Below are 54,599 nucleotides of genomic sequence, written 5' to 3'. Positions count from 1 at the left end.
ACTCAGCAGGGTTTCCGGGGTCCACCACCACAACAGCCGGATGACCGGCCAGCTCCGCACGAGCAGCCACACGAGGCCGCCGGTCGGAACACCGATCAGGGCACCGACGAACAGGGCCACGATCGGGTGCCAGTACGCGGCGGCCACCACGGCCGACAGGACACCGACGATGACGGCGGTGAGGATGAACGCCATGCGGGCGTTACGCGCGGAGGAACGGTGAACCTTGGCCTCGATGACCGTCACCGTTCCGGTTGACTTGCCGCCGAAGCGGCGGGGGCTAGACTTGGACACGACGAGTCCTCCCAATGCCAGTTGGGTCGGATGAGTGGCGGCACCGGGGTCGGCAGACGTAGGAGTCAGTACCGACCCCGGGCCATTTCTTGAGGGTTGTCACCACTGCCAGGTGGCGACCGGACCGGGAATGTAGGAGTCAGGAACACTCCCGGAACCGTCTTCGAGATGAGTTCAGCGGACCATCAGGCCGCTTGCGCGGTGGCCACGGACACCAGTGGCACACACAGCACGACGTGCGAAGTGACCTACTTGGCCGCAGAACCGTTCTTCGGCTTCAGGGACACCGCCCGGAACGCGACGCCGTTACGCCCGTTGGTCGCCCACGGAATGGCCTCCAACTGCTCGACCGCGAGGAAGTCGCCCACCTTCACGTTCGGCTTCTCACCCGCCGTCGTGATGGTGATGACCTCCCCGCCCGTCTCGTCGAGCACGAAGACCTGGGTGGACCACATGAGCCGGCCCGTGTTCTTCTCGGACTTCTGGTTGCCGTTCTGGTCGTTCTTCGGCTCCGGGTCCTTCGACGCCGTCACCTGCTTGCTCGTGGTGTCCACGTACAGCTTCACAACAGACCTCCTGTGTCTGAGCGCGTCCCCTGTGGACGACTGCTCTTGCGCGGCTTTGCTCGCACCTCAAGGAGACATCGAAGGAGGTGACGCCGGAACGGCTTTACGGGGACGCTTGGGACGTTTATAGTGATAGAAACGTCCCGCTGTGAGGAGCGACGATGGCAAACGAGCGATTGCGAGATGCTCTTGAGCGCTCCCGGATATCTCTCGCCGAGCTGGCACTGTTCACAGAGTGCGACGTCAAAACCGTCAGCCGCTGGCTCGGCGGCAGAGTCCCGCACCCTCGTACTCGCTTCAAAATCGCGAAGCGGCTAAAGGAAGACGAAGAGTACCTGTGGCCAGGAGCCCGAAGAGCCGCTAACGACACCTCGAACTCGGCGGGGATGGTCCAGTTCTACCCGACTCGCGGAGCGGTCCCCCACAACCTCTGGGACAGACTCTTGGATGAGGCAACGGAGGACGTCGACATTCTTGTTTATGTCGGGATGTTCCTCACGGAGAAGCCCGATCTGCTGGACCGCCTTCGTGGGAAGGCAAACGCCGGCGCAAGGATCCGGATCCTGCTAGGTGACCGAGATAGCAGCGCCGTGAAACAGCGGAGCATCGAGGAGGGAATCGGACGCGAGACGATCTCGGCGAAGATCGACCACGCCAACGCGTTCTTCCGGCCGCTGCGCGGCGTGGCAGGGGTCGAGGTGAGAAGCCATTCAACTGTTCTCTACAACTCGATCTACCGCTTCGACAGGGAAATGATCGTCAACCCGCATGTCTACGGCAAGACAGCGCCCATGGCGCCGGCGATGCATCTACGGAAGACTGCAACCTACGGTCTCTTCGATACCTACGCCGCTAGCTTCGAGGCGGTCTGGGAGTCGTCGAGGCCATCAGAAGGTGGGCTCTAGCAGATGCCAAAGACCGACTACCTCAACGATCCGCGAGCGCCGCGAGCCAACTCACTAGTGGTAGCTGTGACTGTCTTCGTCCAAGATGACGTCGGCCGCGTCCTCCTCATCCGGCGCTCTGACAACCGCCTCTGGGCTCTGCCAGGAGGAGCACAGGATCTGGGAGAGTCGACGGCACAGGCAGCCAGACGAGAAGTCGAGGAAGAAACAGGGCTGCGCGTCGAGCTAACCGGCGTGTCCGGCATCTACTCCGACCCAGGGCATGTCATCGCATACGACAACGGCGAGGTGCGGCAGGAGTTTGCGATCTGCCTCCGTGCCCGGCCGATCGGCGGCGCGCTACGAACCAGCGACGAATCGCCAGAGGTGAAGTGGATCGAGCCGGAGGCCATCGAGAGCCTTCCTATCCATCCGTCCATGCTCCTGCGAATCCGGCACGGCTTGAAGGACGACGCGCCCTACCTTGGTTAGCCGGCCACGGCTTGGAGCCGGCTGCTTGTTCTTGATATCGCGTCGGCTAGGTCCTGCTGGGCACTGTCGATGAAGGCCGTGACCAAGTCGCCGGGACCGTACCGCTCCTTGATCTCGGCAACCCTGCTCGCGAAGTCCGTAGGCTTTCCGTCGGGCGTCGTGGTGAGGTCGCACATCCAAAGCGCGTCTCTGACGGGCCCTTCTTCGTCGTGAAAGGCAGCTAGCTGTCCGTCGAGCCCACGTAGACGAGCCTCCCTAACAGCACAGGAGTGATGCGCTACCAGGTGGACCAGGCGATCGGGTGCGTCCAAGTCTCGAAGATAGATCGCACCATCCAGCGGATGAAAGCCTGTTGTGGCTAGGTGAGGCGCGTAGCCGACATCGTGAAGAATTGCGGCTGCCTCCAACAAGGGAGCGTCATCACCGACAGCCGCGGCAAGAGTGCGGGCCTTAAGGGCGACACCCTGAACGTGAGCCCATCGGCGAGGCAGCGTGCCCGAAAGGTTCTGGCGAGAGACCTCGTAGGCCCACGAGACGAGCGACATGCACAGACGATAGCGCCAGCCACAGCTCACCAATACCGCCTATCCGGCCAGCTGCCGGCGATGTGGTGCAAAGTTTCTGTACGTCTTCAAGGCGGCCCGCAACGGGCCGCACGCGCCGCCGCCTGGGCGCGCGCCGGCCGCTGCCGCTGTCGCTCTGCGGCCGGCACGCCTGATGCCCGGCGGCTGGCGCGAACAGCGGGAAGCCCGGAGGGCCGCCGCAGAACGACAGACCGTTGACCGGGTGGGGGTGGGCCGGCAGCCGGCCGGGCCGCGCGGCCACGAGCCCGCGCGGCGTAGGGAAGCGGACGCCGGCCGCGTCGGCGAGCTGGCGGCGGTCGCGGGGTTGCGGTTAGGGCGCCTCCGGCGGGGGCGCTCCGGCTCCAGGATGGCCGGGGCTCCGTCGGCGGGTCGCGGTCCGTGGGTGGTTGCGGTGGGCCATCCCGCCTGCCATCGACCCGGGCAAGCCGAGCAGACCACCGCCCAACCCGCCAGCGTTCGTACGGGCGTCAAGGCCGTCTTGACTTGGCGGGCCGGGCGGCGGCCCGCTCCCCAGGAGGGCGGGTCGACGGCACACGGGATGACACCGCATCAGAATGGTGGATCTTCGTCAAAGACGCTCTTTTGCTGTTGCGGCACGGTGAAAATCAGAGTCTTGAGCCAAGCATGGAAAGCCTTACTCGTGCCGGTGGACATAAGGTCGAATTCATCGGTTGGCAGAAGTCTGCCCTGCTTTCCGAGCCCCTCGATGAAATGCCGCATTACTTGAAGGTCCTGGTAGTGAGTCTGCGGGGAGCGGCTGCCTCTAAACTCCTTGGTCAGCATCGACTCAAGGCGGCCGACCGTTTCGACAACCTGAGCGATTCCTTGCTCTTCGGGGTCGGTAGATCCACGTAGATCTTGAAGGCCAACAGCGAAAGACATCGGCGTTTCAACCGGAGAGCCGGCTTCTAGGGCAGTGATCGAGTTGGAGATCCGCTCGCGCGCTTCCGCCACACTGTCCAAGTCATGGTGGTCAAAGAGGATTGTGCGCTGATTTTGCAGGTCAAAGGGAAGGACGGTGCCAACCTCGGCGATCTGCACAAACGGCTTCTTGAGAGCATGCCGAAGGGCTAGCTCGTAGAACACGTTGGGATTTAGATCGGTCAAGTCAGCGATAACCAGATCGTCATCCGCGATCCTGTTAATCACCTGACTGGTAATCTGGCCGGAATGATCAATATCGTCTGCCCGGTCGACAGCGTAGCCGAACCCCTCAACGACAGGCCGAACGATGTGCTTGAGGACCTGGTCGCTCCGCTTGCGCGTGTCGCTTGTCGGTTGACCAATTGGAGCAATCATGAAGCATCGCTTAGGAATGCTGCTAGGTGGTTCAGTCACAACTCAACCTTGTCCGATTCTCGCAGCCACGGTTAATTCTCGATTGTTTGAATACCTCGTCGGGCGAGCCAAAGCGTGTGTTCGCGGGAGATCGCGTGTTCGGCATCTTCCACGAATCGTCGCCACACCTCCTCTGTCGCCCCTTGCAGCATCGAGTCAGCTTTGGTTAGTACCAACGACAAATCCCGGGACGTGACGGCGTAGGATTCGGCGAGGTTCTGGTGGTCCTTCGTTTGTAGCCAAGCACTCGCGCTTGCCGCAGCAGTAGCAACTATGCCGAGTAGATCAACGTCCACGACGTCGAAGGTTTTAAGGGCGGCAAACACTAGGCCGATTGCTTGCAAGATGATGGCAATGCCGAACCAGAGACGCGCGCGCCGACGGTTGTCGGCGGCCTTCTGCGCATACCACTTATTCTGCTGCTCAAGTCTATCAATTCGGTAGCGCACCATACGGTCGGCGAGAGGTGCGGCTCGCAAGGACCGCATTCCATTGGTTATTTGGCTGCCTACACCAGTTAGCGTAAGTTGGGCGGCCGCAGCGGTCTGGCCGGTCTCCTTAAGGCGATCGAGAAACAGCTTATCTGCAGGCACCAGAGTGTCGTATCCAAATGCGCCGCCAGCGACGCAATACTGCCAGGACATGGTCTTTATGGACTCCGCCGCGGCCCTACCCTCGTACCATGCACGCTCGGGCTTAGTGCTGAGAAGGTAATAGGCAATGAAAATACCCGCAATAAATGCCAGGCCGGCGAGCGCGCCTCCTAAATCGACAGCCTTTTCACCCAACCTGCGGTCGATGTTGATCGCACCCCCGATTGATGCGAGGAGCGCTACGAGGAGACCCGCATAGGTGAGGCGCATATAAGACTGTTGACCCTTAATCGACATGCGTTCTGCCTGATCGAGGAGGTTTGGAAAGGATTTTTCAACAGTCATCGCGGTCCACCCGGAACAAGCACAATAAGTTGAACGTGGACCGCCATGCCAACCATCCTTCTTCCGTTCGGCGTGTTAATCGCAAGCGAGCCCTAGCCCATGTTCTCGCATGCAATAGCTCATCCGTTCGTCCCGCCCCTCGATCTAAGAGCAAGCCGAGTTGGCTTTGCGCCGAGGCCCCCCTAAGACGATAAGGCCATCCCGCGTTTTTCGAGCCTGGAAGGCATCCTCGATCCAGGCTTGAAGGCTCGCCTCAGAGGACGGATACACGTTGTACCTGGCATACCCGACGTCGGCGCCGTTGGCATCTCGCCGCACATTCTTGTTGACGCGATCAGGAAGCTTAGCCGTAGGCTGATCGACCGCACTCGGCAGCTGAATCGCGAGCAGTCCATTGAGATGATTGTTCTTGTCCCGGCGCAAGCTCGAATAGACTTCCCAGTCGACGAATTTCCGAGACCAAGTGCACTTGCCGATAAATACAAGCGTCACCGTACTGTCGGCCAAGTAGTCGTCCCGGATGACGTCCATTACGTAATCGTCATCGTCGCTATTGACCCAGGGGTAATCGTCAGAGATGCCAACCGTTTTAGGGATAAACACGGTAGAAAACTTCTCCACGAACGCCAATACTTCTTCAGCGTCCTCACTGTAGTAACTGAGGAAGCACTTGTGTCGGACGGAGCCGTCGCTCTTGCGATACTCGCGGATTCCGTCGTTCTCGCGGCTTAGGGCCAGCAGACGCCTATTAGCCGAGACGTTGCGATTCCAGTTAGACACTTATACCCTCACCCCTCGCCAACTGACGCTAAGTAGTCGGCCGATGACCTTTGGTGCGACTTCTCGATCCGCGTGTTCCCGTGAAGGGAGGCTACTCATGCACTACTCGTGATGCCTGGTTGACACTCCGGGCAGCGTAAGGGCGGAAGCTGGAAGGAGCAACGCGGGTGGACATCAGAGTAAGGTCTCCGACAGCAGTGGCGCAGAAACGATGCTGACGAACGGCAAACGGGCTGCCATGTCCCTAGCTGAGCCGCACCACTGACCGAGGCAGCGCGCTTGGGCTGAACGGCTCGGGCCGCGCCTGGGCCGTGTGGCCGTCGAACCCCGACTAGAGGCGACCGACGACCACCAGCATCGCCCGGAAGAGACACCGGGTCAGCCACCCTACGTAGGTAGCTGACCCGGTGGGCGACGGACGAGTCGACCGGTACGCCGGATTCTGATTCTGCCAAGAACGCGAAATTCAGTCGGAGGGAGGCTCGTCGGGGGTGTCGCCCGGCTTTGGCAGTTCAGGCCGGTCAGCCGGCGGCACCCCATGCGCAGTTAAGTAGACACCAAGTGGCCGCTTCAGGATCTCAGTTAGGCGTCGCGCGGTCAGAGGCTCCCCGCCTCCCACGAGCAATTCAGACTCTTCGTCGAGAAGCCACCGTCGCGGCGTCTCTGACTGGCGCTCGATACGACGTACACGCTCGACCAGTTCCTCAAGCATGTCTTGGGCGCTGCGGCGAGGCTGGTGCTCATCTGGTGCCGCACGCTTGGCCTCGTCTATCTGACGCTCAAACTCGGGCCACATTGCCGTGAAGAGCTGGTCCAAGCGGTCAGGGGTAAGTGGCCGATCACCCTTGGAGGCGAGTTCTTGCACAAGCTTTCGTATCCCGTCCTTGTCGAGCACTCGAGACTGGAAGGCGGAGAGCGGCCCAGTCACCTCGGCTGGACTCATGTCGACACACAGAGGAACAACGCGTGCGACGTTCAAACGCTTGGCAAGGGCGCCGGCCTCGAACATCAGCCAGGGTCGGTGCTGGTTCGCCGCCGTGACGCAAACGATTCCGAAGTCAGCTTGGTCAAGGGAGGCAGCGATCTCATCATTCCAACGGCCGCCGCTCTCAATCTCCTCATCCGACATCCACGGATCGACGTGCTGGACGACTGTTGGCAACCAGTTGTACAGGACGCGTGCGATTGACCGCGCGGGCTCGCTGCTCCACGAGACGAAGACCTTCAAGTTGGCTCCCTCACGATGTTGTAGGCGAGCGTACCGGCCGGCGCTGGGGCGTTTCGCGTTGGCGAGCCCACCTTTGACCGCGTACCAAACTACCGGCAGGCCGCGCGGGTCAAGCCAGTGCAGCAGTACAGCACGTGCAGCCCGAGCCTCGCGACCTACGTACCGGGCCGTCAGCAACCGCCTCGCTGGCAATCCAAAGATGCAAGGCTGGTGAACAAGATCCGGAACATGCGCGGAATGACCAGGCATATCGCAAAAGATCGGCCGGACGTATGTCCTGATAGGGCGAGGGGTGGCTCCAGCAGGCGCTATACCCTTCCTAAACCGTGTGTCGCAGGTTCGAATCCTGCCGGGGGCACCAGATTCCGCCTACGGGCTGACCGTCCCCGACATGTTGCTGACGCGGCCCATCGCGTCGAAGTCGACGCGCAAGACGGAGCCGCCCCGATCCTGCGCGGTCACCGACATCGGTGCCCGATCCAACCGCCACACCTGCTGGTGCAGGAACGACTCGACGGCGACGCGGTGCTCCACCATGAAGGACTGAAGAACCTGGGTCAGTACGGTCAGCACCCGCTCCGGCCGGACCGGCGCGGTGACCTGTGGCGGGGCGTCGTCGAGGTGGAAGAAGACCGCGCCGCCGTCGTACGGCCCACGGTAGTAGCAGCGGCCGGTCAGACCGGACGCCAGTAGGGCGAGGCGGTGACCGTCGGCGCGCTGGAGCGGGAACGTGGGCTCGGTGAGTTCGGCGACCCCCTGGCGGTGTCCGTACTCGCGCAGCCAGCCGGCCAGGTGCAGCACCGCCGGTGGGAGGTTGCTGGCCTCGTTGGCCCATGCCCACAGCCAGGTGCCGTCGTCGTGGCTCTCGGTGCCGAGGAGCTGGACGCGGTACCGCAGGTCGGTCCCGAACGTCACTGTGCCGTCGGTCAGGTCGAGCTGCCAGTCACGCTCGCCGATCAAGTCGGCCAGCGCCATCTGGCGGGCCAGGCCGGTGCCGACATGTTCGGCGAAGAGTCGATCGAACGTCGGCATCGCCGCAGTGTGCCAGACCTTCGGGAACGGGACGGCCCCGCGTCCGGCCGGAGCCGGAGCGCGGGGCCGGCGGGTCAGCGGACCAGCGCTGCCACCAGCGTCCCGATGCAGGCGACGACGGCGGCGATGATCGGACTGAGCGTCTTGATGTACGCCAGGATGAGCCGGTGCCGGTCGGTCGGCTCGGCAACGGTTTCGTCCTCGTCCTCTGGTGTCTCGAAGTCTGACCCGTGAGGGATTACAGTCAACGTGACTCCTTCCGTTGCAGCGGTGGAGTCGAATGCGGCGTCCGGTGGCAGCCGGGCGCCGCCCTCTGTGTGAGGCGGCGCAGTACCGTTCGACGGTTCGAGCATGCTCCCGGCGGACAGCTAGCACAAGAGTGGGCAATTCACTGTCGGGTACCTGACAAGCAGATGCATCGCATCGAGAAAATTTCGGTGCCATCTCTTGCCAAATGCAATTTTCCATGAAGCAGTTCAACCGAGCGTGACCATATCAGAGCGCATGGTGAGCAGGCGTGTGATCAGGCCCGGCGACCTACGAGACGAGGACGGGCGAGGAGTCGTCAGCCCGCGAGGTGGGCTTGTACGTCACGGTGCAGGCTCGGGTTCGCGACGGCGAGGATCTGGTGTCGTCTCACCTCGCCCCGGCCGAGACCCCGGACGATCTCACCGAAGTCGATCGGCCGGCCGGCGGGGTCCGTGACCGTGCCGCCGGCCCGCGCCACCAACTCGTACGCCAAGGTCTCGTAGGACGGCTGACCGAACTCGTGGTCGACGAATCCGTCGACCTCGCCCACCGCGATCCGGGCGGCGACGATGGCGCCGTCCACCGTCCCGAGCAGTTTGGGACCGCCGAGCAGCTTCAGCGGTGGATCCTGCCGGCGGTTGCGCTTCAGCAGCGACACGACCAGGAACGCGTCCTCGACGCGTTCGGTGGCCGAGCAGGTCGCGGGCGAGGTGCTGCCGTGCATCGACGAGACGTGCGCGCCGGTGTCCGAGGTGGCCCAGACGACACGCGGGATCTGGATGTCCGCGATGGCACCGCTGAGGAACTCTCCCTCGACGGTGTACTCGTACACGGCCACCGCCGACTCCCGTACGCCGTGGAAGGTCAGCGTGGTGTTGCAGTAGGGGTCGCACACGATCATTCGCGGCTCGTCGCCGAGGCGCACGAGGCCGGCTTCCTCGGAGAACACCTGTCCTTGGAATCCGCGCCGCCGCAGCGCGTCGAACAGCACCCGTTCGGCGACGTCGTCCACCTTGTGGGCGGTGTGGCCGCCACCCTTGTCCTCGGTGATCTCGCCGAGTGTGGTCGTCGCTGCCGCGTCCGACAGGGCGGGTCGAACCGTTTCGGCGATCTCGGCGGCCAGGTCGAATGTCAGCGGTTCGTGCGCCACGTCCTCAGCCTCTCGCCTGCCCCTGGGCTTCGATGTCCGCGAAGCATGTCTCGCACACCGTACGCCTGCTTGCTCGATGCAGCCTGCTTCGGCGACGCCAGATGAGCCGTGCCGTGCAGACGTCGCAGTAGTGCGGCGGCAGGATCTGCTCCCTCACGGCGAGGAGGATCGCCGCTCCCAGCAGGCCGAGCAGCACACCGAACGCGTAGCAGAGGACCTGGCTCACCCGGCGGAGTTCGGTGAGATCGGTGATGGTGACGATCGCGAACAGGGCGGCGGGCGCGTACAGGATGATGGAGATGGCGAAGATCCAGGCTCCAGGGCTGCGGCTGTGGATGTCAGCCGATCGGTAGAAGCCGGTCGACGGCCGTACCGCCTGGAGCACGGGCGGCGCGAGAGCGAGCGCGAGCGTCACCGCGGCCATGTCCGTGTAGCCGCCGTACACGAGTGCGATGGTGAGGGCGGCGGCTAACAGGCCGACGCATCCGGCGAAGGGCAGCATCGCCAGATTGCGGAAGCGTGATTCGCTGTGCAGGCCGAAGAGGTAGGAGAGTTCGCCCCGGCCGTGCGGGTAGAAGCCGATCTTGCGAACCGTGCCCGGGCCGACTCCTTGCGCCAGTGAGTGGTACTCGGACGTGTCCACCCGGCAGCGCAACGAAAGTTCTGGCGAGTGTTCGAGGTTGATGATCGTGCGAGAGGCGGACGGTGCCTCGACGGAGAAGCCGAGTCGCCAGGTCTGGAGCACGCCGTCGCCGCCCATCAGGAAGAACAGGCTGGCGCTCGTGAAGCTGACGCGCAGGCTGCCGGACAGTCCGCGTAGCTCCCGGGTGGGTGCCTCGACGATCAGGCAGGAGTCGGTGGTGACCTGACGCGTGCCGATGGTGCGGCTGCCGCCGGAGGTGGTCAGAGCGGCGACCCGGGGTGGTGCTGTGCCGGTGGCCCGCAGGGAGTCCAGCGGGAGCGGCACCGCGAACTTGACCAGCGGTGTCCAGGCGCTGCGGCCCCGCGCCGGAACCGGTACGTCGATGTCGACATGGACCGTGCCGACGTAGGTCGCCGGTGCGTCCACCACACGAAGGTGAACCACGGCGGCACGCCGTTCGGTGTATTCGTGCAGAAGATCGTGTACCCGAATTCCATCGAATCGCTGCAGATTGGCGGTCACGTCGGATGAGGCAGGAGATGACATCGTCGGCTTCCCTCTGGCGCGGATTTCGCCCGGGCGGGTATCGACGACGGTAGCGGGGGACGCAATATCTCCATCTCGTCGAACTATTCCAAAGCGGTAGGAGAGGAAGACGATGCCGGTCCGGTCCGTCGTATTCGCCTCGGCTGCGGATCTCGCGACGCAGGTGGCGCTGGAAATTGCCCGTGGGTTGCGGAGCGCCGCGTCCGCGGACCGCCTCTATCTCCTGGGCTGTCCCTCGGGCCGGAGTGCGACCCAGGCGTTCCGGGCTCTCGCCGGGATCGCGGCGGAACAGCGCGTTCCGGTTGCCGGGCTCGTCGTGGTCTCGCTGGACGCGTATGTCGATTCCGGGGCCGGCGGGTTCACGCGGGTGCCGGCGGATCGCCACCACAGTTGTGAGCGGTACGTCGCAGCGGAGATCGTCGGCCCGCTCAACCGAGGGCTGCCGCCGGGGGACCGGATTCCCGCCGCTCAGGTGTGGGTGCCCGGACCGGAGCAGCCCGGTGACTTCGACGTGCGCATCCGAGCGCACGGGGGCATCGACCTGTTGCTGTTGGCGTCCGGTTCGGGCGACGGGCACGTGGGCTTCAACGGCCCGGGGGCGCCACGGGAAAGCGTCACGCGGGTGGTGCCGTTGGCGGAGTCGACCAGGCGGGACAACCTTCGTACGTATCCCGATTTCCGCTCGGTCGACCAGGTGCCGGCGCACGGCGTCACCATGGGGATCGCCACGATGGCCGATCTGGCTCACCGTGCGTTGCTGCTCCTGCCCGGGAAGGAGAAGGCGACCGCCTTCCGGCGGGTGAGCCGGTGCCGGGACTACGACCCCGAGTGGCCCGCGTCGGTGGTGGCCGCCTGCGGCGACGGGGTGGTGTACGCCGACCTTTCCGCAGCTCGTGGCCACGAGTGAGCGTCGGACGAGATAGCCTGCGGCCGGAAGGTTGCGTGGAGTGACGATCGGGGCGCGCGGACGCCGGAGGGTCACCGTCGGTACCCTGCTAGGTCTGGCCTGTCCGCGACGACATGAGGTATTCGTGAACGATCTTCGAGTGGTGGCGTTCGATCTCGACGACACCCTGGCGATTTCCAAGTCCCAGATCGATCGTCGGATGGCGGAGTTGCTCGGCCACCTGCTCACCGAGGTGGACGTACTGGTCATCTCCGGTGGCCGGTTCGAGCAGTTCCAGTCGCAGGTGCTCGCCCACCTCGACCTCACCGAGGAGCAGCGCGACCGGCTGCACCTGATGCCGACCTGCGGCACCCGCTACTACCGCTGGTCCGACGGGGACTGGCGGCAGGTGTACGCGGAGGATCTGACCGAGGCCGACAAGGCCCGTGTCGTCGCCGCGCTGACCGAGTCGGCGCAGGCGCTGGGTCTGTGGGAGGCGAAGACCTGGGGCGACATCATCGAGGACCGGGGCAGCCAGATCACCTTTTCCGCGCTGGGGCAGTCCGCCCCGCCGGCCGAGAAGTACGGCTGGGATCCGGACGGCGACAAGAAGCGGCGGCTGCGGGACGCGGTCGCGGCGAAGCTGCCCGACCTGGAGGTGCGTGGCGGCGGCTCGACCTCGATCGACGTCACCCGCAAGGGCGTGGACAAGGCGTACGGCATGCGGAAGCTGCTGGAACACCTGGATCTGAAGATCGACAACGTGCTCTTCGTGGGTGACCGCCTGGACGTGGGCGGCAACGACTACCCGGTCAAGGCGATGGGCATCCGCTGTGTCGCGGTCACCCGCTGGGAGGAGACCGCCGACTACGTCGAGAAGCTCGTCGACGACCTGGTGAAGCAGCGCGCCGAACGCGCCTGAGCGCAGCCCGCAGCAGAGCCCGCCGGTTCCGGAACCGGCGGGCTCTGGCGGTATCGACGGTGATGAGGTAGGAACAGCCGGGAGAGCGCTCTCCCGTCCCATCACCGAACAGGCAGGCAGATGCGATCACCCGACCCCTCACGCCGCCGTTTCCTCACGCTCACCGCCTCGGCGGCCTCGCTCACCGCCCTCGGCCTCCCGGCCGGCGCCGCGGCCGCGTCCCCGTCCGCGCGCCCAGGCCGCGAGCCCGACTTCGGCCCCAACGTCTTCGTGTACGACCCCAGCACGCCGGTCGAGGAGATCCAGTCCACGCTGGACCGGCTGTTCACCGCCCAGGAACGCAACGAGATGGGCTTCGACAGGTACGCCGTGCTGTTCAAGCCCGGCCGCTACGAGGTGGACGCCCGGCTCGGCTACTACACGACAGTCGCCGGTCTCGGCGCCCACCCGGACGACGTGGAGATCCACGGCGCGGTCCGGGTGGTCGGGCAGCCGGACCCGAACTCGCCCGCCGGCATCTCCGCGCTCACCAACTTCTGGCGCTCGGCGGAGAACCTGGCGGTCACCCCGACGGACTGGTCGAACCAATGGGCCGTCTCGCAGGCGTCACCGATGCGCCGGGTGCACGTCAAGGGCGTGCTGTGGCTGGAACCCGGCAACGGCGGCTACTCCAGCGGCGGCTACATCGCCGACTCCAAGGTGGACGGCATCACCATCAACGGTTCCCAGCAGCAGTGGCTCACCCGGGACAGCGAACTCGGCGGCGAGTGGACCAACGGCGTATGGAACCAGGTCTTCTCCGGCGTGCTCGGTGCGCCCGCGCAGGGCTTCCCCGACCCGCCGTACACCACGCTGCCGACCAGCCCGGTCACCCGGGAGAAGCCGTACCTGTTCGTCGACGCCCGGGGCGCCTGGCGGGTCGCCGTACCGCGCCTGCGCCGCGACACCGCCGGCACCACCTGGGCCACCGGGGGTGCGCCGGTGCCGTCGCTGCCGCTGTCCGCGTTCTTCCTGGCCCGGCCCACCGACTCGGCGAAGCGGATCAACGCCGAACTCGCCCGGGGCCGGCACCTGCTGCTCACCCCCGGCGTGTACCACCTGGACCGGGCCCTGCGGGTACGCCGCCCGGACACCGTCGTGCTCGGCCTCGGCATGCCGAGCCTGGTGCCGGACCGCGGGGACGCGGCGCTGCGGATCGAGGACGTGGACGGGGTACGCGTCGCCGGGGTGCTCGTGGACGCCGGGCCGGTCGAGTCGCCGGTGCTGGTCGAGGTCGGTACGCGGCACTGCCACCGGTCGCACGCCACGAACCCGATCTCGCTCCAGGACGTCTTCTTCCGCATCGGCGGCCCGTACGCCGGGCGGGCGGCGACCAGCCTGGTGGTCAACAGCCGGCACACGCTCATCGACAACATCTGGGCCTGGCGCGGCGACCACGGCCGGGCCGGCACGATCGGCTGGACCGTGAACACCGCTGCCACCGGCGTGATCGTCAACGGCGACGACGTGACCGCGTACGGGCTGTTCGTCGAGCACTACCAGCGCTGGCAGACGATCTGGAACGGCGAGCGCGGCCGGACCGTGTTCTACCAGAGCGAGCTGCCCTACGACCCGCCGAGCCAGGCGGCCTGGCGCAGCCCGACCGGCAACGGCTGGGCCTCGTACAAGGTCGCCGACCACGTCCGCACGCACGAGGCGTGGGGGCTCGGCGTGTACTCGTACTTCAACCAGGGCGTGGACATCCGCTGCGACCGGGGGATCGAGGCGCCGCGCCGGGCCGGGGTGCGGTTCCACGACGCGATCACCGTGTTCCTGGACGGCAGCGGCGGCATCGAGCGCACGATCAACGAGGTCGGCACGCCCGTCGTCGGCTCGTACGGCACCAGCACGGTGGTCACCTACCCCTGACCGCGAGGGCGGCCCGGCCGGTGCGGGACCGGCCGGGCCGCGCCCGATCACGCCGCGAGCTGGTCGACGCGGGTGAGCACCTGATCGACGAGGCCGTACTCGCGGGCCTGCTCGGCGGTGAACCAGCGGTCGCGGTCCCAGTCGCGCTGGATCTCCTCCAGCGTGCGCCCGCTGTGCCGGGCGATCAGCTCCTGCATGGTGCGCTTCACGTGCAGCATGTTCTCGGCCTGGATGGTGATGTCCGCGGCGGTTCCGCCCATCCCGCCGGACGGCTGGTGCATCATGATCCGAGAGTGCGGCAGCGCGAACCGCTTGCCCGCCGTCCCGGCGCAGAGCAGGAACTGCGCCATCGACCCGGCCATGCCGAGCGCCAGCGTCGCCACGTCGTTCTTGACGTACCGCATGGTGTCGTAGACGGCCATGCCGGCACTCACCGAGCCGCCCGGCGAGTTGATGTAGAGGAAGATGTCGCGCTCCGCGTCCTCGGCCGCGAGGAGCAGGATCTGCGCGCAGATCTGGTTGGCCGACGCGTCGGTGACCTCGGTGCCGAGGAAGATGATCCGCTCCTTCAGCAGCCGCTCGAAGACCCGGTCGCCGAACGCCGGCTGCCCCTCGTCGAGCATCCAGATGCCACCCATCGCCGCCCACCTCCGTGCCGCCGGTGGGCGGGGGACCGCCCGGGAACCCGGCGGTCTCCAGCGTCCGCCGGGCGCACCCACACGGCCCAGGCTTTCTGCGCGGGGCAGATTCGCCCTGGGCAGAAGCTACGCGGCGACCGGCCGCCGGCGGCCGGCGCGGGCCCGCCGCCGGGCGACAGTGACTGAGGTACGCGGACGGGGGCGGACGGCCGGGGCGGAGGGAGCCGGCCAGATCCGGATGCCGCCGGCGAACCCGATCGGCGTGGCGGCGTCGAGCGCCGGACCGAGCGGCGCCGGCCCGAGCCCCACGGGCCGCAGCGCGCCACCCAGCAGCGGCGTGGCGGTGACCGGCCGGCGGGCGACGTGCGGCCGGAGCGAGACGGCGGGCCGGCGGGACACGGAGGGCCGGGGCGACACGGCCGGGCGGCGCGTGACGGACAGCCGCGGCGGGCCGACCCGCAGCTGCGGCCCGGTGCGGGCGGCGGGCACCCGGTCGAACCGGGCCGCCGAGACCCCGGGGCCGACCGGGGCCGGGCGCTCCCGGCGCAGCTCGTCGCGGGCCTCCTCGAGCAGGTCGGCGAGGTGGATCCCGAGCGCGCGGCAGATCGCGGCCAGCACCTCGGAGGAGGCCTCCTTGCGTCCGCGTTCGACCTCGGAGAGATAGGGCAGGGAGACGCCGGCGGCCTGGGCCACCTCGCGCAGCGTGCGGCCCTGGCGCAGACGGATGCGCCGGAGCACCCCGCCGATGACGCGTCGCAGCAACGACATGCCGGCCTCCTCGCGGTCGCCGTCCGGGACGTTCCCATCATGCCCCGTCCACGTCGCCGGCAGCGGCCCCGGCGGGTTCCTATCGGCACCCGGCGGGCCGGATCCCGGTGTACCCGTTATCTTGTGGGCGTGCAGGTGGCGGAGCAGGACCGACGGTGATCCATTTTCCCGCGCAACGGCGGGGGCCGCTGAGCGCGCTGAGCCTGCGCCTGCTCGCCGCCCTCGGCCTGGTCTTCGCCACCGTGGCGGTGGTCTGGCTGGACCGCGACGGCTACCGCGACGTGGACGAGAGCGGCCTGAGCCTGCTCGACTGCTTCTACTACGTGGTGGTCTCGCTCTCCACCACCGGGTACGGCGACATCACCCCGGTCAGTTCGTCGGCGCGGCTGGCTAACGTCCTGTTCATCACCCCCGCCCGGGTGCTGTTCCTGATCATCCTGGTCGGCACCACCCTGGAAGTCCTGACCGAGCAGTACCGCACCGGCCGTCGCCTGTCGCGGTGGAGGAGAACCGTGAAGGACCACGTCATCATCTGCGGCTACGGCACCAAGGGCCGCAGCGCGGTCTCCGCCCTGCTGGAGAACGGTACGGACAAGTCCAGGATCGTGGTGGTCGAGCGGAGCGGGCCGGCGCTGCGGCAGGCCACCTCCAACGGGCTGGTGACGGTCGAGGGCTCGGCGACCCGCTCGTCGGTGCTGGAGCAGGCGCACGTGCGGAGCGCCAAGGCGGTCATCATCGCGACCGACAGCGACGACGCCTCGGTGCTGGTGGCGCTCACGGTCCGGCAGCTCACCGCCGGTCAGGTACGCATCATCGCGGCGGTCCGGGAGGCGGAGAACGCGCCGCTGCTCAAGCAGAGCGGCGCGCACCACGTGATCGTCTCGTCGGCCACGGCCGGTCGGCTGCTCGGCCTGTCGACCTCGGCCCCGCCCCTGATCGACGTGGTGGAGGACCTGCTCACCCCGGGGCAGGGCATGGCGCTGGCCATGCGGTCGGCCGAGCGCAGCGAGGTGGGCCGCTCACCGCGCGAGCTGGAGTCGCTGGTCATCGCGCTGGTCCGCCGGGGCAAGGTGGTCACGCTCAACGACCGTGCCGCCTCGGTGATCGAGACCGGCGACATGCTCGTCCACGTCCGGGACGACCGGCCGCAGGCCACGTCCGCGCTCTGACCCCGCGCCGCTGAGCGCCTGCGGTCAGCAGGCGCCCGCGCCGCCTTCCGCGATCACTTCACCGCAGGTCGACGACCGGCCCTGGGTGGCCCGTCGCAGCAGGTCGTAGAGCAGATCCCGCTCGCCGGGAGCCAGCGCGCCCAGGACCTCCTCCTCCGCGCCGGCGAGCGCGCACTCGGCCTCGCGCAGTCGCTTCGTGCCCGCGTCGGTGAGGCGTACCTCGTGCCGGCGGCGGTCCTCTGGGGAGCGGCGGCGCTCGGCCAGGCCGTCCGCCTCCAGGTCGTTGAGCAGCCCGACCACGTTCGTGCTGTCGATCTGGAGCGTGCCGGCCAGCGCCTGCTGGCTGATGCCGCCGGAGTCGCGCAGCACGGTGAGCGCCACCAGGTGGCGGGGGCGCAGGCCGAGCGGTGCCAGCACCGACTCCGAGCGCAGCCGCATCCGCCGGGCCAGGTGGTCGAGCAGGGGCCCGGAGCGGCGCTCGGACTCCTCGACCGGTGCGGCGGACATGTGACCCAGTTTACGCGCTCCGAGGAACATCGGCCTGCTATAAATAGTTGGTCCTGCACGAACGATCCTCGGAGGAGGAACAACCAATGGCACACCTACTGCACATCGACTCCAGCATCACCGGGGAGCGGTCGATCAGCCGGCGGCTCACCGCCCGCGCCGCCGCCGCCTGGCGTGCCGCCCACCCGGACGGCACCGTCACCTACCGCGACCTGGGTCAGAACCCGCTGCCGCACCTGAACACCGCCAGCGGCCTCGCGCGCATGGTGCCGCCGGATCAGCACACCCCGGAGCAGCAGGCGTCCTGGCAGATGACCCAGGAGGTGGTGGCCGAGGTGAAGCAGGCCGACACCGTCCTGCTCGGGCTCCCGCTCTACAACTACGGCCCGCCCAGCAGCGTGAAGTCCTGGGTCGACCACCTGATCGCCCCCGGCATCGCGTACGACCCGGCGACGAACGCCGGGCTGCTCGGCGACCGCCAGTTCGTCGTCCTGGTCAGCCGCGGCGGCGGATACGGCCCGGGCACCCCGCGTGAGGGCTGGGACCACGCCGAGCCGTGGCTGCCGCACGGCCTCTCCCTGACCGGGCTGGAGCCGCGTTTCATCTGCGCCGAGCTGACCCTGGCCCCGGTCAACCCGGCGATGGCCGAGCTGATCCCGCTGTTCGAGCAGAGCCTCGCCGCGGCCGAACGGGCCGTCGACGAGCTGTGGGTGCCCGCCTCGGCGGCCGCCTGACCGGGCCGCGTGACACGCGAAGGGCGGGCCGTTCCGCGGGGGAACGGCCCGCCCTTCGGCCATGACGGGTCAGCGGTGGATCAGAGGATCGTCCAGGTGTCGCCGCTGCCGAGCAGCGCCGCGAGCTGCTGCTCCGGGGTCTGGTCGACGGTGGCCCTGGCCGCCGCGACCTGCTCCTGCACCACGCTGTCGTAGGAGGGGCGGTCCACCGACCGGAACACCCCGATCGGGGTGTTGCTCAGGTCCAGGCCGGGCAGCCGGGACAGCGCGAACGCGTACGCCGGGTCGGCCACGCCCGCGTCGTGCACGACGATCTCCTCGGCCGGCGTGTTCGCGGTCTCCCGGACCTCCAGCCCGAAGCCACCAGGCGGGTGGACGACGCAGAACTGCCCGTCCTTGCCGAACGTGATCGGCTGCCCGTGCTCCAGCCGGATCAGGAAGTCGTCCCGGGTGGCCGGCTCCTTCAGCGGGTCGAACGCGCCGTCGTTGAAGATGTTGCAGTTCTGGTAGATCTCCACGAACGCCGAGCCCTCGTGCTGGGCGGCGGCCCGCAGCACCGACTGGAGGTGCTTGCGGTCCGAGTCGATCGTCCGGGCCACGAACGTGGCCTCGGCGCCGAGCGCCAGCGACAGCGGGTTGAACGGGGCGTCCGCCGAGCCGGCCGGCGTCGACTTGGTGATCTTGCCGACCTCGGAGGTCGGCGAGTACTGGCCCTTGGTCAGCCCGTAGATCCGGTTGTTGAACAGCAGGATCTTCAGGTTCACGTTGCGGCGCAGCGCGTGGATCAGGTGGTTGCCGCCGATGGAGAGCGCGTCGCCGTCACCGGTGACCACCCAGACCGACAGGTCCGGCCGGGACACCGACAGGCCGGTGGCGATCGCCGGGGCACGGCCGTGGATCGAGTGCATGCCGTACGTGTTCATGTAGTACGGGAAGCGCGACGAGCAGCCGATGCCCGAGACGAAGACGATGTTCTCCCGGGGGATGTTCAGCTCCGGCATGAAGCCCTGCACGGCCGCCAGGATGGCGTAGTCGCCGCAACCGGGGCACCAGCGCACCTCCTGGTCGGACTTGAAGTCCTTGGCGGTGAGCTTGAGGGCGACGGGCTCAGACATTCTTCAGGACCTCTTCCAGCATCGTCTCCAGCTCGGCGGCGGTGAACGGCAGGCCGCGGACCTGGTTGTAGCCGATCGCGTCGACCAGGTACTTCGCCCGGATCACGTGGGCGAGCTGGCCGAGGTTCATCTCCGGCACGACCACCTTGTCGTAGCGGCTCAGCACCTCGCCGAGGTTCGCCGGCATCGGGGCCAGGTGCCGCAGGTGGGCCTGGGCCACCGAGAGCCCGCGCTGGCGCAGGCCACGGCAGGCGGCGCCGATCGGCCCGTACGTCGATCCCCAGCCCAGCACCAGCACCCGGGCGTCGCCGTCCGGGTCCTCCACCTCGACGTCCGGCACCGGGATGGTCTCGATGCGGGCCGCCCGGGTCCGCACCATGAAGTCGTGGTTGGCCGGGTCGTACGAGATGTCGCCGGTCTTGTCGGCCTTCTCCAGGCCGCCGATCCGGTGCTCCAGGCCGGGCGTGCCGGGCACCGCCCACGGGCGGGCCAGCGTCTGCGGATCCCGCAGGTAGGGAAGGAAGGTGGTGCCGTCCTCGCCGTTGGGCTGCGTGGCGAACTCGACCCGCAGGTCGGGCAGCGACTCCACGTCCGGCAGCAGCCACGGCTCGGAGCCGTTGGCCACGTAGTTGTCCGACAGCAGGATCACCGGGGTGCGGTAGGTGAGCGCGATCCGGGCCGCCTCCAGCGCCGCGTGGAAGCAGTCCGACGGGGACTTCGGCGCGACCACCGCCACCGGCGCCTCGCCGTGCCGGCCGTAGAGCGCCATGTTCAGGTCGGCCTGCTCGGTCTTGGTGGGCATACCGGTGGACGGCCCGGCCCGCTGCACGTCGACGATGACCAGCGGCAGCTCCAGCGCCACCGCCAGGGAGATCGTCTCGCTCTTGAGCGCCACACCCGGGCCGCTCGTGGTGGTGATGCCGAGCGCGCCGCCGTACGAGGCGCCGAGCGCCGCGCCCACCGCGGCGATCTCGTCCTCGGCCTGCATGGTGACCACGCCGAACTTCTTGTGCTTGCTCAGCTCGTGCAGGATGTCCGAGGCCGGCGTGATCGGGTACGCGCCGAGGAACACCGGCAGGCCGGAGCGCACCCCGGCGGCCACCAGGCCCAGCGACAGCGCCGCGTTGCCGGTGATGTTCCGGTAGGTGCCGGGCAGCATCTTGGCCGGCTTGACCTCGTACCGGACGGAGAAGTCCTCGGTGGTCTCACCGAAGTTCCAGCCGGCCCGGAACGCGGCCACGTTCGCCGCCACCAGCTCGGGACGGGCCGCGAACTTGCGCTCCAGGAAGCGGAGCGTGGACTCGTAGGGGCGGGAGTACATCCAGCTCAGCAGCCCGAGCGCGAACATGTTCTTGGCCCGCTCGGCGTCCTTCTTGGACACGTCGAGCTCGGCCAGCGCGCCGATCGTCATCGAGGTGAGCGCCACCGGGTGCACCGCGTACCCGGCGAGCGAGTCGTCGTCGAGCGGGCTGGTCGCGTAGCCGACCTTGGCCAGGTTGCGCCGGGTGAACTCGTCGGTGTTGACGATGATGTCCGCCCCGCGCGGGAGGTCGGCCAGGTTGGCCTTCAACGCGGCCGGGTTCATCGCCACCAGCACGTTCGGCGCGTCACCCGGGGTCAGGATGTCGTAGTCGGCGAAGTGCACCTGGAAGCTCGACACGCCGGGCAGGGTGCCGGCGGGAGCACGGATCTCGGCGGGGAAGTTGGGCAACGTCGAGATGTCGTTGCCCAGTTGCGCCGTCTCCGAGGTGAACCGGTCGCCGGTGAGCTGCATGCCGTCGCCGGAGTCACCGGCGAACCGGATGACCACCCGGTCCAGCTGACGGATCTGCTTGGTCACACCCGCACCTCGCTTAACTGAGCGCCGTCGCCCTCGCCGGCCCGGCCCGCTCCGATTCTCACGTCAGAGCCTACGTCGCCACGTTAGGGCCACCTTGGTCGAGGTCCGACGTATGGGACTGGACCGGGCCGCTGTATGCCCTGCTTTGCAGCGTTTAGTGCCTGGGCCCGTAACTCAGATCACCACATATGCATGATCACCGGTCGGTGATCGGACGCTCCGGCACGGCGATGTCGCTGCGACGGCGCAGCGAACGGGTCGCCAGCGTCAGCGCGAGCACGACCAGGAGACCGGACACGGCGATCAACGCGATGGCCGTCCGCCGGGTCGAGGTGTCGCCGCGGTCCCGTTCTCCGGCGGCGACGAGCACGCCCTGCGAGCCGGTCGGGGCCGGCGCCCCGCCGGGCGGGACGGCGTCCGCCGCCGCCGCCGCGCTGATCCGGAAGCTCATCTGCACCTGCCGGTCCCGTCCGCTCCGCGGGTCCAGCCGGCCGATCACCGCCCCGGACAGGGGCGCCCGCCGCTGGGCCTCCGCCGAGGCGGCGAGCGTCAGCCGTACGGTCGCGGTCCGCCCGGCCGCCAGAGCGCCCAGCTCGCAGCGGGTCCGGTCGGCCGACACCGGGGCGCAGCCGCCCTCGGTGCCGGCCACGGTCACCCCTTCGGGCAGGAGCACCTCGATCCGGCCGGCCGCGTCGACCTTGCCGGTGTTGCCGAGCCGGACGGTGAGCGTGCTGGGGGCGCCGCTGATGTCGAACAGCACCTCGTCGGCGCGCAGCGAGATGCCGGGTACCGGTGGCCCGGGCGGGAACAGCACCGCGAAGCCCTCGTCGTCGTACGCCGCGCCGGTCACACCGGGCGCGACGGCGGTGACCTGGACCGATCCGGCCAGCGGCATGGTCCGCCAGGCGTCGCCGCCGACCCGGAGGCGGATGGTCGCGCTGAACCGGGCGCCCGGCTCCGCGTCCCACCCGACGCAGCTGTGGTTGCCGCCGCCGGCCGGTTCGCAGCCCGGGGTGCCCGCGTCGGTCAGCCCGGGCGGCAGCGTGTAGCCCAGGCTGATCCGCTCCGCCCGCCCGCCGGTGTTCGTCACCGTCACCCGCAACGTGGCGACCGTGGCGTCGGCGTTCCAGTAGGCCGGCGTGAGGACCACGTCTTCGGTGCTCACGCGTACCCCCAGGGGCCCGCCGGCCGGCTGGGCCGGCGGTGGCGGCGGGGTCTTGACCGGCGGCGCGACCGGCGGGGGCGCCGGTGCCGTGGTGGCCGGCGCGGCGGTGGTCGGCGCCGGTTCGGCGGGCGCGCTCGTCGGCGGCGGGGCCGGTGAGGTGGTGACCGGCGCCGGGGGCGTGGTCGCCGGTGGCGGCGGCTCGGTGGGCGGCGGGGCCGTCGCCGTGGTCGTCGGCTCGCCGGTGGGCGCGGGCTCGGTCGGCTCGCCGCCGGGGTCGCCGCCCGGCTCCGCGGGCTCGATCACCCGGAGCGCGGCGGCCGGCCCCGGGTGGGCGTCGGCCCCGGCCGGCGCCACCGCGACCAGCGCCGCGACGAGCGCGGGCGCCAGCAGCGCGAGGGTACGGCGGAGCGCGACCCGCCGAACGGGCGCAACGCGGGGGCGGGGCATCTGTCCTCCGGGACGATCAACGAGATCCCATTATTCGGTGATACTTGCCATCAAGCACTAGTCCTGCGAGGAAACAAATCCGTAACGTGTCCGGGACACCTGGACGGCACCGGTACGCTCCGGTCGTGACCGGATATCTCGGCTCGTACGCCACGCTCGGTCTGCTGCTGCTCGCCGCCGTGCTCTTCTTCGTGACGGCGTTCTCCGCGAACCGGGTGTTACGTCCGAGCCGGCCGGCCGAGCCGTGGGGCAAGCGGGCCACGTACGAGTGCGGTCTCGACCCGGTCGGCGGCGACTGGGCCCAGATGCAGATCCGCTACTACGTCTACGCGTACCTCTACGTGCTCTTCGCGGTCGAGGCGGTCTTCCTGTTCCCGTGGGCGCTGGTCTTCGACCGGCCCGGCTTCGGCGCCACCACCGTCGTGGAGATGGGCGTCTTCGTGGCGATCGTCGCGCTCGGCATCCTCTACGCCTGGCGGCGCGGCGTCCTGCGCTGGACCTGACCGCTAGGCGAGCCCGCGCCGGGTCGCCGCCGGCGGCCGGTCGCCCCGGATCGACGCCACCATGTCCAGCACCCGGCGGGTCTCGCGGACCTGGTGGGCGCGGAACACCCGGGCGCCGAGCCAGGCCGAGACCGCTGTGGCGGCGAGCGTCCCCTCCAGCCGCTCGGGCACCGGCAGGTCGAGCGTCTCGCCGATGAAGTCCTTGTTCGACAGGGCCACCAGCAGCGGCCAGCCGGTGTCGGTCAGCTCCGCCAGCCGCCGGGTGATCTCCAGCGAGTGCCGGGTGTTCTTGCCGAAGTCGTGCGCCGGGTCGATCAGGATGCCGTCCCGGCGCACACCCAGCCCGACCGCGCGTTCGGCCAGCCCGGTCACGGTGCCGACCACGTCGGCCACCACGTCGTCGAAGGCGGCCCGGTGCGGCCGGGTACGCGGGGCGAGCCCGCCGGCGTGCGAGCAGACCAGCCCGGCGCCGGTCGCCGCGGCGACCCGGGCCAGCGCCGGATCCGCCCCCGACCAGGTGTCGTTGAGCAGGTCCGCGCCGGCCGCGACCGCCTCCACGGCCACCTCGGCACGCCAGGTGTCGATGGAGACGACCACGTCGGGGAAGGCGGACCGGACCGCCGCGATGGTGTCCACCGTCCGCCGGATCTCCTCGGCCACGTCCACCTCGTCGCCCGGCCCGGCCTTGACCCCGCCGATGTCGATGATCTCGGCGCCCTCGTCGACCGCGCGTTCCACCGCGCGCAGCGCGCTGTCCTGGGCGAAGGTGGCGCCCCGGTCGAAGAACGAATCCGGGGTGCGGTTGACGATCGCCATCACCACCAGCTCACCGGGGCCGAACGCCCGTCCGCCCAGCCGCAACGCCCCGGTCATGCCCGCCTCCTCGCCGCCGGACCGCACCGGCCGGTCCGACGCTATCCGGTCCCGGCCGCGCCGCCCGTGCCGGTCCCGTGAGCCGGATGCATTTACGGACCGGACGTCTCGGAGGGCTCGCCCGATCCCGGCCCGCATGCCACGATCTGTGCATGGGTGAGGTTCTGCTCCTCTTGGTCGTCGCGCTGACCGTCGCGGCTGTGGTGTTCGGGGTGACGGTGCTCGTCTCCGGCAAGGATCCGGGCCTCACGCCGGCCGAGCCGGACGGGCGGGCCGTGCCCCTGCCCGGCAGCCGTCCGCTCGACGAGTCGGACGTGTCCGACGTCCGCTTCGACACTGCGCTGCGCGGCTACCGGATGAACCAGGTCGACGCGGCGCTGCGCCGGGCGGCGTACGACATCGGCTACAAGACCGAGCTGATCGGCGTACTGGAGGCGGAGAACGCGGCCCTGCGGGACGGGCGTACCGAGGACGCCGACGCGCTGCGCCGGGCGCGCGAGGAGGCCGCCGCGACCCGCCCCGAGACCGAGCGGGCGCCCGACCCGTCCACCCCGGAACCGGCGGTGATCGACCTGTCCGCGCCGGAGCCGCCGGCCCGGACCGACACCGACCGGCAGCCGGCCCGGACCGACACCGACCGGCAGCCGGTCCGGACCGACACCGACCGGCAGCCGGGGCGCGCCCCGGCCGAGGCGGGCGTGGCGGAGGCCCCCGCCGCCGCGGCGACCGAGGACACCGTCTCCCCGGCGAACGGGATCGCGGCCGGCCCGGCCGACGACGACCGGGAGCGCGGTTCGGTGGTCCGCTCGGAGTCGGCGTGACCGGCGCCGGCCGGCCGGCCGACGACTTCACCGAAGCGTCCCGCCGCGGCGCCGCCGAGGTCACCGCCACGGTGATCGTCGACGCCCCGGCCGACCGGGTGTTCGCCGCGCTCACCGCGTGGGAGCGGCAGTCGGACTGGATCCCGCTGACCCGGGTCCGGGTGGTCGAGGGCGACGGCGGCGAGGGCAGCCTGGTCGAGGCGGTCACCACGCTCGGGCCGGCCGTGCTCCGCGACGAGATGCGGGTGGTCCGGGTCGACGCGCCGTACGAGGTCGGCGTGGTGCACTGCGGCAAGCTGCTGCGCGGCCCCGGCGTGCTGCGCTGCACCCCGATGGACCGCGACCGCACGCAGGTGGTCTGGCACGAGTGGTTCCACCTGCCGGGCGGGCCGGCCGGCCGGGTGGCGTGGCCGGTGCTCTGGCCCGGCTCGAAGTTCAGCCTCACCCAGGCGCTGAAGAAGTTCGCCCGGCTGGTCGAGCAGGGCCGCCTGCCCTGACCGGCGGTCGGCGCGGCGGGGCTGTCGGTGGCCCGGCCTATCGTGGACGCCGTGACTGACCTGGTGACCGGCGCCGACGGGCTGCCCCGCTGCGCATGGGGGGCGAGCACCCCCGACTACGCCGTCTACCACGACGAGGAGTGGGGCCGGCCGCTGCGCGGCGACGACGCGCTCTACGAGCGGCTGACGCTGGAGGCGTTCCAGTCCGGCCTGTCCTGGCTGACCATCCTGCGCAAGCGGCAGGCGTTCCGGGACGCCTTCGCCGGCTTCCGGATCGACTCGGTGGCCCGCTACGGCGAGGCCGACGTGGCCCGGCTGATGGCCGACGCCGGGATCGTCCGCAACCGGGCCAAGATCGAGGCGGCGATCGCCAACGCCCGGGCCGCGTCGGAGCTGTCCGAGGGCCTCTCGGCGCTGCTCTGGTCCTTCGCGCCCCCGCCCCGGGCGGCGCGTGCCCGGTCCTTCGCCGAGGTGCCGGCCACCAGCCCGGAGTCGGTCGCGATGGCCAAGGCGCTCAAGAAGCGGGGCTTCCGCTTCGTCGGCCCCACGACCGCCTACGCGCTGATGCAGGCCACCGGCATGGTCGACGACCACCTGGCCGACTGCCACGTGAGCGGTGACCGGGCCGGGGTGTGACGGAGCGCGCCACCTCCGGCGTGATGGGATTGGGGCATGACCGACACCGAGCCGCGCACGAGCGGGACGACAGACGGTGCGACCACGACCGGAGCCTGGGCGGTGCTGTTGCCAGCCGAGCGCTTCGAGGCCGAGCGGCTGGTGCACCACGACGCGCTGGAGCTGACCGGGCTGTCCGAGGCGGCCGGCCCCCGGCCCGGCGACCGGGTCGCGGTGCTCGTCGACGAGCCGCTGCGCCTGGTCGCGCTCGGCCGGGTCGCGCTCGCGTCGTCCGAGACCCGGGAGGACCCGGACGATCCGCAGTCCGACGCGGTGGCCGGGTCGCTCGTGGTCACGTACACCCGGCGGGTGCTCGACGAGCCGGTGCCGGTCGACGGCCCGGCGCCGGACGGCCCGGTCGTGGCGCTCGACCCGGCCCGCTGGCGGTCGCTGGCCGACCGGCTCGGCCCGCCGCCCGCCCGCAGCACCTGGCTGGTCAGCCTGGACCTGCCGATCGAGGCCGCGTCGCGCGCCGAGGCGGTACGGATCTTCTGGTCCTACGTGCAGGAGCTGGGCCCGCGGGAGCTGCCGGCGTTCGTCTCGCCGTACGGCGACGAGCTGGCCATGCAGGCGTTCGTGCTCGGCGCCGAGGCCAACCAGGATCCGGAAGAGGACGACTGACCTCCGGGCCGCGGCCGGCCCGGTCAGCGGCCCTCGAAGACCGGCTTCTGCTTGGCGACGAACGCCTTCGTGGCGGCCCGGTGGTCGGCGGTGGCGCCGCAGATCGCCTGGGCCTGCGCCTCGGCGGCCAGCGCGTCGGCGAGCGTGCCCGCGTCGGCGATGGAGAGCTGGCGCTTGATCGCCCCGTACGCGACGGTCGGGCCGGCGGCGAGCCGGGCGGCCAGTTCCTGCGCGGTGGGGAGCACCTGCTCGTCGTCGTCCACCAGCTTGGTCAGCAGGCCCAGCCGGCAGGCCTCCTCGGCGCCGACCGGCTCGGCGAGCATCAGCAGCTCGACGGCCTTGGCGTGACCGACCAGCCGGGGCAGCGTCCAGGAGGCGCCGGTGTCGGCGGCGAGCCCCACCCCGGCGAACGCCATCAGGAACCGGGTCTTCGGGCCGCCGATGCGGAAGTCGGCCAGGAACGCCAGCGAGGCGCCGGCCCCGGCGGCCATTCCGCGCACCGCCGCGATCACCGGCTTGGGCAGGTTGGCCAGCCGGGCGGCGATCGGGTTGTAGTGCGCCCGCACCGTGCCCAGCGGGTCGGAGTCCGAGGTCTCCAGCGTCTGCACGTGCTCGCGCAGATCCTGCCCGGCGCTGAACGAGCCGCCCGCGCCGGCGAGCACGACCGCCCGGCAGGACCGGTCGGTCTCCAGCTCGGCCAGCGTGTCCCGGAGCGCCTCCTTGAGCGCCACGTCGAGCGAGTTCATCGCCGTCGGGCGGTTCAGCGTCAGGGTGACGACGGCGTCGGTGCGGTCGACGAGCAGCGGCTCGGTCACGTTCTAACGACCCTTCTGTCGGGCGAGGCGGTTGCCGGCGTCGAGGCACTGCTCGACGTACCGGTCGGCGGCCGGCCGGAGCCGGGCCGCGTGCCGGTCGAAGAAACTGGCCGCGCTGGTGCCCGGCCAGCGCTCGGGCAGCAGTGCCGGGGGCAGTTGCGGATCCCGGAACAGGAACGTACGCCATGCGTGCACGAGCCGGAACCGGGCCGCGTACGCGTCCTCGTCGCTGCTGCGCACTGTGACGCCGGAGAGCAGCGGCTTCTGCTCGGCGACGAAGCGCTCGTACGCCCGGCCGATCTCGGCCAGGTCCCAGGCGCGGCGGACCACGCCCATCGCGCCGGGGGTGCCGGCCGCGTGCGCGGCGGTGAACCGCTCGTAGCGCACGCCCGCCTCGTCGAGCAGCAGGTCGACGTCCTCGCCCGGGCGGGTGGCCACCCAGGTGCAGTCGTCGAGCGTGCCGTAACCGAGGAAGGCGAGGTTCGCGGCGAGCCGCTGCCGGTCCCGGCGGGAGGCGGGCGCGGTGAGCACCAGGAGATCGAACCGCCCGTCCCAGCTGTGCCGCCCGGTCCGGTAGATCCGGGACGCCGCCTCGTCGAGTCGACGAGCCGCCTTCGGGGTGATCGAATATCCCGGTCCGGACGCGAGCCGGAGGGGTTCCAGCCAGCCCTGGCGGACCATCCGGGAGACCGCGGTGCGTACCGCCGGTGGGGCGATCCCGAGCGGGGCGAGCAGCTTGACCAGGGCGGCGACCGGTGCGCGGCCACCCCGGGCCCGGAGGTGGTCGCCGTACAGGTCGAAGAGTGCCGACCGTGCCTGCATGACCGCACATTGTGACAGGCCTATCCAAGATAAGCTAGATGCTGTTACATCAATGCTGCTTCGGTTTGGGTCCGGCGGTGTTCATCAGGGAAAATCGTTGGTCGAGCCTTCCGCGCGGTTGCGGATGGCGATGGCGAAGTGGCTGTGGGGCAACTCACCGACCCTGGTGTAGGTCTGAGGGGAGACAACATGGCGGCGATGAAGCCGCGGACGGGCGACGGTCCGCTGGAAGTCACCAAGGAGGGCCGGGGCATCGTCATGCGAGTCCCGCTGGAGGGTGGTGGCCGGCTCGTCGTCGAGATGACTCCCGACGAGGCCACCGCGCTCGGTGACGCGTTGAAGGCGGCCGCGGGCTGATTCGAGGAAGTGTCCCGCGCGGCGTCCGCCGCGCGGGCGGTTCGTCCTACCCTGAGCCACCGGCATGCCGGTGGCTCAGGGTCTTTCCTCTGCGGGTACGTGGTGACGTGTACCCGTTCAACCCGTTTCGGAGGTACGGTCCAGCGTGCTGGTCATTCGCCTGGTGAGTGGGCCCGCGGGGCCCGACGCTCTCGTCCTGCCCATCCGTCCCGGAGGACCGGACTCGCCGGACTCCCTGGCCTCGCCGGACTCCTCGGCCTCCACCGGCTCCTCGACCGAACTGGTCCCACCGCCGTGCCGACCGGCGACGGCCTCCGGGCCGAGGGCGCCGCCGTCCTGCGGGCCACCCGGCTCACCGGCGCGGCCGGCGAGGTACGCGAGCACCTGCGTCCCGGTGGCTCCCCGGCGCGGCTGTGGCTGCTGGGCGTCGGCGAGGGCGACGAGCGCGACTGGCGCACCGCCGGCGCGGCGCTGGCCCGCGCGGCGAAGGATGAGACGCAGATCACTATCGCGCTTCCCGCCGAGGCGACGGCGGCGCTGCGCGGCCTCGCCGAGGGGCTGCTGCTCGGCTCGTACCGCTTCCGCCTCACCGAGGCCGGCAAGCGGCCCGCACTGGCCGAGGTGGCGGTGCTCGTCGACGACCCGGACGCCCTGGCCGGCACGCTCGACGCCGCCCGGGCCACCGCCGAGACGACCCGGCTCGCCCGGGACCTGACCAACATGCCCTCGTCCACCAAGAACCCCGAGTGGTTCGCCGCGCAGGTGGCCGAGGCCGCGTCCGGGCACCCCGGCCTGCACCTGCGGGTACGCGGCCCGGAGGAGCTGGCGGCCGAGGGCTTCGGCGGTCTGCTGGCCGTCGGTGGCGGCTCCGCGACCGGCCCGCGCCTCGTGGAGCTGGACTGGCGGCCCGACGGCGCCCGTACCCACGTGGTGCTCGTCGGCAAGGGCATCACGTTCGACACCGGCGGCATCTCGATCAAGCCGGTGCCGGCCATGAAGCTCATGCGCAAGGACATGGCCGGTGCCGCCGCGGTGATCGCCGCGACGCTCGGCGCCGCCGAACTGCGCCTGCCGGTTCGGGTCACCACGCTCGCCCCGCTCGCCGAGAACATGGTCAGCGGCTCGGCGTTCCGCCCCGGCGACGTGATCCGGCACTACGGCGGGCTGACGAGCGAGAGCACCAACTCCGACGCCGAGGGCCGGCTGGTGCTCGCCGACGCGCTGGCGTACGCGGTCAGCGAGCTGAAGCCCGACCTGCTGATCGACCTGGCGACGCTCACCGGCGCGAACGCCGTCGCTCTGGGCAAGCGGCACGCCGCGCTGTACAGCGAGAACGACACGCTCGCCGCCGGTCTGCTCGACGCGATCACCGCGGCCGGCGAGCGGGCCTGGCGGATGCCGCTCGCCGACGACTACGTCGAATACCTGGCCAGCGAGATCGCCGACCTGCACAGCTCACCGGCGCAGGGCGCCGGCTCGGTGGTCGCCGCGCTGTTCCTGCGGGAGTTCACCGGCGACCTGCGGGACCGGTGGGCGCACCTGGACATGTCCGCGCCGTCGTGGTCCGACGACACGCACGGCGAGCTGGTCAAGGGCGCCACCGGCTGGGGTGTGCGCGGGCTGCTCCGCTGGCTGGCGACGCTGACCTGAGTTCAGGCGTGCACGGCACGCTGGGCTGACTCAGGCGTGCACGGCACGCTGGGCCGGAATCAGGCCTTCACCGCGGCCAGCAGGCCGTGGCCGACCGGCAGCAGCGCGGGCACCCAGTGCTCCGACTCGCGGATCGCCTTGATCGTCTCCCGCACGGTGACCGTCTCGACGTCCCGCGCGGCCGGGTCGCCGATCCGGCCGGCCGCCAGCGCGCCGTTGAGCGCGAGCACGCCACCGGGGCGCAGCAGCCGCAGCGCCGCGTCCACGTACGCGGCGAAGCCGGTCGCCACCGCGTCCACGAAGACGAGGTCGTAGGCACCGTCCGCGAGCCGGGGCAGCACGTCGAGGGCCCGGCCGGTGATGATCCGGGTACGCCCCGACGGAAAGCCCGCCTCCTGGAACAGCCGCCGGGCGATGCGCTGGTATTCGACCTCGACGTCGATCGTGGTGAGCACGCCGTCGGGGCGCATGCCGCGCAGCAGCCACACGCCGCTCACCCCGGTGCCGGTGCCGATCTCCACCACCGCCCGGGCGTTGCCGGCGGCGGCGAGCAGCCGCAGCGCGGCACCCGACCCGGGCGTGACCGCCTCCACCCCCACCTCGTGGGCGAGGGCGCGGGCCGTGCGCAGCACGAGATCCTCGGTGACGAAAGACTCGGCGAAGTGAAGCGCCTGGGCCGTCGAACTGCCGGGACCGGCGACCGTGGCGATGGGACACCTCCGAGGGGCGGACTGGTGCGAGGGGCGGTATGCACTGTGAGCGTAGAGGCGGGCCGGTACCGGCGCAGCCGCGAGTCCGTCGTGGAGTGCTCACGGACGGCAACCCCTGACCCCGTTCGCGCCATCCGTGCAATCCTGGATGTGTCCCGCGCGTCACTGTCGTCCGGCTCCGCCGGCCGCCGGCGCGGGGCCAGCGGGACGGAGTGGGAGGCACCGACGTGACCGACGGCTGGGACTGGCGGCGGCCCGGCGGATCGCCGGCACCGGGTGGGCCGGCGTCCGGACGACCGCCGCAGGACGCCCCGGGTCAGGCGACGTCGCCGTGGTGGTCCGACGCGCTGGCCGACCCGTGGCGGGATCCGTACGCGCCCGCTGCCGTGGTGGTCCCGGCGGCGCCGGTGCCCGGGGCGGGGGAGCCGGAACCGGTCACCGACCCGGACCTGCCCCGGCCGGGGCTGCGCCAGGTGGTGCTGATCTCCCTGGTCACGGCGCTGCTGGCCGGTTCCCTCGGCAGTGCCCTGACGTACGCCTTCCTGCGCGGCGGAGACGTGCCGACGCTCGGCGCGCAGACCGGGCAGGCCCCGGCGCTGGCCCAGCGCAAGCCCGAGTCACTTGCCGGGGTGGCCGAGCGCGTGCTGCCCAGCGTGGTCACGATCCGGGTGGTCAGCCTCGGCGGCACCAGCGAGGGCTCCGGCTTCGTGGTGACCAGCGAGGGCCACATCGTCACCAACGACCACGTGGTCGCCGACGGCCCCGGCAAGGCCACCGTCGTGTTCAACGACGGCAGCACCGCCGCCGGCAACGTGGTCGGGCAGGATCCGGAGTCGGACCTCGCCGTGATCAAGGTCTCGCGCAGCGGGCTGACCCCGGTGCAGTTCGGCGACTCCGACGCGCTCGCCGTCGGTGACCCGGTGCTCGCCATCGGGTCGCCGTTGTCGCTCGCCAACACCGTCACCGCCGGCATCGTGAGCGCGCTGGACCGGACCATGCAGGCCGGCGAGCCGGGCGGGCCGACCCGCTACTACGCGGCGATCCAGACCGACGCCGCCGTCAACCACGGCAACTCCGGCGGCCCGCTCGTGGACGGCGCCGGGCGGGTGGTCGGGGTGAACTCGACGATCAAGTCGCTGGTGGCCGACGGGCAGGAGGCGGGCAACATCGGCCTCGCGTTCGCCATCCCGATCAACCAGGCGAAGCGGATCACCGAGGACATCATCGGCACCGGCAAGGCCCGGCGTACGGTGATCGGCGCCCAGGTGGGCGGCACCGGCGCCACCGGCGGCGGGGTACGCCTCAACGCGGTCGAGCCGGCCGGCCCGGCGGCGGCGGCCGGACTGCGTACCGGGGACGTGGTGCTCCGGCTGGACGGCCATCCGATGACCGATCCGACCGACCTGGTGGCCCTGGTCCGCAAGTACGCGCCCGGTTCGGTGGTGACGGTCGAGTACCGGCGCGGGTCGTCGCGGCAGAACGCGTCGGTGACGCTCGCCGCGGATGCGAAGTGAGGACCGGTCACCCCCTCCCCGATGGTCACCTGACGTGCGTAGTCTTGCCCTGACACGGACGAGGAGGCCGCGGTGTTCGAGAACCTGAACTGGTGGGAGATCGGCGTCCTGCTGCTCCTGGCGCTGTTGATCTTCGGGGACCGGCTGCCCAACGTGATCAACGACGGCCTCCGGATGGTCCGCAACCTGCGCAACATGGCGCGCAACGCCACCGGCGACCTGAGCCGCGAGCTGGGTACCGACATCCAGCTGGAGGATCTGCACCCCAAGGCGTTCATCCGCAAGCACCTGCTCAGCGAGGACGACGAGCAGGCGATCCGCAAGCCGCTCCAGAGCATGTACGACAACCTGCGCTCGGACGTCACAGGCGTGCACGACGAGCTGAAGGACGTGGCCAAGGCCGCCGACCTCCGTACCCCGAGGGCCGCGACAAGCACCGCCACCCCCACCGCGCCGGCCCCCCGCCCGTCCTACGACGACGCCACCTGACGCCGCCCCTCTCCCGCCGCTGTCGCCGTCGATCATGAAGTTGGCGGCGCGACACGCCGGTCCGGCGACCGTCAACCTCATGATCGACCCCTGGAAAGGGGGACCGCCCCCTCCCGCGCGCGGTGCGGCGGGAAGGGGCGGTGGGGAGCGGGTGGACGTTTGTGGGTCAGCGGCCGGCGGGCTTGAGGCCCAGGGGCTTGCCGAGGAGCGATTCGCGGCGGACGGCCAGGCGGTCGGCGACCTGGAACAGCGCCTTCGCGGCCGGGGCGTCCGGCTGCGCCAGCACGATCGGCTGACCGGCGTCGCCGCCCTCGCGTACCCGGGTGTCCAGCGGGATCTGCCCCAGCACCGGCACCTGCGCGCCGATCGTGCGGGTCAGCGACTCGGCCACCGCCGCGCCGCCACCGGCCCCGAAGACCTCCATCCGGGAGCCGTCCGGCATCTCCAGCCAGGACATGTTCTCGATCACGCCGACCACCCGCTGGTGGGTCTGCAACGAGATCGCGCCGGCCCGCTCGGCCACCTCGGCGGCGGCCGCCTGCGGCGTGGTGACCACGAGGATCTCCGCGTTCGGCAGCAACTGGGCCACCGAGATCGCGATGTCGCCGGTGCCCGGCGGCAGGTCGAGCAGGAGGACGTCCAGGTCACCCCAGTACACGTCGGCGAGGAACTGCTGAAGCGCCCGGTGCAGCATCGGGCCGCGCCAGACCACGGCGGCGTTGCCGGGGGTGAACATGCCGATCGAGATGACCTTCACGCCGTGCGACTGCGGCGGCATGATCATGTCTTCGACGCGGGTCGGCGCGCCGTCGGCGCCGAGCATCCGGGGCACCGAGTGGCCGTAGATGTCCGCGTCCACCACACCCACCGACAGGCCACGGGACGCGAGCGCGGCGGCCAGGTTGACGGTGACGCTCGACTTGCCGACGCCGCCCTTGCCGCTGGCGACCGCGTAGACCCGGGTCCGCGAGCCCGGCTGGGCGAACGGGATCACCGGCTCGGCGGTGGCGCCGCCACCACGCAGCTTCGACTGGAGCTCCTGGCGCTGCTCCGGGCTCATCACACCGAAGATGATCTCGACACCGCTCACGCCGGGTACCGCGCCCACGGCGGTGGTGATGTCACTGCGCAGCTTGTCCTTCAGCGGGCAGCCGGCCACGGTGAGCAGCAGCTCCACCCGGACCACGCCGTCCTCGCCGCGCTCGGCGGACTGGACCATGCCGAGTTCGGTGATCGGCCGGCGGATCTCCGGGTCGTTGACGGTGGCCAGGGCGGCCTGGATCGCGTCGGAGACGGTGCTGACGGGTGCTGACATGCCCGCAATGCTACGTCGCGGGTCATCGGCCCCCGCCGCTGGCGGGGGCGGTGTGAGCGATTCGATGGCCGGGTCAGCCCTCGTAGCGACCGTCCCGCGCGAAGTCGCCGTCCAACTCGTCCCGGGGCTCGTCCAACGGCTCGCCGCCGCCCGTCCGCCGGCCCTCCCGCTCCTGCTGCCGCCGCTCCAGCTTGCGCCGTCGCTCGGCGGCCTCGTCCAGTTCCTCACCCAGCCGGGTCAGCTCCGAACGGAGGAAGTCCCGGGTCGCCACGTCACCCATCGCGATCCGCAGCGCCGCGATCTCCCGGGCCAGGTACTCCGTGTCGGCCTTCTGCAACGTCGCCCGCCGCCGGTCCTCGTCCAGCGCGATCCGGTCCCGGTCCGCCTGCCGGTTCTGCGCGAGCAGGATCAGCGGCGCCGCGTACGACGCCTGGAGGGAGAGGATCAAGGTCAAGAACGTGAAGGTGTACGGGTCGAAGCGGAGATTCGCCGGCGCCAGCGTGTTCCACAGGAACCAGGCGACCAGGATCAGCGTCATGTAGACGAGGAAGTTCGCCGTACCCATGCCCCGGGCGATGCCCTCGGCCCAGCGGCCGAACGTCTCCGCGTCGATCCGGCGCAGGCGCAGGTTCCGCGGGGTGCGCGGCTGGTCCAGCCGCTCGCCCCGTCGCTGGTCACTCATCGTCGCCGTCCAGGATGCCGTCGTGGGTGGCGGACGAGGGGGATGCCGCGTCCCGGTCCCGCCAGTCCCGCGGCAGGGAGTGGTCGAGCACGTCGTCCACGGTCACCGCGCCGACCAGGCGGTTGTTCCGGTCCACCACCGGCATGCCGACCATGTCGTACGTCGCCATCCGGCGGGTGATCTCGGGCAGCGGCGTCGACGTCCGCAACGGGTCGATGTCGTTGACCACGATGCCGCCGAGCAGATCGGCCGGAGGTTCCCGGAGCAACCGCTGGAAATGCACCATACCCAGGTAGCGGCCGGTGGGCGTGGTCAGTGGGGCACGGGTCACGAAGACCTGGGCGGCCACCGCGGGCGAGAGCTGCGGCTCCCGGATCCGGGCCAGCGCCTCGGCCACCGTGGCGTCCGGCGGCAGGATCACCGGCTCCGAGGTCATCACGCTGCCGGCGGTGCCGGAGGCGTAGCGCAGCAACTGGCGTACCGGGTCGGCCTCGTCCGGCTCCATCAGGTCCAGCAGCACGTCCTGCTCCGGCGGGGGCAGCTCGTTGAGCAGGTCGGCCGCGTCGTCCGGCTCCATCTCCTCCAGCACGTCGGCCGCCCGCTCGCGGTCCAGCGCGGCCAGGATCTCCACCTGGTCGTGCTCGGGCAGCTCGCTGAGCACGTCGGCCAGGCGTTCGTCGTCGAGCGCGGCGGCCACCTCGTTGCGCCGGGCGTCGGGCAGGTCCTGGAGGGCGTTGGCGAGGTCGGCCGGGCGCATGTCCTCCAGGACGGCGAGCAGGTTGGCCGTACCCCGGTTGTCGCCGACCGCGCCCAGCCCGCGGACCCGGTCCCAGTCGACCTGGTGGAGGTGGCCGCGGCGGGTGAGCCGGCCGGTGTGCTCGCGGACGGCGACCCGGCTCAGCGCCCACTCGCCGCCGCGGCTGCACTCCATCGCCACGTCCACCACCGTGCCGGCCTGCCCGCTGTCGAGCTGGACCCGCCGGTCGAGCAGCTCCTGGAGTACCAGCAGCTCGTTCGGGCGCTTCTCGAACCGGCGCAGGTTGAGCGTGCCGCTGCCGAGCACCACCGCGTCCGGATCGATGGAGGTGATCCGGTTGATGGACAGGAAGATGCGCCGTCGCATCGGCATCTCGGCGACCAGACCGACCACCTCCGGCGGTCGCTGGGTCGCGCGCATCCGGGCCACCGCGTCCCGGACGCGGCCGACCTGGTCGCCGTTCGGGTCGAAGACGGCGACTCCGGCGAGTCGAGCGAGGTAGACCCGGTTCGGCGTGCTCACGGCCACCAGCCTAAGGGCCTAGTCTCTAACAACATGTCGACCTTGGGCTACGAGATCGTGGACGTCTTCACCGACCGCCCGTTCGCCGGCAACCCGCTGGCCGTGGTGTTCGGCGCGGAAGGGCTGGCCACCGAGCAGATGCAGGCGCTCGCGCTGGAGTTCAACCTGTCCGAGACGGTCTTCGTGCTGCCGCCGACTCAGGTGGGTGCCACCTACCGGGCCCGGATCTTCACCCCGGCCGACGAGCTGCCGTTCGCCGGGCACCCGAGCGTCGGTGCCGCGGTGACCGCGAGCCGGCGCGGGGTCTTCGGCGCGGGCCGGGTCACCCAGGAGTGCGGCGCCGGCGTCCTGCCGATCGAGGTGACCGCCACCGGCGCGACGCTCACCGGCGGCACGCCCACGCTGGGCCCGGAACTCGACCCGGAGCCGCTGCTGGAGATGGTCGGCCTCACCGGCCCCGACCACGTCGGCCCGCCACCGCGCGTCGCCGGGTGCGGCCTCGAATTCCCCTACCTTCCGGTACGCCCGGACGCGGTGGCCCGGGCACGGTTGAACACGACGGCGGCGCAGCGGTACGGAGTGGAGCACGTCAGCCTCTTCTCCTGGGAGCCCGATTCGCAAACCGCGCACGCCCGGGTCTTCGTACCGGGACTCGGCGTGCCCGAGGATCCGGCGACCGGCTCGGCCGCCCTGGGACTGGGCGTGTGGCTGGTCGCCAGCGGCCTGCTCCCCGGCGACGGACGCTCCACGTACATGGTCCGGCAGGGCATCGAGATCAACCGCCCGTCGACGCTCGACTGCACGGTGACCGCGTCCGGCGGCCTGGCGGTGGGCGCGACCGTGTCCGGCCAGGTCATGCCGGTGGCCCGAGGCGAGATCGCCGTCCCCCCGTTCATCGGCTGACCCCCCTCCCGCCCCCGGCCACCCGCCCTTCGCGCGGTGATCAAGGAGTTTGTGTCGGCGAGCCCGCCGTTTCATGACACAAACTCCTTGATCATCGGGGCGGGGCGGGGCGAGGCGGGGTGAGGCGGGGTGAGGCGGGGTGAGGCGGGGTGGGGCGGGAGGGGGCGGGGTGGGGTGGGGATGGGGGAGGATGGCGGGGTGAGTGACGAGGTGGACGAGCGGGTGACGCCACCGCTGGTGGACGAGGCGGTGAAGAAGGCAGCTGTGTGCTGGGTGAGCACCGCCGGCGGCCCGGCGTACGCGCTGTGGTGCCTGCCGCTGGAGGGCACCCTGCTCGTGGTCACCGGTCCCGGCGAGCAGACCGCACCCGGACTGGCCGACAGCGACACGGCCGACGTGACGCTGCGCGGCGACCACGGCGGGCGGATCGTCACCTGGCCGGCGCGGGTGACCCGGCTGCGACCGGGCACCGAGGAGTGGGACACCGCCGCGCCGCTGGTCGCGGCGAAGCGGCTCAACGCCTCCGGCTCCGCCGCCGAACTGGTGGAGCGGTGGGCGGCGCAGGGGTGCGCGCTCAACCGGCTCACGCTCGCCGGCACCGCGGTGACCGGCGCCGACCTCCCGGACGGCTCGCTGAGTGAGCAGCCCCGCCCGGCCCCCGTGGTACGGGCCGTTCGCAAGCCGTTCCGCCTGCACCGCGTCCGCCGCCGCTGACCGCGAACCCGCCGGCGCCAGGCGGTCGACGCCCTCGCGGCTCGGCCGCCGCCGGCCGAGCCGGGAGTCCGCCGACGGCCGCGTCAGGCGACGGGGACCGGGTCGAGCAGGTCGAGCACGTCGGTCAGCGAGGTCAGCGACGGCCCGTCGAAGCCGTGATCGGCGTTGAGGACCACGTGGTCGGCGAGATCCGGTGCGGCCAGCCGGACCGCGCTCAGCCCCGCCCGCTCCGCGCCGCTGAGTTCCTGGCTGTCGCCGTCCCCGACGTAGAGGCAGTCGGCCGGGGCCTGGCCGAGCCGGTGACACGCGGCCAGGTAGAGCGCCGGGTCCGGCTTGCAGCGTCCGAGGCGTACCGAGAAGACCTGGGCGTCGAGCAGCGGCGCGACGGAGAGCTGCGGCAGGAACGCCGGCAGCTCGTGCGTGCAGTCGCTGACCAGCCCGGTGCGTACGCCCCGGTGGCGCAACGCGGCCAGCACCGGCACCGCCTCGGCACGTAGCCGGGTGCCGGCGCGTACGGCCCGGTGCCGGGTGGCGACGGCGGCGCGTACCGCCGCGTCGGACGGGTGGACGCCGAGCCGGGCGCACACCCAGCGCATCGTCGACTCGGCGTTCCCGAAGGAGCCGCTCGCCCGTGCGTAGAAGCTGCTGTTCAGCACCTCCACGAGGGCCTCGGCGGAGCAGCCGAGCAGGTCGGCGGTGGCGCGGTGGGCGGCTCCGCGCCGCACACAGTGGGTCAGGGTGCCGAAGAAGTCGAACAGCACCGCCTGGAACCTGGGCATGAGGGAACGCCTCCGGACGTCGAGGGGGAGGATCGCCGGGACGCGCATGATCGTAACGGAGCGCTGACGTTCCGTGTCGGTCGGGTGTCCGTGTGAGGATTACCGTTCGTGCCGACCGTTCCGCATCGCCCGCCGCTCGACGCGTTGACGGTGAGCGCGCTCGCCCTGGCCGTCGCCTCGGTCTCGTCCTCGGCGCCGCTCGTGGCGTTCGCCGCCGCGTCGGCGCTGGCGGTGGCGTTCTGGCGTACCGCGTTGTCGGTGGCGGTCCTCGGCCCGGTGGCGTTGACCAGGCGGCGCGCCGAACTCCGCGCGCTGACCGTCGGGCCGGGCCGGCGCGAGGGGCTCTACTGCGTACTCTCCGGGGTCGCCCTGGCCGCCCACTTCGCCACCTGGATGCCGAGCGCGCAGCTCACCTCGGTCGCGGCCGCGACCGCGCTCGGCGCGACGCAGCCGGTGTGGCAGGGGCTGATCGCCCGCGGGCAGGGACGGCGGCTGCCGGCGGCGGTGTGGGCCGGCATCTCGGTGGCGGTGCTCGGCGCGGTGCTCGCCACCGGCGCCGACTTCGGCGTCTCCGGCCGGGCGTTCGCCGGTGACCTGCTCGCGGTGGTCGGCGGCCTGTTCGCGGCCGTCTACACCGCGTTCGGCGAGCGGGCCCGGGCCAGCATCAGCACCACCACCTACACCACCGTCTGCTACGGCGTCTGCGCGGCGATCCTGCTCGTGGTGTGCCTGGTCGGCGGGGTACGCCTGCACGGCTTCGACGGCGCGACCTGGCTGGCGATCCTCGGCCTGGTGGCGGGCGCCCAACTGCTCGGCCACTCGATGTTCAACTACGCCCTGCACCGGGTCTCCGCGACCACCGTCAGCGTGCTGATCCTGCTGGAGGCGCCGGGCGCGGCGTTGATCGGCTGGGTGTGGCTGGGGCAGTTGCCCCGGCCGCTGGCCCTGCCGGGCCTGGCGCTGCTGCTGGCCGGGGTGGCAGTGGTGGTGCTGGGCGGCGCGCGGGCCGGCCGTCGCGCCGCGCCGGTCGCGGCCCCCGCCGACCCGACGCCGCTCGGCGACTGAGCCGGTCGGGGCGAAGTCGTCCCGTTCCGGCCACCGGGCCGTCCGGTTTGCACGAAAGTGCTCAGGGTGGGGTCGGACCGGGACGACGCGGCGGAGGCGGGGACCGTCGTCACGCCCTCGGCCGAGTTCCCGCCGCTCGGCGACGAGGAACGGGCCGCGCTCGGCCGGATCGGTGAGCGCTGGCGCGGCCCGCGCCGCGCCGACGACCTGCCGGTCGACCCGACGCTCGGGCGGCACGACCGCCACCCGGCGCCCACCCGGTTCGGACGGCTGGCGCCGATCGACATGTTCACAGTGGCGCAGCCGGACGAGCTGGTCGCCACCGGTGCGGCCGACCTGCCCGGCGATCGGGCCGGCCGGGCCGCCGCCCGGCTACGCCGGGCCCTGACCGGGCCGCCGCTGTCCAGCGCGTCGGTGCTCTACGAGCGGATGCGCAAACTGGTCGCGCTGCCGGTGCTCTCCTCGGACCTGCTCAGCTCCGTGGCGTACGGGCCGGAGGCGATGCTCGTGGTGCTGGTGCTGGCCGGGAGCGCCGCGCTCGGGCTGGCCCTGCCGCTCGCCGCCGTGCTGGTGGTGCTGATGGTCGCGGTCGGCCTCTCCTACCGGCAGACCATCTCGGCCTATCCGCACGGCGCCGGCTCCTACATCGTCGCGGGGGACAACCTCGGGCGTACACCGGGACTCGCCGCCGCGGCCGGGCTGATGCTCGACTACGTGCTGACCGTGGCCGTGTCGGTGGCGGCCGGGGTGCACGCGGTCACCTCGGCGCTGCCGGGGCTCAACTCGTGGGTGGTGCCGCTCGGGGTGCTGGTGATCGTCTTGCTGCTCGCCGGCAACCTGCGCGGCGTACGCACCGCCGGGAACATCTTCGTGCTGCCCACGTACGCGTTCGTGGTGGCGCTGGTCGCGGTGCTGGCGGTCGGGTACGCGAAGGCCGCGGCGCGGGGTTTCGCGCCGGTGCCGCCGCCCTCGGTGCCCGCCGTCGAGGGCCTGAGCCTGCTGCTGGTGCTGCGCGCGTTCTCCTCCGGCGCGGTGTCGATGACCGGCATCGAGGCGGTCTCGAACGCGGTGCCCGCGTTCCGCCCGACCGAGTGGCGCAACGCCCGCACCACGCTCGGCTGGATGATCGCCATGCTGGTCACGCTGTTCGCCGGCCTGGTCGGGCTGATCCACCTCGACGGCCTGGTGCCCCGGGCGGACGAGACGCTGCTGTCCCAGCTCGGCCGGGTGACGTTCCCGAGCGGGCCCTGGTACGCGATCCTGCAGGCGACCACCGCGTTGATCCTGCTGCTGGCCGCGAACACGGCGTTCAACGACTTCCCCCGGCTGCTGTTCTTCATGGCCCGGGACGGGCACGCGCCGCGCCGGTTCCTGCACATGGGCGACCGGCTGGCGTTCAGCAACGGGCTGGTGGCGCTGGCGCTGACCGCCGCGGTGGTGTTCGTCGCGTTCGGCGGGCACACCGAGCGGCTGATCCCGCTCTACGCGGTGGGCGTGTTCCTCGCCTTCACACTGTCCCAGACCGGGATGGTGGTGCACTGGCGGCGCCGCCGGGGGCCGGGGTGGCGCCGCCGGCTCGCCGTCAACGCGGTCGGTGCGGCGCTGTCCGGGCTGGTGCTGCTGACCGCGGCGGTCGCCAAGTTCACCGAGGGCGCCTGGGTGGTGGTCCTCGCCGTGCCCCTGCTGGTGCTGCTGTTCCGCCGGATCCACACGCACTACGCCCGGCTGCACCGCGCGCTGGCGCTGCACCCGCCGCCACCCGCGCCGCCCGCCGAGGGCGACGAACTGCCCCAGCAGGTACGCCACCTGGTGGTCGTGCCGGTGGCCCGGCTGAACCGGGCGTCGCTGCGCGCGCTGGCGTACGCGACGTCACTCGGGCGGCCGACGCTCGCCGTGCACCTCGCTCCGGAGGAGGCCGAGGCGGACCGGTTCCGGGAGCAGTGGCGGGCCTGGGGAGACCACCTGCGGCTGGAGACGATCGTGTCGCCGTACCGGTCGGTGATCGGGCCGCTGGCGCACTACCTGGAGGCGCTGCACGCCGCGAGCCCGGACCTGACGCTCACCGTGATCGTGCCGGAGGTGGTGCTGCGCCGGCGGCGGTACCGGCTGCTGCACAGCCGCGCCGAGCAGCGGCTACGGGTCGCGTTGCGGGCGCTGCCCGGCGTGGTGGTCACGAGCGTCCCGGTGCACGTGTCGTGACCTCAGACGTCGCGTACCTCCAGCACCCGGGTGGCGGGTGCGGCGTCGCCCAGCTCGGCCCGCAGCGCGACGCGGTCCGGGTCGACCAGGAACGCGTCGAGCCCGGCGCGGGCGGCGAACCGGATGACGTGCACCTCGGTCTCCCCGTCCCCGGTGCGCAGACGGCGTTCCAGCCGCCCGTCGTGCCGGCCGAGCAGCCCGAGCACCGCGTCCTCGTACCGCCGGCCGGCGTCCACGTCGGCGCTCAGGTCGACGAGCGCGACCAGCAGGACCGCTTGCTCCGTGGTCATGCGTCCCCTCGGTCTCGTCAGGCGTCCAGCCCGACCGCCTCAGCGCTGGCCGTCCAGAGCCGGGCGGCCAGCGCCGGGTCGGCCGCCTTGGGCCGGGGCCGGTGTGGCTTGCGGTCGGCGTAGTAGCCGCCGTCGGTCAGCCGGGACGGATCCTGGCAGGCCAGCCAGACCAGCGTCTCCGCGCCCTTCTCCGGGCTGCGGAACGGCAGCAGCCGCATGCCGAGCGCCACGATCCGGCTCTCGTTGCCGAACCGGGTGCGCACCACGCCGGGGTGGAACACGTGCGCCGGCACCTCCGGCCAGCGCCGGGCCGCCTCGGCGGTGAACAGGATGTTCGCCTGCTTGCTGGTGCCGTACGCGCGGAACGGCCGGTACGAGCGCAGCGCGGAATTGAGGTCGTCCGGGTCCAGCACACCGCTGCGGTGCGCGTCCGATCCGGTGACCACCATCCGCCCGATCCGGTCGGCCAGCAGGTTGCTGAGCAGGAACGGGGCGAGGTGGTTGGCCTGCATGCTCAGCTCGAAACCGTCGACCGTGGTGATCGGTTCCAGCACGATCGCGCCCGCGTTGTTGGCGAGCACGTCGATCCGGTCGTACCGCTCGCGCAGCCGTTCGGCGAGCCCGCGTACGTCGTCGAGCACCGCGAAGTCGGCGCGGAACAGCTCCGGCTGCTCCCCGCAGCACTCGCGGACCCGCTCGCCCGCGGCGCGCAGCCGGGCCGGGTCGCGGCCGACCAGCACCACCTGGTCTCCGCGGCGCGCCAGCTCCTCCGCGGCGGCCAGCCCGATGCCGGAGCTCGCCCCGGTCAGCACCACGATCCGACGCTCAGTGAGATCTTCCACAGGTCCATTCACCCCGGTCACGGCACGAGGTTACCGTGGCGTCACCACGCCCTTTGGGATCGTTAAGTTCTCGAAATCCACCGCTGCGCCGGCGCCCGCGCCGGACGCTGGAAGGAGCGCATCCATGACCGCTGTCGGTCGTCCCCGCCGATCCTGCCTGGCGGTACCCGGCTCCAGCGTCAAAATGCTCGGCAAGGCCCAGGGCCTCCCCGCCGACCAGGTCTTCCTCGACCTGGAGGACGCGGTCGCGCCGCTGGCCAAGCCGGACGCGCGCAAGAACATCGTGGCGGCGCTGAACGAGGGCGGCTGGGCCGGCAAGACCCGCGTGGTCCGGGTGAACGACCTGACCACGCCGTGGACCTACCGGGACGTCATCGAGGTGGTCGAGGGCGCCGGGGCGAACCTGGACTGCATCATGCTGCCGAAGGTGCAGAACGCCGAGCAGGTGCACTGGCTGGACCTGCTGCTCACCCAGATCGAGAAGACGCTCGGCCTGGAGGTGGGCCGGATCGGCATCGAGGCGCAGATCGAGAACGCGGCCGGGCTGGTGAACGTGGATGCCATCGCGGGCGCCTCGCCCCGGGTCGAGACGATCATCTTCGGGCCGGCCGACTTCATGGCCTCGATCAACATGAAGTCGCTCGTGGTCGGCGCGCTGATCCCGGACTACCCGGGCGACCCGTACCACTACATCCTGATGCGCATCCTGATGGCCGCGCGGATGCACGACAAGCAGGCCATCGACGGTCCGTTCCTGCAGATCCGGGACGTGGACGCGTTCCGCGAGGTGGCGAAGCGCTCGGCGGCGCTGGGCTTCGACGGCAAGTGGGTGCTGCACCCCGGCCAGATCGACGCCGCCAACGAGGTCTACTCCCCGGCGCAGGCCGACTACGACCACGCCGAGCTGATCCTCGACGCCTACGACTACTACACCTCGGAGGCGGGCGGGAAGCTCGGCGCGGTGATGCTCGGCGACGAGATGATCGACGAGGCGTCCCGCAAGATGGCGCTGGTGATCGCCGCGAAGGGCCGGGCCGCCGGCATGTCCCGTACGTCCTCGTTCACCCCGCCCGCGTCCTGACCGCGCGCCGGGCCGCCTCCACACCGGGGGCGGCCCGATCGCGTCAGTAGCTGCTGCTGGTGCTGCTGGCGCCGACCGCGATCACGATCATCACGATGTAGAAGATGATCACGGCGAGCATCAGGGCGGTCAGGATCCAGCCCACGATGACGGCCGCCAGGGCCATGCCCTCGCCCTGCTCACCGGTCTCCCGGATCTGCTTGCGGGCGACGTGCCCCATGATCGCGCCGATCGGCGCGGTGATGCACGAGGCGAAGCCGACGAGCGACAGCACCAGCGCCACGATGGCGAGCGTGTTCGTGCGGGCCGCCGGCATCGCGTAGCCGGGATAGGCGCCGGGCGGAGGGTAGGCGGCCGCGCCCGGATAGCCCGGCATCGGCGCGGCGTACTGCTCGCCGCCGGGCGGGGGATAGGGCGACTTCGCGCCCGCGTACGGGTCGGCGCCCGGCGCGTACGGGTCCGCGACCGGCGCGTACGGGTCGGCCGGGCCCGGCTGGTTCGGCACGGCCGGCGGGCTCGACTGCGGCCCGGCCGCCAAGGGGTCCTGCCAGCCACCGGACGGTGGGGGATAGGTCATCTGATCATCTCCAGGTGCGTGGTCGCGCTCAGGGTAGCCACCCGGCGCGCGACACGGACGTCCCCTTTCCGGCCACCGCGTTGCCCGTGGGGTCGGCACCGGGCAGGATCCTCGGCATGGCACTTGACGCGCGTGGGGGTCGGTCGCGACGGGACATGAGCCGGCCGGGGTCGGTGCGGCGCCCGCGCGGCGGCGAGCCGGCCGGCACCGCCGACTCCGAACGGCCGGCACCGCTGCCGGAACCGGCCACCATGCGCCTGGACGGCCGGGTCGCGCTGGTGACCGGCGCGGGCAGCCCGGACGGCATCGGGTACGCGACCGCGCGCCGCCTGACCGACCTGGGTGCCCGGGTGGCGATCGTGTCCACCACCCGGCGCATCCACGAACGTGCGGGCGAGCTGGGCGTCACCGGTTTCGTCGCCGACCTCACCGACGAGTCGGAGGTGGGCGCGCTCGCCGACGCGGTCGCCGAGCAACTCGGCGACGTCGAGGTGCTGGTGAACAACGCGGGCCTGGCCAGCCGGGCCAGCCCGGAGGTGCTGCGGCCGGTGGCCCAGCTGACGTACGACGAGTGGCGCGGCGAGATCGACCGCAACCTGACCACCGCGTTCCTGTGCAGCCGCGCGTTCATCGGCGGCATGGCCGAGCGGGGCTGGGGCCGGATCGTCAACCTGGCCGCCACCGCCGGGCCGGTCAACGCGCTGCCCACCGAGGCGGCCTACGCGGCGGCCAAGGCCGGTGTGGTCGGGCTGACCCGGGCGCTGGCGATGGAGATGATCGCCGACGGGGTGACCGTGAACGCGGTGGCGCCGGGCATCATCCACACCGCCGCGTCCACCATGGCCGAGATCAAGCAGGGGCTGGGTACGCCGGTCGGGCGTCCGGGTACGCCGGACGAGGTGGCGGCGGCGATCGCGTTCCTCTGCTCGCCCGCCGCGTCGTACATCACCGGGCAGATGCTCGTGGTCGACGGCGGCAACAGCGTCCGGGAGGCGCAGTTCCGCTGAGCGTCAGTAGGTGCTGTTGTCGGAGTTGGCCCAGATCGCCAGCCCGATCCAGCCGCAGCAGACCAGTACGCCGATCGCGGTGAAGATGTAGCTGAGGACCAGCCCCCAGGTGGCGAGCTGGTCGCCGTCCTCGCCGGTCTGCCGGATCTGCCGCTTCGCCAGGTGGCCGCAGACGATGCCGGCGGGCGCGAAGACGAACGCGAAGACGAGCGACAGGATGGCGAGCACGTTCGTGCCGCCGGGGCGTGGTCCCTGGCCGGGTGGCCCGTACTGGCCGTAGGGCGGCTGCGGGGCGTACGGGGGTTGCTGGCCCCACTGCGGGTGCTGCTGGCCGTACTGCGGCTGCCCGTACGGCTGACCGTGCGACGGCGGCTCGTACGGCGACGGTGGCTGCTCGTCACTCACGGCGCCCCTTCCCCCAGGTCGACGGCCCTCTCTCTTGCGGACGCTACCCGCAGCGGTGAACCTTTTCACAGCGGTTGTGTGGACTGGTCACCTTGGCGCGGCCGGTCCCGGGACCGATACTGACCGAGCGTTCAGTTACCCATGAGTAAGGCGCCGACCCCGGAGGCTGAGATGGCCCGACTCGCCCAGACACCCGGACTGACCGACGTGCAGCGGTCGATCCTGGAAACCGTCCGGGAGTTCGCCGACAAGGAGATCATCCCGCACGCGCAGCGGCTGGAGCACGCCGACGAGTACCCGAGCGACATCCTCGACGGTATGCGCGAGATGGGGCTGTTCGGCCTCACCATCGACGAGGAGTACGGCGGCCTGGGCGAGTCCCTGCTGACCTACGCCCTGGTGGTCGAGGAGCTGTCCCGGGGCTGGATGTCGATCTCCGGCATCGTCAACACCCACTTCATCGTGGCGTACCTGATCTCGCAGCACGGCTCGGCCGACCAGAAGGCCCGGCTGCTGCCCCGGATGGCCACTGGCGAGGTGCGCGGCGCGTTCTCGATGTCGGAGCCGGAGTGCGGCTCGGACGTGTCGGCGATCAAGTCGAAGGCCGTCCGCGACGGCGACGACTACGTCCTCAACGGCCAGAAGATGTGGCTGACCAACGGGGCGTACTCCTCGGTGGTCGCCACCCTGGTCAAGACCGACACCGGAGCCGACTCGGTCTACGGCAACATGAGCACGTTCCTGCTGGAGAAGGAGCCCGGCTTCGGCGAGACCGCCCCCGGCCTCACCATCCCCGGCAAGATCGACAAGATGGGCTACAAGGGCGTCGAGACCACCGAGATGGTGCTCGACGGCGTCACCGTCCCCGCCTCCGCCGTGCTCGGCGGCGAGGACAAGGTCGGCCGGGGCTTCTACCAGATGATGGACGGCATCGAGGTCGGCCGGGTCAACGTCGCCGCCCGCGCCTGCGGCATCTCGATCCGGGCGTTCGAGCTGGCGGTCGCGTACGCCCAGCAGCGGCACACCTTCGGCCAGCCGCTCGCCAAGCACCAGGCCGTCGCGTTCAAGCTCGCCGAGATGGGTACGAAGATCGAGGCCGCGCACGCGCTCATGGTCAACGCGGCCCGGCTCAAGGACGCCGGCCAGCGCAACGACGTCGAGGCGGGCATGGCGAAGCTGCTCGCGTCCGAGTACTGCGCCGAGGTGGTCCAGGAGGCGTTCCGGATCCACGGCGGCTACGGCTACTCCAAGGAGTACGAGATCGAGCGCCTGATGCGCGAGGCGCCGTTCCTGCTGATCGGCGAGGGCACCTCGGAGATCCAGAAGACGATCATCTCGCGCGGCCTGCTCAAGCAGTACAAGCAGTAGGGGCCCGGCTCACCGCTCGGGCCGGCGCACGGCCTGCTCGGTGGCGGGCAGGTGCCGCCGCGCGTGCTCGACCAGCGCCGCCGGGTCGTCGGCGTACAGCCGGATCTCCCGCACCGGCTCGCTCGGCCCCTTCGGCAGCCGCACCGACAGCGGCTCGCGCAGCACCACGTCGACCGCCGTCTGGCTGCCGACGCCGAGGTTGAGCACCGCCGGGTCGTCCGCGTCGTACTGGACGGCCCGGCTGGACGGCAGCGACCGGCGGCGGACCGCCACCCGGGCGACCGCGTTCCACGGGATCGTGACGTCGACCGAGACGCCGTTGCGCACCCGCAGGCCGGCGTCGTCGACGACGTGCGGGTGGATCCGGAGGCTGGCCAGCAGCCCGATCATCCACAGCACACCCCAGACCCCGAGCGCGATCGCCGCGTGCCGCACGGCCGGCTGGTCGACGGTGTGCCGCAGGATCACGTCCAGGACCGGGATCTCGATCGTGGACAGGGCGATGAAGGCCAGCAGGATGGGCTGCACGCCGCCGACGTAGGCGTACGTCCCCGCGCCCGGGGCGACCGGATACGGGCGGCGCAGGATCCACCGGGTGAGGCTGCGCCACATGCCCCACTCGTACGCCACCGCACGCCGCGCCAGCCGGATCGCCCGCCCCATCACCGCACCCCCTCTTTTTCGATACAACTGCAATGTGAACGCGCGTCGGCGGCGTGTCAATGCAGCCGTATTGTGAAACCATGGGGGTATGCCGAAGCGGGTCGACCACCGGGAGCGTCGCGCGCTGATCGCCGACGCGTTGATGCGGGTCGCGGCCGAGCAGGGGCTGGAGGCGGTCAGCCTGCGCCACGTGGCCGCGGCGGCCGAGGTCAGCCCCGGGATGGTGCAGCACTACTTCCGTACCCGGGACGAGATGATGGTCTTCGCGCTCGCCGTGGTGCGCGAGCGCAACGAGGCCCGGATCCGGCGGGCGGTCGAGCCGCTCGGCGCGACGCCGGCGCCCCGGGCGCTGCTGCGGGCCATGCTGGCCGAGCTGCTGCCGCTGGACGAGGACCGGCGGGCGGACGGGCGGGTGGCGCTGGCCTTCCTCGCGTACACCGCCGTCCGGCCGGCCGTGGCCGCGGCGCTGCACGACGAGACAGCCGAGCTGCTGGCCTTCGTGGCCGGGCAGATCGCCGCCGGCTCACCGCTCGTCGCGGACGGCCGGGTGGACCCGGAACGGGCCGCGGTCGGGCTGCTCGCCGTGATGGAAGGTCTCGGCATCTACGTGCTCGGCGGTCACTATCCCCCGGAGACCGCGTTGGCCGCGCTCGACGCCCAACTCGACCTGATCTTCGGGCCCGAACCGCCGCCCGGCGCCGTCAGCCGCGACGGGTCAGGCCGGCGGCGGCCCGCTCGACGATGAGGCAGCGGTTCTCGACGTAGTCGAGGCCGCCCTCCTCGGCGATCCGGCGAGCCTCGTCCGAGAAGATCCCGAGCTGCAACCACACCGCCGGGGCGCCGATCGCCACCGCCTGCCGGACCACGTCGACCGCGTCCCGGGCCGGGCGGAACACGTCGACCAGGTCGACCGGGTGCGGGATGTCGGCGAGCGCCGGGTACGCCTTCTCGCCGAACAACTCGTCCACAGTCGGGTTGACCGGGATGATCCGCCAGCCGTGCCGCTGCATCTCCAGCGGTACGCGGTGCGCGGCCTTGCCCGGATCACGGGAGGCGCCCACGACGGCGATCACGGCGGAGTCGGCGAGGATCTGCTGAGCGGAACGCATCCCCCGAGACTAGCCCCGCCGGTGCGGGTTCCCCGGTCGCTAGAGCAGGGAGAGCTGTTCGGCGGCCGGGGCGGGCGGCGGGTTCTCCGGCAGTCGCCTGTTGTCGCCGGTCTCGCCCCGGTGCAGCCCGTGCCGGCGTGCCGCCATCCGTACCCGCGCGGTCACCTCCCGCTGGTACGCCTGCGGCGCGTACGAGCCGGCCTGGTAGAGCCGGCGGTAGCGGGGCACCAGGTGGGGGAACTCCCGGGCCAGCCAGCGGGCGTACCACTCCCGCGCGCCGGGCCGCAGGTGCAGCGGTAACGGCGTCACGCTGGTGGCGCCGGAGGCGGCGACGGCCGCGACCGTGGCGTCGATCGACTCCTCGTCGTCGCTGAGGCCGGGCAGGATCGGCGCCATCAGCACGCCGACGGGGAAACCGGCGTCGGTGAGCCGGCGGACCGCGTCCAGGCGGCGGCGCGGACTCGGCGTACCGGGCTCGACCGCCCGCCAGAGCACCTCGTCCACGAACCCCACCGAGTACGACAGGCCGACCCGGGTCACCTCGGCCGCCTGGCTCAGCAGCGGCAGGTCGCGCAGCAGCAGCGTGCCCTTGGTCAGGATCGAGAACGGGTTCGCGAAGTCCCGCAGCGCCTCGATGATCGGCGGCATCAGGCGGTAACGGCCCTCGGCCCGCTGGTAACAGTCCACGTTGGTGCCCATGGCGACGTGCGCGCCACGCCAGCGTGGGGCGGCCAGCTCGCGGCGGACCAGCTCGCCCGCGTTGACCTTGACGATCACCTTGCGGTCGAAGTCGGCGCCCGCGTCCAGGTCGAGGTAGGTGTGGGTGTTGCGGGCGAAGCAGTTGTGGCTGACCACGCCGTTGGCGATGAAGTCGCCGGTGCCGGTGGTGATGTCCCAGAGCGGAAGCTCCAGGCCGAGATCCTCGACGGCTGTCACCTGGAGTCGCGCCGCGCACTTGAGCGCCATGCCCTCGATCGAGCGCCGGGCGGTGACGGCCGGGTCGGTGAGGTGGAAGAAGCGCAGCCGCTCGGGCAGCCCGCCGGTCAGCCGGAGCTGACGCGCCGCACCCGGGGCGCCCGGCACGTCGAGCGCCCACCGGAAGTCGAAACGCTCCAGCGCGCCGACCGCGCGGGCGCGGCTCTCGTCGTCGGCGACGCTGATCCGGAACACGCCCCGGTGACAGGTGCCGACGGCGTCGAACATGCCGGCCAGGTAGCCCAGCGCCCAGTCGTCGGTCGCCTCGTCCGGTGGCGCGAACAGCCCGGTGACGACGTCGGCCGGGCCGGCTGTGCGTACCACTGTGGTCGTCGCCCGGCGGCCCACCCGGGCGACGGTCGCCCGCTCGACGGTGACCCCCGCGCCGGTCAGATAGCGCTCGGCCCGGTCCAGTGCCTCCGTCTCGGCGGTGGCCAGCCGGAACCGGGTGTCGCGCCGGTGACCGGAGGGGCCGTCGTCGCGGACCAGGGCGTGCAGGTAGCCGCGGCGGTAGTCGGCCGAGCGCTTCGGCGCCACCGCGAACCGGCCGGTGCCCAGCATGCGGTTGCGGGTGGTCAGGTGGGGACGACGCCCGCCGCCCCGCATGGTCCCGGTGACGTGCTTCCAGCCGCGTTCGGTCAGGAACCGGTGGTCACCGCTGGCGACGAGCGTGGTGCCGTCGGCCAGGGTGACCCGGTAGGCCCGCTTCACAGTGGACCACTTGTCGAGAACCGTGGTGACGACGTAGTGGCGGTACGCGCCGCGCCGCCGGGTGCCGTAGATCCGGTCGCCGGGCTCCAGCTCGCTGATCGCCTTGGTGCGGCCGTCGGCCATCAGGATCGGTGTGTCGCCGCCGAGGCAGTAGACGCAGGCGTGCGAACAGCCCCGGTAGGGGTTGATCGTCCACTCGAACGGCACGCGTGACTGGCCCGGCACCCGATTGATGATCGATTTGGCGTGGACCTCGTAGAAGGTCATGCCGGCGAAGTCCGGGGTGTCGAACGTGCGGGTGACGGCGCCGGGCAGCGCCAGCGGCAGGGGTGGAGCCGCCGGCGCCGCCCGATCGGGAGTCCCCTCGTCCGGGGGAGCGGAGAGGTTGTCCCAGCGCATGGAGCTCATTCGAACACATGTACGAAAGCAGCGCAAGTGACGCTGCGGACACCGCGCGCCGCCGCGCTCCGGGCGGGTGCAGGATGGGGGCATGGAGACGTCGACCTTCGTCTACGACGGCGACTGCGCCTTCTGCACCAGTTGCGCGCAGTTCATCGAGCGCCGTGTCCCGACCGGCGCCCGGGTGGTGCCGTGGCAGTTCGCAGACCTGGCGGCGCTGGGCCTGACGGAGGCCGAGTGCGAGGAGGCGGTCCAGTGGGTGGGCGCCGACGGCTCCCGGGCCGCCGGGCCGGACGCCATCGCCCGGCTGCTCGGCGACAGTGGGCCGCTCTGGCGGTTCGCCGGGGCCGGGCTGCGCCTCCCGCCGGTCCGCGCGGCGGCCTGGCCCGCGTACCGCTGGGTGGCCCGCAACCGGCATCGGATGCCGGGCGGCACTGCCGCCTGCGCGTTGCCGCAGGAGGCCCGGGAACGGCTGTACGGCCCGGCCGGCCGCCCGGGGCCGACAGTCTGAGCGGCGTACCCGCGCTCAGACGGTCGCAGTCGCGGACCCGTCGGGGGCCGGTGCCGCCTCACCGGGCGCCGTCGCGGGAGACGTCGGCGCGGCGGGGGGCGGGCGGCCGAACAGGCGCCTGAGGAACACCACCGGGCGGACCTTCTCCAGCGCCAGGAAACTGGTCATCGCCACCAGGTGCGGAGCGAACGAGATGGTGATCGTCGCGATGGTCACCAGGTGGAACGAGTAGAAGAAGCCGACGGTCATCGTCCGCCATCGCGCCGGCAGCACGAACACCAGCGGGCTGAGCAGCTCGAACGCGAGGATGCCGAACTGCGCCACGATCAGCAGGTGCGGCACCTGCGCGATCAGGTCGGCGAGGTCGGTGCCGCGCCGGATGATCGCCCGGGCCAGCACCGAGCCGTTCGCCCAGTCCCACCCCCCCCGAAGCGGAACTTGGCCCAGGCGGCGAGGAAGTACGTGCAGATGACCGAGATCTGGGTGACCCGTAACGCCCAGCCGCCGGCCTCGGTGCGGGTCGGATCGCCGTGCCGGGCGCGGCCGGCGGTGGGTAGCACGGCCAGGGCCACGAGGAGCGCGAACCGGTCGTGGTCGACCTTCCCGTAGCTCATCGCCACGATCATCCACTCGAAGTACAGCGCGAAGACCGTCCAGCCGAGCAGCCGGTGCGCGCGGCCGGTCGCGGCGAGCAGCGCGGTGACGAGCAGCGCCCAGAACACCACGCCGACCACGGCGGGGGTGGGCGTGGGGAGCGGGATCAGCCGGCCGGCGAACAACGGTTGATAGAGGTCGCCGGGAACGTCGACCCGGGTGCGTACCCACGGAGTGAAGACGACCAGGTCGGCAGCGACGAAGAGGTAGACCAGGGTCCGGAAGGCGGCGATCCGGCCGCGCGGAACCGCCTCGGTCAGCCAGGCGATCATCCGCCGATCTCCCAGCGTACGGCGGTCTCGTCGGTCCACTTGCCGGTCGGGCGGCCGCCCTGGATGTCGAACCAGCGGACCACGATGCGCACCTCGACCAGCGCGGGGGCGCCGGGGTGGCGTTCGGCGTACGCGTCGGCGACGGTCCGCAGCATGCTCGGGTCGGCGGCGTACCGGTCCTGCTGGCCCTCGATCTCGGCCCGGCGGATGCCCGTGGCGTCCTGGCCGAGCGGGACCACCGTTCCGGTGCGGTCGACGCCCTCGACCCGGGTGTCCGGAGCGGGCGCGTTCGGCGGGTCGGAGGTGGAGTACATCCGGAACGGCCCGAACGGGAAGTGATCGTCGGTGCCGCGCACGGTGCCCAGGAGCAGCAGCGCCAGGCCGAGCAGGGTGACGCCCACACGGACCGCGCGCCCGCGGGCGGTCAAGGTCTCCATCGCGTGGTCACGATACGGGAGGGAAGCTGCCGAAAGTGTCCCTCAGTCGGCCATTCCTCACTGTCCGTCCCGCCGGTCAGGCGGGCGCACGAACGCCGCCGGCCGGTGCCCGAAGCGGGGCACCGGCCGGCGGCGTGTGGAGCGTCAGTGGTTGTGCTCGGCCAGCTTCTTGCGGACGTCGTCCATGTCCAGCGCCTGGACCTGCTCGATGAGGTTCTCCAGCGCCGACTCGGGCAGCGCGCCCGGCTGGGCGAAGACGATCACGCCGTCACGGATCGCCATGATCGTCGGGATGGAGCTGATGTTGAACTTCGCCGCCAGCTCCTGCTGCGCCTCGGTGTCGACCTTGCCGAAGACGATGTCCGGGTGCTTTTCCGAGGAGCGCTCGTAGACCGGGGCGAAGCGCTTGCACGGGCCGCACCAGTCCGCCCAGAAGTCGAGCAGGACGATCCCGTCGCGCCCGGTCACCTCGTCAAAGTTGGCCGTGGTCAGCTCAACCGTTGCCATTTGCTCTCTCCGATCACCGCGGATTGTCGTACGTCCGGTGGAACCCTGGTCAGTCCGTCCGAATTCCCGTCGCGGGGGTGACGAAACGCTGAGCGCCCGGACGGTGACCCTGGGCACATCGAACACCATCTGTCCGGCCAGGGTGTGCGGAACGCAAATGCATGCCGCACTTGCGTGACGGGACGTGATGGGAGCGTTTCCAAGGAGATCACGCTCAGTTTCCGCTACGTATCGGTAACTTCGGGCTTGACAAGCATCTATCCGGCCTGGGGAGATCGCTCATCAACCCTGTGTTGGTTACTTTGAGTAGTGTTACGGAAAGATAAATGTGACCTCCGTCTCTGTCGGTGCCGGGTGGTCGTACGGCAGAATTCTTCGCATCAGAGCGTGGGCGGCGGGTGCCGGGGAGGGCCCCGCCGCTCATTGCGTCCGGACCTCGGTAGCCCCCGGTGTGACATTTCCGCCGGGCGAGCGCCCCGCCCCTCGCCTTAACAAGCGATAAGGCATGCTGTGCCGAACTCCATCGCCGCCCGTGAAGGGGACAAGGATGCAGTTCGGCCGCTACTACGAGGAGTTCGAGGTCGGCGCGGTCTACCGGCACTGGCCGGGCAAGACGGTCACCGAGTACGACGACCACCTCTTCTGCCTGCTCACCATGAACCACCACCCGCTGCACATGGACGCG

General features: G+C 71.1%; 59 protein-coding genes and 2 pseudogenes (2 of these 61 cut by a window edge). 26 read left to right on the top strand and 35 right to left on the bottom strand.

Going from position 1 to position 54,599, the window contains the following annotated elements; all coding sequences use genetic code 11:
• On the bottom strand, positions 1-246 hold the start of the coding sequence (locus ABIH81_RS04750) for a hypothetical protein (RefSeq protein ID WP_349881009.1). 648 nt of this gene lie to the left of the window's left edge; only the first 246 of its 894 coding nucleotides appear in the window; it begins with the start codon at positions 244-246; the stop codon falls past the left edge of the window.
• Between the two features lie 296 nt (positions 247-542).
• Positions 543-860, bottom strand: coding sequence for a hypothetical protein (locus ABIH81_RS04745; RefSeq protein WP_151010791.1), 318 nt, complete (start codon positions 858-860; stop codon positions 543-545).
• 161 nt (positions 861-1,021) lie between these two features.
• Between ABIH81_RS04745 and ABIH81_RS04740 the strand changes: the two genes are divergently transcribed.
• Both ABIH81_RS04740 and ABIH81_RS04735 read left to right on the top strand, forming a co-directional pair.
• Positions 1,022-1,765 carry a DUF5919 domain-containing protein gene (locus ABIH81_RS04740; protein WP_210895675.1) on the top strand — a complete coding sequence of 248 codons (744 nt, stop codon included), beginning with the start codon at positions 1,022-1,024 and terminating at the stop codon, positions 1,763-1,765.
• A gap of 3 nt (positions 1,766-1,768) precedes the next feature.
• Positions 1,769-2,236, top strand: a complete 468-nt coding sequence (locus tag ABIH81_RS04735) for an NUDIX domain-containing protein (RefSeq protein ID WP_349879187.1) — start codon at positions 1,769-1,771, stop codon at positions 2,234-2,236.
• Here the strand turns inward: ABIH81_RS04735 and ABIH81_RS04730 are convergent.
• The 9 genes from ABIH81_RS04730 to ABIH81_RS04690 all read right to left on the bottom strand — a co-directional run bounded on the left by ABIH81_RS04730 (position 2,233) and on the right by ABIH81_RS04690 (position 10,700).
• Positions 2,233-2,781: an HD domain-containing protein gene (locus ABIH81_RS04730; protein ID WP_210895673.1), complete on the bottom strand. Its 549-nt coding sequence runs from the start codon at positions 2,779-2,781 to the stop codon at positions 2,233-2,235. The two genes, ABIH81_RS04735 and ABIH81_RS04730, sit on opposite strands and share 4 nt — an antisense overlap.
• A gap of 588 nt (positions 2,782-3,369) precedes the next feature.
• On the bottom strand, positions 3,370-4,158 hold the full coding sequence (locus ABIH81_RS04725; RefSeq protein ID WP_349879186.1) for a hypothetical protein: 789 nt from the start codon (positions 4,156-4,158) through the stop codon (positions 3,370-3,372).
• A gap of 32 nt (positions 4,159-4,190) precedes the next feature.
• Positions 4,191-5,096 (bottom strand): DUF4231 domain-containing protein, encoded by a 906-nt coding sequence (locus tag ABIH81_RS04720; protein WP_349879185.1) that lies wholly within the window; start codon positions 5,094-5,096, stop codon positions 4,191-4,193.
• A gap of 144 nt (positions 5,097-5,240) precedes the next feature.
• Entirely contained in the window at positions 5,241-5,876 is a 636-nt protein-coding gene (locus ABIH81_RS04715; protein ID WP_349879184.1) for a TIR domain-containing protein, read from the bottom strand.
• Positions 5,877-6,342: 466 nt separating this feature from the next.
• Positions 6,343-7,104, bottom strand: coding sequence for a toll/interleukin-1 receptor domain-containing protein (locus ABIH81_RS04710; RefSeq protein WP_349879183.1), 762 nt, complete (start codon positions 7,102-7,104; stop codon positions 6,343-6,345).
• Positions 7,105-7,473: 369 nt separating this feature from the next.
• Positions 7,474-8,136, bottom strand: coding sequence for a DUF6882 domain-containing protein (locus tag ABIH81_RS04705; RefSeq protein WP_349879182.1), 663 nt, complete (start codon positions 8,134-8,136; stop codon positions 7,474-7,476).
• Positions 8,137-8,210: 74 nt separating this feature from the next.
• Positions 8,211-8,384 carry a hypothetical protein gene (locus ABIH81_RS04700; protein ID WP_013283846.1) on the bottom strand — a complete coding sequence of 58 codons (174 nt, stop codon included), beginning with the start codon at positions 8,382-8,384 and terminating at the stop codon, positions 8,211-8,213.
• Between the two features lie 317 nt (positions 8,385-8,701).
• Positions 8,702-9,535 carry an inositol monophosphatase family protein gene (locus tag ABIH81_RS04695; protein WP_349879181.1) on the bottom strand — a complete coding sequence of 278 codons (834 nt, stop codon included), beginning with the start codon at positions 9,533-9,535 and terminating at the stop codon, positions 8,702-8,704.
• A gap of 4 nt (positions 9,536-9,539) precedes the next feature.
• Positions 9,540-10,700, bottom strand: a complete 1,161-nt coding sequence (locus ABIH81_RS04690) for a hypothetical protein (RefSeq protein ID WP_349879180.1) — start codon at positions 10,698-10,700, stop codon at positions 9,540-9,542.
• Positions 10,701-10,836: 136 nt separating this feature from the next.
• On the opposite strand from ABIH81_RS04690, the gene ABIH81_RS04685 reads away from it, so the two are divergent.
• The 3 genes from ABIH81_RS04685 (at position 10,837) to ABIH81_RS04675 (ending at position 14,440) form a co-directional block, all read left to right on the top strand.
• Positions 10,837-11,631 carry a hypothetical protein gene (locus ABIH81_RS04685; protein ID WP_349879179.1) on the top strand — a complete coding sequence of 265 codons (795 nt, stop codon included), beginning with the start codon at positions 10,837-10,839 and terminating at the stop codon, positions 11,629-11,631.
• 124 nt (positions 11,632-11,755) lie between these two features.
• The gene (locus tag ABIH81_RS04680; RefSeq protein WP_013283848.1) at positions 11,756-12,532 is read left to right on the top strand and encodes an HAD-IIB family hydrolase; all 777 of its coding nucleotides are present in this window, start codon (positions 11,756-11,758) and stop codon (positions 12,530-12,532) included.
• Between the two features lie 120 nt (positions 12,533-12,652).
• Positions 12,653-14,440, top strand: coding sequence for an adenylyl cyclase (locus tag ABIH81_RS04675; protein WP_349879178.1), 1,788 nt, complete (start codon positions 12,653-12,655; stop codon positions 14,438-14,440).
• A gap of 47 nt (positions 14,441-14,487) precedes the next feature.
• On the opposite strand, the gene ABIH81_RS04670 is transcribed toward ABIH81_RS04675, so the two are convergent.
• Entirely contained in the window at positions 14,488-15,078 is a 591-nt protein-coding gene (locus ABIH81_RS04670; RefSeq protein ID WP_349879177.1) for an ATP-dependent Clp protease proteolytic subunit, read from the bottom strand.
• Between the two features lie 126 nt (positions 15,079-15,204).
• Positions 15,205-15,846, bottom strand: a complete 642-nt coding sequence (locus ABIH81_RS04665; RefSeq protein ID WP_349879176.1) for a helix-turn-helix transcriptional regulator — start codon at positions 15,844-15,846, stop codon at positions 15,205-15,207.
• Between the two features lie 155 nt (positions 15,847-16,001).
• On the opposite strand from ABIH81_RS04665, the gene ABIH81_RS04660 reads away from it, so the two are divergent.
• Positions 16,002-17,015, top strand: coding sequence for a potassium channel family protein (locus ABIH81_RS04660; protein ID WP_349879175.1), 1,014 nt, complete (start codon positions 16,002-16,004; stop codon positions 17,013-17,015).
• A 24-nt stretch (positions 17,016-17,039) separates the two neighbouring features.
• On the opposite strand, the gene ABIH81_RS04655 is transcribed toward ABIH81_RS04660, so the two are convergent.
• A complete protein-coding gene (locus ABIH81_RS04655; protein ID WP_349879174.1) occupies positions 17,040-17,522 on the bottom strand; it encodes a MarR family winged helix-turn-helix transcriptional regulator in 483 nt (160 codons plus the stop codon).
• 86 nt (positions 17,523-17,608) lie between these two features.
• Here ABIH81_RS04655 and ABIH81_RS04650 point away from each other — a divergent pair, with 86 nt between their 5' ends.
• A complete protein-coding gene (locus tag ABIH81_RS04650; protein ID WP_349879173.1) occupies positions 17,609-18,256 on the top strand; it encodes an NAD(P)H-dependent oxidoreductase in 648 nt (215 codons plus the stop codon).
• An 80-nt stretch (positions 18,257-18,336) separates the two neighbouring features.
• Here ABIH81_RS04650 and ABIH81_RS04645 read toward each other — a convergent pair whose 3' ends face one another.
• From ABIH81_RS04645 to ABIH81_RS04635, 3 genes are all read right to left on the bottom strand, one after another.
• Positions 18,337-19,371 (bottom strand): 2-oxoacid:ferredoxin oxidoreductase subunit beta, encoded by a 1,035-nt coding sequence (locus ABIH81_RS04645; protein ID WP_151500024.1) that lies wholly within the window; start codon positions 19,369-19,371, stop codon positions 18,337-18,339.
• Positions 19,364-21,211 carry a 2-oxoacid:acceptor oxidoreductase subunit alpha gene (locus ABIH81_RS04640; protein ID WP_349879172.1) on the bottom strand — a complete coding sequence of 616 codons (1,848 nt, stop codon included), beginning with the start codon at positions 21,209-21,211 and terminating at the stop codon, positions 19,364-19,366. The genes ABIH81_RS04645 and ABIH81_RS04640 overlap by 8 nt, the downstream gene beginning before the upstream one ends.
• 196 nt (positions 21,212-21,407) lie before the next feature.
• Positions 21,408-22,823 (bottom strand): hypothetical protein, encoded by a 1,416-nt coding sequence (locus ABIH81_RS04635; RefSeq protein WP_349879171.1) that lies wholly within the window; start codon positions 22,821-22,823, stop codon positions 21,408-21,410.
• Positions 22,824-22,948: 125 nt separating this feature from the next.
• Between ABIH81_RS04635 and ABIH81_RS04630 the strand changes: the two genes are divergently transcribed.
• Positions 22,949-23,326: an NADH-quinone oxidoreductase subunit A gene (locus ABIH81_RS04630; protein ID WP_013473888.1), complete on the top strand. Its 378-nt coding sequence runs from the start codon at positions 22,949-22,951 to the stop codon at positions 23,324-23,326.
• A gap of 3 nt (positions 23,327-23,329) precedes the next feature.
• On the opposite strand, the gene folP is transcribed toward ABIH81_RS04630, so the two are convergent.
• Complete coding sequence (gene folP, locus ABIH81_RS04625; protein ID WP_349879170.1) at positions 23,330-24,199, bottom strand: dihydropteroate synthase; 870 nt, start codon at positions 24,197-24,199, stop codon at positions 23,330-23,332.
• A 152-nt stretch (positions 24,200-24,351) separates the two neighbouring features.
• Between folP and ABIH81_RS04620 the strand changes: the two genes are divergently transcribed.
• The 4 genes from ABIH81_RS04620 to ABIH81_RS04605 are packed head-to-tail and all read left to right on the top strand — an operon-like array spanning position 24,352 to position 26,813.
• Positions 24,352-25,020 carry a DivIVA domain-containing protein gene (locus ABIH81_RS04620; RefSeq protein ID WP_349879169.1) on the top strand — a complete coding sequence of 223 codons (669 nt, stop codon included), beginning with the start codon at positions 24,352-24,354 and terminating at the stop codon, positions 25,018-25,020.
• Positions 25,017-25,517 carry an SRPBCC family protein gene (locus ABIH81_RS04615; protein ID WP_349879168.1) on the top strand — a complete coding sequence of 167 codons (501 nt, stop codon included), beginning with the start codon at positions 25,017-25,019 and terminating at the stop codon, positions 25,515-25,517. The genes ABIH81_RS04620 and ABIH81_RS04615 overlap by 4 nt, the downstream gene beginning before the upstream one ends.
• Before the next feature lie 51 nt (positions 25,518-25,568).
• Positions 25,569-26,153 (top strand): DNA-3-methyladenine glycosylase I, encoded by a 585-nt coding sequence (locus ABIH81_RS04610; RefSeq protein WP_349879167.1) that lies wholly within the window; start codon positions 25,569-25,571, stop codon positions 26,151-26,153.
• A 36-nt stretch (positions 26,154-26,189) separates the two neighbouring features.
• Positions 26,190-26,813, top strand: coding sequence for a hypothetical protein (locus tag ABIH81_RS04605; RefSeq protein WP_349879166.1), 624 nt, complete (start codon positions 26,190-26,192; stop codon positions 26,811-26,813).
• Between the two features lie 23 nt (positions 26,814-26,836).
• On the opposite strand, the gene ABIH81_RS04600 is transcribed toward ABIH81_RS04605, so the two are convergent.
• Together ABIH81_RS04600 and ABIH81_RS04595 are read right to left on the bottom strand one after the other, a co-directional pair.
• The gene (locus ABIH81_RS04600) at positions 26,837-27,628 is read right to left on the bottom strand and encodes an enoyl-CoA hydratase-related protein (protein ID WP_349879165.1); all 792 of its coding nucleotides are present in this window, start codon (positions 27,626-27,628) and stop codon (positions 26,837-26,839) included.
• Between the two features lie 3 nt (positions 27,629-27,631).
• Positions 27,632-28,450 (bottom strand): PaaX family transcriptional regulator C-terminal domain-containing protein, encoded by an 819-nt coding sequence (locus ABIH81_RS04595; RefSeq protein WP_349879164.1) that lies wholly within the window; start codon positions 28,448-28,450, stop codon positions 27,632-27,634.
• Between the two features lie 189 nt (positions 28,451-28,639).
• On the opposite strand from ABIH81_RS04595, the gene ABIH81_RS04590 reads away from it, so the two are divergent.
• Complete coding sequence (locus ABIH81_RS04590; RefSeq protein ID WP_013283866.1) at positions 28,640-28,807, top strand: DUF3117 domain-containing protein; 168 nt, start codon at positions 28,640-28,642, stop codon at positions 28,805-28,807.
• Between the two features lie 235 nt (positions 28,808-29,042).
• A pseudogene (locus tag ABIH81_RS04585) lies at positions 29,043-30,457 on the top strand (leucyl aminopeptidase family protein).
• 59 nt (positions 30,458-30,516) lie between these two features.
• Here ABIH81_RS04585 and ABIH81_RS04580 read toward each other — a convergent pair.
• Positions 30,517-31,089 carry an O-methyltransferase gene (locus ABIH81_RS04580; RefSeq protein WP_230651228.1) on the bottom strand — a complete coding sequence of 191 codons (573 nt, stop codon included), beginning with the start codon at positions 31,087-31,089 and terminating at the stop codon, positions 30,517-30,519.
• A gap of 290 nt (positions 31,090-31,379) precedes the next feature.
• Here ABIH81_RS04580 and ABIH81_RS04575 point away from each other — a divergent pair, with 290 nt between their 5' ends.
• Together ABIH81_RS04575 and ABIH81_RS04570 are read left to right on the top strand one after the other, a co-directional pair.
• Positions 31,380-32,681 carry a trypsin-like peptidase domain-containing protein gene (locus ABIH81_RS04575; RefSeq protein WP_349879163.1) on the top strand — a complete coding sequence of 434 codons (1,302 nt, stop codon included), beginning with the start codon at positions 31,380-31,382 and terminating at the stop codon, positions 32,679-32,681.
• A 72-nt stretch (positions 32,682-32,753) separates the two neighbouring features.
• The gene (locus ABIH81_RS04570) at positions 32,754-33,170 is read left to right on the top strand and encodes a preprotein translocase subunit TatB (RefSeq protein WP_349879162.1); all 417 of its coding nucleotides are present in this window, start codon (positions 32,754-32,756) and stop codon (positions 33,168-33,170) included.
• 166 nt (positions 33,171-33,336) lie between these two features.
• Here ABIH81_RS04570 and ABIH81_RS04565 read toward each other — a convergent pair whose 3' ends face one another.
• From ABIH81_RS04565 to ABIH81_RS04555, 3 genes are all read right to left on the bottom strand, one after another.
• Positions 33,337-34,485, bottom strand: coding sequence for an Mrp/NBP35 family ATP-binding protein (locus tag ABIH81_RS04565; RefSeq protein WP_349879161.1), 1,149 nt, complete (start codon positions 34,483-34,485; stop codon positions 33,337-33,339).
• A gap of 73 nt (positions 34,486-34,558) precedes the next feature.
• On the bottom strand, positions 34,559-35,167 hold the full coding sequence (locus ABIH81_RS04560; RefSeq protein ID WP_349879160.1) for a DUF1003 domain-containing protein: 609 nt from the start codon (positions 35,165-35,167) through the stop codon (positions 34,559-34,561).
• Entirely contained in the window at positions 35,160-36,446 is a 1,287-nt protein-coding gene (locus ABIH81_RS04555) for a CBS domain-containing protein (protein ID WP_349879159.1), read from the bottom strand. Before ABIH81_RS04555 ends, ABIH81_RS04560 begins: the two co-directional genes overlap by 8 nt.
• A gap of 33 nt (positions 36,447-36,479) precedes the next feature.
• Here ABIH81_RS04555 and ABIH81_RS04550 point away from each other — a divergent pair, with 33 nt between their 5' ends.
• Together ABIH81_RS04550 and ABIH81_RS04545 are read left to right on the top strand one after the other, a co-directional pair.
• A complete protein-coding gene (locus ABIH81_RS04550; protein WP_349879158.1) occupies positions 36,480-37,349 on the top strand; it encodes a PhzF family phenazine biosynthesis protein in 870 nt (289 codons plus the stop codon).
• Between the two features lie 180 nt (positions 37,350-37,529).
• Positions 37,530-38,063 (top strand): hypothetical protein, encoded by a 534-nt coding sequence (locus ABIH81_RS04545; protein ID WP_349879157.1) that lies wholly within the window; start codon positions 37,530-37,532, stop codon positions 38,061-38,063.
• An 83-nt stretch (positions 38,064-38,146) separates the two neighbouring features.
• Here ABIH81_RS04545 and ABIH81_RS04540 read toward each other — a convergent pair whose 3' ends face one another.
• Entirely contained in the window at positions 38,147-38,842 is a 696-nt protein-coding gene (locus ABIH81_RS04540) for an HAD family hydrolase (RefSeq protein WP_349879156.1), read from the bottom strand.
• A gap of 108 nt (positions 38,843-38,950) precedes the next feature.
• Between ABIH81_RS04540 and ABIH81_RS04535 the strand changes: the two genes are divergently transcribed.
• Together ABIH81_RS04535 and ABIH81_RS04530 are read left to right on the top strand one after the other, a co-directional pair.
• Complete coding sequence (locus ABIH81_RS04535) at positions 38,951-39,907, top strand: DMT family transporter (protein WP_349879155.1); 957 nt, start codon at positions 38,951-38,953, stop codon at positions 39,905-39,907.
• Positions 39,908-39,973: 66 nt separating this feature from the next.
• Positions 39,974-42,106: an APC family permease gene (locus tag ABIH81_RS04530; protein ID WP_349879154.1), complete on the top strand. Its 2,133-nt coding sequence runs from the start codon at positions 39,974-39,976 to the stop codon at positions 42,104-42,106.
• A 2-nt stretch (positions 42,107-42,108) separates the two neighbouring features.
• On the opposite strand, the gene ABIH81_RS04525 is transcribed toward ABIH81_RS04530, so the two are convergent.
• The gene (locus ABIH81_RS04525) at positions 42,109-42,396 is read right to left on the bottom strand and encodes a hypothetical protein (protein ID WP_349879153.1); all 288 of its coding nucleotides are present in this window, start codon (positions 42,394-42,396) and stop codon (positions 42,109-42,111) included.
• Positions 42,397-42,413: 17 nt separating this feature from the next.
• On the bottom strand, positions 42,414-43,238 hold the full coding sequence (locus tag ABIH81_RS04520; RefSeq protein ID WP_349879152.1) for an SDR family NAD(P)-dependent oxidoreductase: 825 nt from the start codon (positions 43,236-43,238) through the stop codon (positions 42,414-42,416).
• A gap of 124 nt (positions 43,239-43,362) precedes the next feature.
• On the opposite strand from ABIH81_RS04520, the gene ABIH81_RS04515 reads away from it, so the two are divergent.
• The gene (locus tag ABIH81_RS04515; RefSeq protein ID WP_349879151.1) at positions 43,363-44,319 is read left to right on the top strand and encodes a CoA ester lyase; all 957 of its coding nucleotides are present in this window, start codon (positions 43,363-43,365) and stop codon (positions 44,317-44,319) included.
• A gap of 43 nt (positions 44,320-44,362) precedes the next feature.
• Here the strand turns inward: ABIH81_RS04515 and ABIH81_RS04510 are convergent, their stop codons facing one another.
• A complete protein-coding gene (locus ABIH81_RS04510) occupies positions 44,363-44,896 on the bottom strand; it encodes a DUF4190 domain-containing protein (RefSeq protein ID WP_349879150.1) in 534 nt (177 codons plus the stop codon).
• Positions 44,897-45,012: 116 nt separating this feature from the next.
• On the opposite strand from ABIH81_RS04510, the gene ABIH81_RS04505 reads away from it, so the two are divergent.
• A complete protein-coding gene (locus ABIH81_RS04505; protein ID WP_128136857.1) occupies positions 45,013-45,903 on the top strand; it encodes an SDR family NAD(P)-dependent oxidoreductase in 891 nt (296 codons plus the stop codon).
• Between the two features lie 3 nt (positions 45,904-45,906).
• Here ABIH81_RS04505 and ABIH81_RS04500 read toward each other — a convergent pair whose 3' ends face one another.
• Positions 45,907-46,308 (bottom strand): DUF4190 domain-containing protein, encoded by a 402-nt coding sequence (locus ABIH81_RS04500; protein ID WP_128136858.1) that lies wholly within the window; start codon positions 46,306-46,308, stop codon positions 45,907-45,909.
• 171 nt (positions 46,309-46,479) lie between these two features.
• Between ABIH81_RS04500 and ABIH81_RS04495 the strand changes: the two genes are divergently transcribed.
• The gene (locus tag ABIH81_RS04495) at positions 46,480-47,676 is read left to right on the top strand and encodes an acyl-CoA dehydrogenase family protein (RefSeq protein ID WP_349879149.1); all 1,197 of its coding nucleotides are present in this window, start codon (positions 46,480-46,482) and stop codon (positions 47,674-47,676) included.
• A gap of 9 nt (positions 47,677-47,685) precedes the next feature.
• Here ABIH81_RS04495 and ABIH81_RS04490 read toward each other — a convergent pair whose 3' ends face one another.
• Positions 47,686-48,339, bottom strand: coding sequence for a hypothetical protein (locus tag ABIH81_RS04490; protein ID WP_349879148.1), 654 nt, complete (start codon positions 48,337-48,339; stop codon positions 47,686-47,688).
• Between the two features lie 88 nt (positions 48,340-48,427).
• On the opposite strand from ABIH81_RS04490, the gene ABIH81_RS04485 reads away from it, so the two are divergent.
• Positions 48,428-49,084 carry a TetR family transcriptional regulator C-terminal domain-containing protein gene (locus tag ABIH81_RS04485; protein ID WP_349879147.1) on the top strand — a complete coding sequence of 219 codons (657 nt, stop codon included), beginning with the start codon at positions 48,428-48,430 and terminating at the stop codon, positions 49,082-49,084.
• On the opposite strand, the gene ABIH81_RS04480 is transcribed toward ABIH81_RS04485, so the two are convergent.
• Both ABIH81_RS04480 and ABIH81_RS04475 read right to left on the bottom strand, forming a co-directional pair.
• Entirely contained in the window at positions 49,041-49,448 is a 408-nt protein-coding gene (locus tag ABIH81_RS04480; protein WP_349879146.1) for a CoA-binding protein, read from the bottom strand. The two genes, ABIH81_RS04485 and ABIH81_RS04480, sit on opposite strands and share 44 nt — an antisense overlap.
• 39 nt (positions 49,449-49,487) lie before the next feature.
• Entirely contained in the window at positions 49,488-51,533 is a 2,046-nt protein-coding gene (locus tag ABIH81_RS04475; RefSeq protein ID WP_349879145.1) for an intein-containing Rv2578c family radical SAM protein, read from the bottom strand.
• 91 nt (positions 51,534-51,624) lie between these two features.
• Between ABIH81_RS04475 and ABIH81_RS04470 the strand changes: the two genes are divergently transcribed.
• On the top strand, positions 51,625-52,044 hold the full coding sequence (locus ABIH81_RS04470) for a DUF393 domain-containing protein (RefSeq protein WP_349879144.1): 420 nt from the start codon (positions 51,625-51,627) through the stop codon (positions 52,042-52,044).
• A gap of 15 nt (positions 52,045-52,059) precedes the next feature.
• On the opposite strand, the pseudogene ABIH81_RS04465 reads toward ABIH81_RS04470, so the two are convergent.
• The 3 genes and pseudogenes from ABIH81_RS04465 to trxA all read right to left on the bottom strand — a co-directional run bounded on the left by ABIH81_RS04465 (position 52,060) and on the right by trxA (position 53,914).
• A pseudogene (locus tag ABIH81_RS04465) lies at positions 52,060-52,970 on the bottom strand (MFS transporter permease).
• Positions 52,967-53,407 carry a hypothetical protein gene (locus tag ABIH81_RS04460; RefSeq protein ID WP_349879143.1) on the bottom strand — a complete coding sequence of 147 codons (441 nt, stop codon included), beginning with the start codon at positions 53,405-53,407 and terminating at the stop codon, positions 52,967-52,969. The pseudogene ABIH81_RS04465 and the gene ABIH81_RS04460 overlap by 4 nt, the downstream one beginning before the upstream one ends.
• 144 nt (positions 53,408-53,551) lie before the next feature.
• A complete protein-coding gene (gene trxA, locus ABIH81_RS04455; protein ID WP_349879142.1) occupies positions 53,552-53,914 on the bottom strand; it encodes a thioredoxin in 363 nt (120 codons plus the stop codon).
• 547 nt (positions 53,915-54,461) lie between these two features.
• On the opposite strand from trxA, the gene ABIH81_RS04450 reads away from it, so the two are divergent.
• Positions 54,462-54,599 carry the 5' portion of a MaoC family dehydratase gene (locus tag ABIH81_RS04450; protein ID WP_013283894.1) on the top strand. Its footprint extends 378 nt past the window's final position, so the window shows 138 of its 516 coding nt (coding positions 1-138); its start codon is at positions 54,462-54,464; its stop codon lies beyond the right edge, outside the window.

The organism is Micromonospora sp. HUAS YX12 (assembly GCF_040215685.1).
In the GTDB taxonomy this organism is placed as follows: Bacteria; Actinomycetota; Actinomycetes; order Mycobacteriales; family Micromonosporaceae; genus Micromonospora; species Micromonospora tulbaghiae.
This window is presented reverse-complemented; position numbering and strand designations above follow the sequence as displayed.

Coding starts and splice junctions, on each gene's coding strand:
- ABIH81_RS04740 (WP_210895675.1), top strand. CDS start 1,022: ATGGCAAACGAGCGATTGCGAGATGCTCTTGAGCGCTCCCGGATATCT.
- ABIH81_RS04735 (WP_349879187.1), top strand. CDS start 1,769: ATGCCAAAGACCGACTACCTCAACGATCCGCGAGCGCCGCGAGCCAAC.
- ABIH81_RS04730 (WP_210895673.1), bottom strand. CDS start 2,781: ATGTCGCTCGTCTCGTGGGCCTACGAGGTCTCTCGCCAGAACCTTTCG.
- ABIH81_RS04720 (WP_349879185.1), bottom strand. CDS start 5,096: ATGACTGTTGAAAAATCCTTTCCAAACCTCCTCGATCAGGCAGAACGC.
- ABIH81_RS04705 (WP_349879182.1), bottom strand. CDS start 8,136: ATGCCGACGTTCGATCGACTCTTCGCCGAACATGTCGGCACCGGCCTG.
- ABIH81_RS04685 (WP_349879179.1), top strand. CDS start 10,837: ATGCCGGTCCGGTCCGTCGTATTCGCCTCGGCTGCGGATCTCGCGACG.
- ABIH81_RS04675 (WP_349879178.1), top strand. CDS start 12,653: ATGCGATCACCCGACCCCTCACGCCGCCGTTTCCTCACGCTCACCGCC.
- ABIH81_RS04670 (WP_349879177.1), bottom strand. CDS start 15,078: ATGGGTGGCATCTGGATGCTCGACGAGGGGCAGCCGGCGTTCGGCGAC.
- ABIH81_RS04665 (WP_349879176.1), bottom strand. CDS start 15,846: ATGTCGTTGCTGCGACGCGTCATCGGCGGGGTGCTCCGGCGCATCCGT.
- ABIH81_RS04655 (WP_349879174.1), bottom strand. CDS start 17,522: ATGTCCGCCGCACCGGTCGAGGAGTCCGAGCGCCGCTCCGGGCCCCTG.
- ABIH81_RS04650 (WP_349879173.1), top strand. CDS start 17,609: ATGGCACACCTACTGCACATCGACTCCAGCATCACCGGGGAGCGGTCG.
- ABIH81_RS04645 (WP_151500024.1), bottom strand. CDS start 19,371: ATGTCTGAGCCCGTCGCCCTCAAGCTCACCGCCAAGGACTTCAAGTCC.
- ABIH81_RS04635 (WP_349879171.1), bottom strand. CDS start 22,823: ATGCCCCGCCCCCGCGTTGCGCCCGTTCGGCGGGTCGCGCTCCGCCGT.
- folP (WP_349879170.1), bottom strand. CDS start 24,199: ATGACCGGGGCGTTGCGGCTGGGCGGACGGGCGTTCGGCCCCGGTGAG.
- ABIH81_RS04620 (WP_349879169.1), top strand. CDS start 24,352: ATGGGTGAGGTTCTGCTCCTCTTGGTCGTCGCGCTGACCGTCGCGGCT.
- ABIH81_RS04605 (WP_349879166.1), top strand. CDS start 26,190: ATGACCGACACCGAGCCGCGCACGAGCGGGACGACAGACGGTGCGACC.
- ABIH81_RS04595 (WP_349879164.1), bottom strand. CDS start 28,450: ATGCAGGCACGGTCGGCACTCTTCGACCTGTACGGCGACCACCTCCGG.
- ABIH81_RS04590 (WP_013283866.1), top strand. CDS start 28,640: ATGGCGGCGATGAAGCCGCGGACGGGCGACGGTCCGCTGGAAGTCACC.
- ABIH81_RS04565 (WP_349879161.1), bottom strand. CDS start 34,485: ATGTCAGCACCCGTCAGCACCGTCTCCGACGCGATCCAGGCCGCCCTG.
- ABIH81_RS04560 (WP_349879160.1), bottom strand. CDS start 35,167: ATGAGTGACCAGCGACGGGGCGAGCGGCTGGACCAGCCGCGCACCCCG.
- ABIH81_RS04550 (WP_349879158.1), top strand. CDS start 36,480: ATGTCGACCTTGGGCTACGAGATCGTGGACGTCTTCACCGACCGCCCG.
- ABIH81_RS04545 (WP_349879157.1), top strand. CDS start 37,530: ATGGGGGAGGATGGCGGGGTGAGTGACGAGGTGGACGAGCGGGTGACG.
- ABIH81_RS04540 (WP_349879156.1), bottom strand. CDS start 38,842: ATGCCCAGGTTCCAGGCGGTGCTGTTCGACTTCTTCGGCACCCTGACC.
- ABIH81_RS04525 (WP_349879153.1), bottom strand. CDS start 42,396: ATGACCACGGAGCAAGCGGTCCTGCTGGTCGCGCTCGTCGACCTGAGC.
- ABIH81_RS04515 (WP_349879151.1), top strand. CDS start 43,363: ATGACCGCTGTCGGTCGTCCCCGCCGATCCTGCCTGGCGGTACCCGGC.
- ABIH81_RS04510 (WP_349879150.1), bottom strand. CDS start 44,896: ATGACCTATCCCCCACCGTCCGGTGGCTGGCAGGACCCCTTGGCGGCC.
- ABIH81_RS04505 (WP_128136857.1), top strand. CDS start 45,013: ATGGCACTTGACGCGCGTGGGGGTCGGTCGCGACGGGACATGAGCCGG.
- ABIH81_RS04495 (WP_349879149.1), top strand. CDS start 46,480: ATGGCCCGACTCGCCCAGACACCCGGACTGACCGACGTGCAGCGGTCG.
- ABIH81_RS04490 (WP_349879148.1), bottom strand. CDS start 48,339: ATGGGGCGGGCGATCCGGCTGGCGCGGCGTGCGGTGGCGTACGAGTGG.
- ABIH81_RS04485 (WP_349879147.1), top strand. CDS start 48,428: ATGCCGAAGCGGGTCGACCACCGGGAGCGTCGCGCGCTGATCGCCGAC.
- ABIH81_RS04480 (WP_349879146.1), bottom strand. CDS start 49,448: ATGCGTTCCGCTCAGCAGATCCTCGCCGACTCCGCCGTGATCGCCGTC.
- ABIH81_RS04475 (WP_349879145.1), bottom strand. CDS start 51,533: ATGCGCTGGGACAACCTCTCCGCTCCCCCGGACGAGGGGACTCCCGAT.
- ABIH81_RS04470 (WP_349879144.1), top strand. CDS start 51,625: ATGGAGACGTCGACCTTCGTCTACGACGGCGACTGCGCCTTCTGCACC.
- ABIH81_RS04460 (WP_349879143.1), bottom strand. CDS start 53,407: ATGGAGACCTTGACCGCCCGCGGGCGCGCGGTCCGTGTGGGCGTCACC.
- trxA (WP_349879142.1), bottom strand. CDS start 53,914: ATGGCAACGGTTGAGCTGACCACGGCCAACTTTGACGAGGTGACCGGG.